Annotated in this window: 54 protein-coding genes and 3 pseudogenes (2 of these 57 running past the window's edge); 44 read left to right on the forward strand and 13 right to left on the reverse strand. The window is 60.9% G+C overall.

Features of this window, described 5'->3' with window-relative positions:
• The 6 genes in view from F3H87_RS16470 to F3H87_RS16495 are tightly spaced (at most 13 nt apart) and all read left to right on the forward strand, a layout consistent with a single transcriptional unit that may run on beyond the window.
• Positions 1-509, forward strand: partial view of an acyl-CoA dehydrogenase family protein gene (locus tag F3H87_RS16470; RefSeq protein WP_051372710.1) — the 3' end only. The gene continues 706 nt to the left of window position 1, outside the view; only the last 509 of its 1,215 coding nucleotides appear in the window; the start codon falls outside the window, past its left edge; its stop codon occupies positions 507-509.
• A 13-nt stretch (positions 510-522) separates the two neighbouring features.
• Positions 523-1,722, forward strand: a complete 1,200-nt coding sequence (locus F3H87_RS16475; RefSeq protein WP_027264420.1) for an acyl-CoA dehydrogenase family protein — start codon at positions 523-525, stop codon at positions 1,720-1,722.
• Positions 1,723-1,733: 11 nt separating this feature from the next.
• Positions 1,734-2,588 carry an SDR family NAD(P)-dependent oxidoreductase gene (locus F3H87_RS16480; protein ID WP_027264419.1) on the forward strand — a complete coding sequence of 285 codons (855 nt, stop codon included), beginning with the start codon at positions 1,734-1,736 and terminating at the stop codon, positions 2,586-2,588.
• Entirely contained in the window at positions 2,581-3,384 is an 804-nt protein-coding gene (locus F3H87_RS16485; protein ID WP_027264418.1) for an enoyl-CoA hydratase-related protein, read from the forward strand. The genes F3H87_RS16480 and F3H87_RS16485 overlap by 8 nt, the downstream gene beginning before the upstream one ends.
• 12 nt (positions 3,385-3,396) lie before the next feature.
• Positions 3,397-3,879 (forward strand): PaaI family thioesterase, encoded by a 483-nt coding sequence (locus F3H87_RS16490; RefSeq protein WP_027264417.1) that lies wholly within the window; start codon positions 3,397-3,399, stop codon positions 3,877-3,879.
• The gene (locus tag F3H87_RS16495) at positions 3,879-4,280 is read left to right on the forward strand and encodes a PaaI family thioesterase (RefSeq protein WP_027264416.1); all 402 of its coding nucleotides are present in this window, start codon (positions 3,879-3,881) and stop codon (positions 4,278-4,280) included. Before F3H87_RS16490 ends, F3H87_RS16495 begins: the two co-directional genes overlap by 1 nt.
• Here the strand turns inward: F3H87_RS16495 and F3H87_RS16500 are convergent.
• On the reverse strand, positions 4,262-5,584 hold the full coding sequence (locus F3H87_RS16500) for a TetR/AcrR family transcriptional regulator (protein WP_223228097.1): 1,323 nt from the start codon (positions 5,582-5,584) through the stop codon (positions 4,262-4,264). The genes F3H87_RS16495 and F3H87_RS16500 overlap by 19 nt on opposite strands.
• 169 nt (positions 5,585-5,753) lie before the next feature.
• On the opposite strand from F3H87_RS16500, the gene F3H87_RS16505 reads away from it, so the two are divergent.
• The 6 genes and pseudogenes from F3H87_RS16505 to F3H87_RS16530 all read left to right on the forward strand — a co-directional run.
• Positions 5,754-6,515, forward strand: a complete 762-nt coding sequence (locus F3H87_RS16505; protein WP_027264415.1) for a glucose 1-dehydrogenase — start codon at positions 5,754-5,756, stop codon at positions 6,513-6,515.
• A 113-nt stretch (positions 6,516-6,628) separates the two neighbouring features.
• On the forward strand, positions 6,629-8,566 hold the full coding sequence (locus F3H87_RS16510; protein ID WP_027264414.1) for an AMP-binding protein: 1,938 nt from the start codon (positions 6,629-6,631) through the stop codon (positions 8,564-8,566).
• Positions 8,563-9,417: an SDR family oxidoreductase gene (locus tag F3H87_RS16515; RefSeq protein WP_027264413.1), complete on the forward strand. Its 855-nt coding sequence runs from the start codon at positions 8,563-8,565 to the stop codon at positions 9,415-9,417. The genes F3H87_RS16510 and F3H87_RS16515 overlap by 4 nt, the downstream gene beginning before the upstream one ends.
• Before the next feature lie 4 nt (positions 9,418-9,421).
• Positions 9,422-10,126: a helix-turn-helix domain-containing protein gene (locus F3H87_RS16520; protein WP_223228098.1), complete on the forward strand. Its 705-nt coding sequence runs from the start codon at positions 9,422-9,424 to the stop codon at positions 10,124-10,126.
• 21 nt (positions 10,127-10,147) lie between these two features.
• On the forward strand, positions 10,148-10,603 hold the full coding sequence (locus F3H87_RS16525) for a PaaI family thioesterase (RefSeq protein WP_027264411.1): 456 nt from the start codon (positions 10,148-10,150) through the stop codon (positions 10,601-10,603).
• A gap of 305 nt (positions 10,604-10,908) precedes the next feature.
• Positions 10,909-11,178, forward strand: a pseudogene (locus F3H87_RS16530) (DNA-3-methyladenine glycosylase I); the annotation flags it as partial.
• A gap of 67 nt (positions 11,179-11,245) precedes the next feature.
• On the opposite strand, the pseudogene F3H87_RS16535 reads toward F3H87_RS16530, so the two are convergent.
• Positions 11,246-12,447: pseudogene (locus tag F3H87_RS16535) on the reverse strand (IS256 family transposase).
• Between the two features lie 197 nt (positions 12,448-12,644).
• Here F3H87_RS16535 and F3H87_RS16540 point away from each other — a divergent pair.
• Positions 12,645-12,842 carry a DNA-3-methyladenine glycosylase I gene (locus F3H87_RS16540; RefSeq protein ID WP_258095275.1) on the forward strand — a complete coding sequence of 66 codons (198 nt, stop codon included), beginning with the start codon at positions 12,645-12,647 and terminating at the stop codon, positions 12,840-12,842.
• A gap of 89 nt (positions 12,843-12,931) precedes the next feature.
• On the opposite strand, the gene F3H87_RS16545 is transcribed toward F3H87_RS16540, so the two are convergent.
• On the reverse strand, positions 12,932-13,360 hold the full coding sequence (locus F3H87_RS16545) for a MarR family winged helix-turn-helix transcriptional regulator (RefSeq protein WP_036051603.1): 429 nt from the start codon (positions 13,358-13,360) through the stop codon (positions 12,932-12,934).
• Positions 13,361-13,458: 98 nt separating this feature from the next.
• Here F3H87_RS16545 and F3H87_RS16550 point away from each other — a divergent pair, with 98 nt between their 5' ends.
• Together F3H87_RS16550 and F3H87_RS16555 are read left to right on the forward strand one after the other, a co-directional pair.
• Positions 13,459-13,893, forward strand: coding sequence for a DoxX family protein (locus F3H87_RS16550; RefSeq protein ID WP_036051600.1), 435 nt, complete (start codon positions 13,459-13,461; stop codon positions 13,891-13,893).
• On the forward strand, positions 13,890-14,594 hold the full coding sequence (locus F3H87_RS16555) for a glutathione S-transferase family protein (RefSeq protein ID WP_027264407.1): 705 nt from the start codon (positions 13,890-13,892) through the stop codon (positions 14,592-14,594). The genes F3H87_RS16550 and F3H87_RS16555 overlap by 4 nt, the downstream gene beginning before the upstream one ends.
• A 463-nt stretch (positions 14,595-15,057) precedes the next feature.
• Here the strand turns inward: F3H87_RS16555 and F3H87_RS16565 are convergent, their stop codons facing one another.
• The gene (locus tag F3H87_RS16565) at positions 15,058-16,578 is read right to left on the reverse strand and encodes a class I adenylate-forming enzyme family protein (RefSeq protein ID WP_027264406.1); all 1,521 of its coding nucleotides are present in this window, start codon (positions 16,576-16,578) and stop codon (positions 15,058-15,060) included.
• 26 nt (positions 16,579-16,604) lie between these two features.
• Positions 16,605-18,605, reverse strand: coding sequence for an NADPH-dependent 2,4-dienoyl-CoA reductase (locus F3H87_RS16570; protein ID WP_036051597.1), 2,001 nt, complete (start codon positions 18,603-18,605; stop codon positions 16,605-16,607).
• A gap of 59 nt (positions 18,606-18,664) precedes the next feature.
• Between F3H87_RS16570 and F3H87_RS16575 the strand changes: the two genes are divergently transcribed.
• From F3H87_RS16575 to F3H87_RS16660, 18 genes are all read left to right on the forward strand, one after another.
• On the forward strand, positions 18,665-19,915 hold the full coding sequence (locus F3H87_RS16575) for an acyl-CoA dehydrogenase family protein (protein WP_223228099.1): 1,251 nt from the start codon (positions 18,665-18,667) through the stop codon (positions 19,913-19,915).
• Positions 19,912-20,691 carry an enoyl-CoA hydratase/isomerase family protein gene (locus F3H87_RS16580; protein ID WP_027264403.1) on the forward strand — a complete coding sequence of 260 codons (780 nt, stop codon included), beginning with the start codon at positions 19,912-19,914 and terminating at the stop codon, positions 20,689-20,691. The genes F3H87_RS16575 and F3H87_RS16580 overlap by 4 nt, the downstream gene beginning before the upstream one ends.
• A 9-nt stretch (positions 20,692-20,700) precedes the next feature.
• Positions 20,701-21,861: an acyl-CoA dehydrogenase family protein gene (locus tag F3H87_RS16585; RefSeq protein ID WP_027264402.1), complete on the forward strand. Its 1,161-nt coding sequence runs from the start codon at positions 20,701-20,703 to the stop codon at positions 21,859-21,861.
• A gap of 27 nt (positions 21,862-21,888) precedes the next feature.
• Entirely contained in the window at positions 21,889-23,280 is a 1,392-nt protein-coding gene (locus F3H87_RS16590; protein WP_027264401.1) for a phenylacetate--CoA ligase family protein, read from the forward strand.
• Entirely contained in the window at positions 23,277-24,884 is a 1,608-nt protein-coding gene (locus F3H87_RS16595; protein WP_027264400.1) for an acyl-CoA carboxylase subunit beta, read from the forward strand. Before F3H87_RS16590 ends, F3H87_RS16595 begins: the two co-directional genes overlap by 4 nt.
• A gap of 10 nt (positions 24,885-24,894) precedes the next feature.
• Positions 24,895-26,901, forward strand: a complete 2,007-nt coding sequence (locus F3H87_RS16600) for an acetyl/propionyl/methylcrotonyl-CoA carboxylase subunit alpha (RefSeq protein WP_027264399.1) — start codon at positions 24,895-24,897, stop codon at positions 26,899-26,901.
• A gap of 4 nt (positions 26,902-26,905) precedes the next feature.
• The gene (locus F3H87_RS16605; RefSeq protein WP_027264398.1) at positions 26,906-27,865 is read left to right on the forward strand and encodes a hydroxymethylglutaryl-CoA lyase; all 960 of its coding nucleotides are present in this window, start codon (positions 26,906-26,908) and stop codon (positions 27,863-27,865) included.
• 12 nt (positions 27,866-27,877) lie between these two features.
• The gene (locus F3H87_RS16610) at positions 27,878-28,792 is read left to right on the forward strand and encodes an SDR family NAD(P)-dependent oxidoreductase (protein WP_027264397.1); all 915 of its coding nucleotides are present in this window, start codon (positions 27,878-27,880) and stop codon (positions 28,790-28,792) included.
• A complete protein-coding gene (locus tag F3H87_RS16615) occupies positions 28,792-29,586 on the forward strand; it encodes a citryl-CoA lyase (protein WP_027264396.1) in 795 nt (264 codons plus the stop codon). Before F3H87_RS16610 ends, F3H87_RS16615 begins: the two co-directional genes overlap by 1 nt.
• Before the next feature lie 3 nt (positions 29,587-29,589).
• Positions 29,590-30,753, forward strand: coding sequence for an acyl-CoA dehydrogenase family protein (locus tag F3H87_RS16620; protein WP_027264395.1), 1,164 nt, complete (start codon positions 29,590-29,592; stop codon positions 30,751-30,753).
• An 11-nt stretch (positions 30,754-30,764) separates the two neighbouring features.
• Complete coding sequence (locus F3H87_RS16625) at positions 30,765-31,604, forward strand: FAS1-like dehydratase domain-containing protein (RefSeq protein WP_027264394.1); 840 nt, start codon at positions 30,765-30,767, stop codon at positions 31,602-31,604.
• 212 nt (positions 31,605-31,816) lie between these two features.
• Positions 31,817-32,596 carry an ABC transporter ATP-binding protein gene (locus F3H87_RS16630; protein WP_028288584.1) on the forward strand — a complete coding sequence of 260 codons (780 nt, stop codon included), beginning with the start codon at positions 31,817-31,819 and terminating at the stop codon, positions 32,594-32,596.
• A 4-nt stretch (positions 32,597-32,600) separates the two neighbouring features.
• Positions 32,601-34,598 carry an AMP-binding protein gene (locus tag F3H87_RS16635; protein ID WP_223228100.1) on the forward strand — a complete coding sequence of 666 codons (1,998 nt, stop codon included), beginning with the start codon at positions 32,601-32,603 and terminating at the stop codon, positions 34,596-34,598.
• Between the two features lie 15 nt (positions 34,599-34,613).
• On the forward strand, positions 34,614-35,498 hold the full coding sequence (locus tag F3H87_RS16640) for a branched-chain amino acid ABC transporter permease (protein ID WP_027264391.1): 885 nt from the start codon (positions 34,614-34,616) through the stop codon (positions 35,496-35,498).
• Between the two features lie 3 nt (positions 35,499-35,501).
• The gene (locus tag F3H87_RS16645) at positions 35,502-36,554 is read left to right on the forward strand and encodes a branched-chain amino acid ABC transporter permease (RefSeq protein ID WP_027264390.1); all 1,053 of its coding nucleotides are present in this window, start codon (positions 35,502-35,504) and stop codon (positions 36,552-36,554) included.
• A 34-nt stretch (positions 36,555-36,588) separates the two neighbouring features.
• Positions 36,589-37,827 carry an ABC transporter substrate-binding protein gene (locus F3H87_RS16650; RefSeq protein WP_027264389.1) on the forward strand — a complete coding sequence of 413 codons (1,239 nt, stop codon included), beginning with the start codon at positions 36,589-36,591 and terminating at the stop codon, positions 37,825-37,827.
• Positions 37,828-37,888: 61 nt separating this feature from the next.
• A complete protein-coding gene (locus F3H87_RS16655) occupies positions 37,889-38,680 on the forward strand; it encodes an ABC transporter ATP-binding protein (protein WP_027264388.1) in 792 nt (263 codons plus the stop codon).
• A 12-nt stretch (positions 38,681-38,692) separates the two neighbouring features.
• Positions 38,693-39,481: an SDR family NAD(P)-dependent oxidoreductase gene (locus F3H87_RS16660; RefSeq protein ID WP_027264387.1), complete on the forward strand. Its 789-nt coding sequence runs from the start codon at positions 38,693-38,695 to the stop codon at positions 39,479-39,481.
• Between the two features lie 25 nt (positions 39,482-39,506).
• On the opposite strand, the gene F3H87_RS16665 is transcribed toward F3H87_RS16660, so the two are convergent.
• On the reverse strand, positions 39,507-40,610 hold the full coding sequence (locus F3H87_RS16665; RefSeq protein WP_036051655.1) for a CaiB/BaiF CoA transferase family protein: 1,104 nt from the start codon (positions 40,608-40,610) through the stop codon (positions 39,507-39,509).
• Positions 40,611-40,723: 113 nt separating this feature from the next.
• Between F3H87_RS16665 and F3H87_RS16670 the strand changes: the two genes are divergently transcribed.
• The 3 genes from F3H87_RS16670 to F3H87_RS16680 are packed head-to-tail and all read left to right on the forward strand — an operon-like array spanning position 40,724 to position 43,950.
• Positions 40,724-41,512, forward strand: a complete 789-nt coding sequence (locus F3H87_RS16670; protein ID WP_027264385.1) for an enoyl-CoA hydratase/isomerase family protein — start codon at positions 40,724-40,726, stop codon at positions 41,510-41,512.
• Between the two features lie 16 nt (positions 41,513-41,528).
• Positions 41,529-42,767: a thiolase family protein gene (locus tag F3H87_RS16675; RefSeq protein ID WP_027264384.1), complete on the forward strand. Its 1,239-nt coding sequence runs from the start codon at positions 41,529-41,531 to the stop codon at positions 42,765-42,767.
• Between the two features lie 16 nt (positions 42,768-42,783).
• Positions 42,784-43,950, forward strand: coding sequence for an acyl-CoA dehydrogenase family protein (locus F3H87_RS16680; RefSeq protein WP_036051588.1), 1,167 nt, complete (start codon positions 42,784-42,786; stop codon positions 43,948-43,950).
• Positions 43,951-44,034: 84 nt separating this feature from the next.
• On the opposite strand, the gene F3H87_RS16685 is transcribed toward F3H87_RS16680, so the two are convergent.
• From F3H87_RS16685 to F3H87_RS16695, 3 genes are read right to left on the reverse strand one after another with little or no spacing between them, the layout of a single operon-like run.
• Entirely contained in the window at positions 44,035-45,198 is a 1,164-nt protein-coding gene (locus tag F3H87_RS16685; protein ID WP_027264382.1) for an acyl-CoA dehydrogenase family protein, read from the reverse strand.
• Between the two features lie 4 nt (positions 45,199-45,202).
• On the reverse strand, positions 45,203-46,078 hold the full coding sequence (locus F3H87_RS16690; RefSeq protein WP_027264381.1) for a GntR family transcriptional regulator: 876 nt from the start codon (positions 46,076-46,078) through the stop codon (positions 45,203-45,205).
• Positions 46,075-47,334, reverse strand: a complete 1,260-nt coding sequence (locus F3H87_RS16695; RefSeq protein WP_071974357.1) for a CaiB/BaiF CoA transferase family protein — start codon at positions 47,332-47,334, stop codon at positions 46,075-46,077. The genes F3H87_RS16690 and F3H87_RS16695 overlap by 4 nt, the downstream gene beginning before the upstream one ends.
• Before the next feature lie 218 nt (positions 47,335-47,552).
• Between F3H87_RS16695 and F3H87_RS16700 the strand changes: the two genes are divergently transcribed.
• From F3H87_RS16700 to F3H87_RS16715, 4 genes are all read left to right on the forward strand, one after another.
• The gene (locus F3H87_RS16700; protein WP_083545805.1) at positions 47,553-48,146 is read left to right on the forward strand and encodes a TRAP transporter small permease; all 594 of its coding nucleotides are present in this window, start codon (positions 47,553-47,555) and stop codon (positions 48,144-48,146) included.
• 2 nt (positions 48,147-48,148) lie between these two features.
• A complete protein-coding gene (locus tag F3H87_RS16705; protein WP_223228101.1) occupies positions 48,149-49,429 on the forward strand; it encodes a TRAP transporter large permease in 1,281 nt (426 codons plus the stop codon).
• Positions 49,430-49,491: 62 nt separating this feature from the next.
• Positions 49,492-50,538 (forward strand): TRAP transporter substrate-binding protein, encoded by a 1,047-nt coding sequence (locus F3H87_RS16710; RefSeq protein WP_036051585.1) that lies wholly within the window; start codon positions 49,492-49,494, stop codon positions 50,536-50,538.
• Between the two features lie 395 nt (positions 50,539-50,933).
• Positions 50,934-51,113, forward strand: coding sequence for an SDR family oxidoreductase (locus F3H87_RS16715; protein ID WP_027264377.1), 180 nt, complete (start codon positions 50,934-50,936; stop codon positions 51,111-51,113).
• Positions 51,114-51,209: 96 nt separating this feature from the next.
• Here the strand turns inward: F3H87_RS16715 and F3H87_RS22100 are convergent.
• Both F3H87_RS22100 and F3H87_RS22105 read right to left on the reverse strand, forming a co-directional pair.
• Positions 51,210-51,896 (reverse strand): annotated as a pseudogene (locus F3H87_RS22100) (CoA transferase).
• Positions 51,871-52,395 carry a CoA transferase gene (locus tag F3H87_RS22105; protein ID WP_250637868.1) on the reverse strand — a complete coding sequence of 175 codons (525 nt, stop codon included), beginning with the start codon at positions 52,393-52,395 and terminating at the stop codon, positions 51,871-51,873. Before F3H87_RS22105 ends, F3H87_RS22100 begins: the two are co-directional and overlap by 26 nt.
• Positions 52,396-52,644: 249 nt before the next feature.
• On the opposite strand from F3H87_RS22105, the gene F3H87_RS16725 reads away from it, so the two are divergent.
• From F3H87_RS16725 to F3H87_RS22000, 4 genes are all read left to right on the forward strand, one after another.
• The gene (locus F3H87_RS16725; RefSeq protein ID WP_071974356.1) at positions 52,645-53,451 is read left to right on the forward strand and encodes an ABC transporter substrate-binding protein; all 807 of its coding nucleotides are present in this window, start codon (positions 52,645-52,647) and stop codon (positions 53,449-53,451) included.
• A 12-nt stretch (positions 53,452-53,463) separates the two neighbouring features.
• On the forward strand, positions 53,464-53,760 hold the full coding sequence (locus F3H87_RS16730; RefSeq protein ID WP_133119767.1) for a hypothetical protein: 297 nt from the start codon (positions 53,464-53,466) through the stop codon (positions 53,758-53,760).
• A gap of 117 nt (positions 53,761-53,877) precedes the next feature.
• Positions 53,878-54,234 carry an ATP-binding cassette domain-containing protein gene (locus F3H87_RS21995; RefSeq protein ID WP_198952313.1) on the forward strand — a complete coding sequence of 119 codons (357 nt, stop codon included), beginning with the start codon at positions 53,878-53,880 and terminating at the stop codon, positions 54,232-54,234.
• Positions 54,231-54,473: an ATP-binding cassette domain-containing protein gene (locus F3H87_RS22000; protein ID WP_205964847.1), complete on the forward strand. Its 243-nt coding sequence runs from the start codon at positions 54,231-54,233 to the stop codon at positions 54,471-54,473. Before F3H87_RS21995 ends, F3H87_RS22000 begins: the two co-directional genes overlap by 4 nt.
• A gap of 74 nt (positions 54,474-54,547) precedes the next feature.
• Here the strand turns inward: F3H87_RS22000 and F3H87_RS16740 are convergent, their stop codons facing one another.
• Together F3H87_RS16740 and F3H87_RS16745 are read right to left on the reverse strand one after the other, a co-directional pair.
• The gene (locus F3H87_RS16740) at positions 54,548-55,702 is read right to left on the reverse strand and encodes an acyl-CoA dehydrogenase family protein (RefSeq protein WP_027264374.1); all 1,155 of its coding nucleotides are present in this window, start codon (positions 55,700-55,702) and stop codon (positions 54,548-54,550) included.
• A gap of 6 nt (positions 55,703-55,708) precedes the next feature.
• Positions 55,709-56,589, reverse strand: the 3' portion of a protein-coding gene (locus F3H87_RS16745; RefSeq protein WP_027264373.1) for a CaiB/BaiF CoA transferase family protein. The gene runs 241 nt beyond the window's last position; only the last 881 of its 1,122 coding nucleotides appear in the window; the start codon falls outside the window, past its right edge — the gene reads right to left on this strand; the stop codon is at positions 55,709-55,711.

Consider the following 56,589-nt stretch of genomic DNA (forward strand, 5'->3'; position numbering starts at 1 on the left):
TACCCGCATCCGCCATGGTTGGACCGGAAAACACCGGCGTTTCGGTGGTAATGAGCGGGTTGGATCTGGAGCGTGCTATGGTTGCCTCAGTCTGCGTTGGCATGGCCGAACGCGCCCTGGAACTGGGGCTGGAATACGCCAAGATTCGCGAACAGTTCGGCAAGCCGATTGCAAGTTTCCAGATGATGCAGTCGAAACTGGCCGAGATCTACACCGAGGTCGAAACCGCGCGCGCCTTCGGTTATCGCGCGCTGGCCGCCTGTACCGGGTTGCCGAAAGGGGCCGGGGGCCGCGGCGAAATCCACAAACTGACGGCGGCGGCCTGTCTTTACGCCGGCGAGGCATTCAACAAGGCGGTGACCGAAGCCTGCCATATTCATGGTGGCTCTGGCTACATGCAGGACACCGAGATCAACCGGCTGTTCCGCGCCAACAAGCTGCTGGAAATCGGCGCGGGTACAAGCGAAGTCCGCAAGATCATCATTGCCGAAGAACTTTTGCGCGCCTGAGGGGGACGAGACAATGAACAAGCAACTGCGCAACGACACCGCTCTGCCAACACATTTCATGACGGACGAACAGCAGGCCCTGGCCGATCAGGCCGGCAAGTTCTTCATGTCCGAATTCCACCATCTGAACGCGGAAATGGACGATACTGATGACCTGCCGCCTTCGGTTTTCCCCAAGCTGGGCGAGATGGGATATCTCGGCCTGAACGTGCCGCCGGAATTCGGCGGGGCCGGGCTCGACTTTACCTCGGCCTGTATCATCACCGAGGAAATGTCTAGGGCCTCGGCGGCCATCGGACTGACCCATGTGGCCCATGACAATTTGTGCGTCAACAACATCTATCGCAACGCCAATGACGAGTTGCGCCGAAAATACCTGCCGGGCCTGTGCAACGGCACGCTGGTGGGTGCTCTGGGCCTGACCGAACCCGGCGCGGGGTCCGATGCGCTTGGCTCGATGCGGACCACGGCCAAAAAGGATGGCGACGACTACATCCTGAACGGCGCCAAGATCTACATCACCAATGGGCCGATTGCCGATCTGGTGCTGGTCTATGCCAAGACATCGCCCGAAAAAGGGGCCAAGGGCATTTCCGCCTTTATCGTGGAAACCGACACGCCCGGTTTCAAGGTGGCGCAGAAGCTCAACAAGATGGGATTCCGCGGCTCGCCGACGGGCGAACTGGTATTCGAAGATTGCCGTGTTCCGGCCAGAAACATGGTCGGCAAGCTGGATGGCGGGGTTGCCGTTACCATGTCCGGACTTGATCTGGAACGTGCCATCGTCTGTTTCAACGCTCTGGGCATTGCGCAGCGGGCGCTGGATATTTCCATCGATTACGCCAAGACACGCCAGCAATTCGGCAAACCGATCGCCAGTTTCCAGATGGTTCAGGCGATGCTGGCCGACATGTATACGCAGATCGAGGCCGCGCGCAGCCTGTCCTTGCGCACCGCTGCCATGTGTGAAGGCCTCGAAGAGGGCGAAGGCGGGCGCGGCGAAATCCACAAGCTCACCGCTGCGGCGATCTACAAGGCCGCTGAGGCGACATCCTTCGTGCTGGACAAAGCTGTCCAGATTCACGGCGGCTCAGGCTACATGCGTGATACCGAAGTGAACCGGCTGTACCGGACCGGTCGCGTGCTTGAGGTCGGCGCGGGCACCCAGGAGGTTCGCAAACTCATCATCTCCGGCGAATTGCTGAAGAACTAAGGGGGCGGAACATGAGCGAAGCGAAATCAAGGCGTTACGCGTCGGATCTCATGGCGGGCCAGGTTGCCCTGGTCACGGGGTCTGGATCTGGAATGGGCCGGGCGACGGCGATCGAAATGGCCGCTTGCGGAGCCAGGCTTGCGCTGTTCGCGCGCCGGGAAGAGCCGCTGGAAGAGACCGCCGAAATGATCCGCGCGGCGGGGGGCGAGGCCTTCGTCGTGCCCGGAGACACCCGCGACGAAGACAGTATTGAAACTGCGATGGGGCGGATCAAGGACCACTATGGGCAGTTGGATGTCTTGGTGAACAATGCCGGCGGCCAGTATATCGCGGCCGCCCGCGATATCACCAACAAGGGCTTCGAAGCCGTGATCCGCAACAACCTGATCGGATCTTGGCAGATGACCCGGGCAGCGGCGGATCACTTCATGTACGACAATGGTGGATCGGTTGTGTTTGTCACCGCCATCTCTGCGCGCACCGCGCTTACCGGCTTTACACACACCGTCGCCGCCCGCGCCGGTGTGACGGGCATGATGAAAACGCTGGCCGCCGAATGGGGCGAGTACGGCATCCGGCTGAACTGTGTCGCGCCGGGCACGATCAAGACCGATGCGCTTGGCCGCTATCCGATTCCGCCGGAACAGTGGAAAAAGCTGAACCGCTCGGTGCTAAACCGGATGGGGGCGGCCGAGGACATCGCAGGCACGATCATTTTCCTGGCCTCGAAACTTGGCGGTTTCATCACCGGAGAAGACATTTATGTAGACGGCGGTGAGACCTTGCATATGGGTCATGACGCGCGGGACATGATCAACCCCGCGATGTTCGAAAAACGCGAACGGGGAGATGGCAAGAATGAATAAACAGCCCGTCCTTCTGGAGATTTCCGACAGGATCGCCACGGTTACGCTGAACGATCCCGAGCGGCGCAACCCGGTCACCGGAAACGACATGATCGCTGCCCTTCTGAAGACCTTCGCCAAGGTGCAGGCCGATCCTCAGGTCAGCGTGATGATCCTGACCGGCGCCGACCCGGCCTTTTGTGCCGGCGGCGACATCAAGGAAATGAACGATCCCGACAGCGTGTTCCGCAAGGAGCCGCTGGCGGCGGCGCAGAGCTATGTTGATGGGGTGCAGCGGCTGCCGCTTGCGCTCTACAACATGGATATTCCGACCATCGCCGCAGTCAACGGCCCGGCGGTGGGCGCGGGGTGCGACCTGACCATGATGTGCGACATGCGCATCGCGTCGGAAAAAGCAAGGTTCGGCGAGGTGTTTCTGAATCTCGGAATCATTCCGGGCGATGCGGGCAGCTGGTTCCTGTTGCGTCGTCTGGGCCACCAGAAGGCCGCCGATCTGACCTTCTCAGGGCGCATGGTCGAGGCCAAGGAAGCGCTGGAGCTTGGTATGGTGCTTGAACTTGTGCCTCATGAAAAATTGATGGAACGTGCCCGCGAACGGGCCGCTGTCATCGCCGCGAAACCGCCGCGTGCGGTGCGGGTCGCCAAGCGTCTGATGCGCAATGCCGAACGGATGGACCTGCCGGATTTCCTGAATTCCGCGGCGGCCTATCAGGCGCTCATGCATCAGACCGAAGACCACCACGAGGCGGTTGCTGCGTTCGTCGAAAAACGAAAACCCAATTTCACGGGGCGTTAAAGGAAAGATCGCATGTCAGACATCACCCAAAAGAAGATGGAGCAAATCGCGCAGATGTGGAATGCGCGCGGCAAGGGTCTGATAACGCATATGGCGCTTGAGATCGAAGAGGTCTCGACGGAAGGTGTTCGGGTTCGGATGCCGTTCAATCCGGACTTTTGCGTCGATGCGGAACAATCGCTGCTCCACGGTGGTATCCTGACGGCACTTCTGGACAGTGTCTTTGGACTGGCGAACTTTGTTGCCATCGAAGGCGTCAGTACCATGGCCACTCTTGACCTCAGAGTTGATTACCTGCGCCCGGCCCGTTCACGCGCGGATGTCATCGTTCAAGCGCATTGTTTTCGCAAGACCCGCCACATCGCCTTCAATTCCGGCAGCGTCTGGTTCGCGGGCCATGAGGATGCTGAAATAGCCAGGGGAACCGCCTCGTTTGCATTGACGCGCGGCGAAACCAGCCTGTTTGACGCAATGACAAAAGGAAAAACTTCGTGATGGACGTGCAAACTGTCAATGCCAATGTATCCCGGGTGCCGTTCTTCCGATTTCTCAACTTTGAGGTCAGAAGTCTAGACAGTCTCCATGCTGAGGCGGAAATGACCTTTGATGACCGCCATGTCGGTAACCCGATCATGGAGTACTACCATGGCGGCATAATCGCGAGTTTTATGGAGGCCACTGCCGCCATCGCGGTACAGCCCGATTTCGCCGACGTTCCGGCCAAGCCGATCAACCTGACCGTCGATTACCTCAGACCCGGTGTGAAGGGACCGCTTTTTGCGCGCGCTAACGTCACGCGCAAAGGCAAACGGATGGCAAGCGTCAGCGTGCTCAGCTGGCAGACGGATCGGGAAAAGGCGGTTGCCGAAGGGCTGTATCACTTCCTTCTGGTCTGACCGGGGCAACCGCTTTCAGGGCTACCTTGTCCTGTGGACGGGGTCGCTTCCCGGTTACAAATGCCTTCCAATAACAGATTGATGAGCATGCTGGAGAATTCAGGCAGTGATAGATATCCTTCCACTCCTGCCTTGTTCGGGTCGAACCATTCCACCGTCCAGTTTAAGGCACCCAACATCACCTGGCGCAAGGGGACGATCTTGATATCCGACCGTATGGCACCGTCGTCCTGAGCTTCACGGAGTATCCGATCCCAGAGTTTTCCATACTCACGGCGAATACCCCTGTGCCTCTCCCTGAAATGATTGGGGAGCATTCCATAGCTTCTGATATTCGCCGAGGTGAATTCGCTTGCCTTGAAGAGGAAATCCAGGTGCGCCCAGATTGCAGTCGCTATCCTGGCGTAATGATCGTACGGGGCATCGAATTTCCGAACGGCGGCTTCGACACCTGCTAGCAAGTCCCTCAGTCCGGCGTTTAGAACTTCGTCAACGATCGCTTCCTTGGAGTTGAAATGGTAATAGACGCTTCCCGCTTTCATGTCCGCTTCTTCCGCGATCTTTCTCAGCGTGGTCGCCTTGTAGCCATTGTCCCTCAGAACGCGCGCTGCGGCCTTTAGAATTTCTGCACGGGTCTTAGCCGCCTTGCCGTCGGGATCCGGGATCTTGGCGGGAGTGGCGGGGCACAGCTTCAAGCCTTCGGTACCCGCCTTGCGATGTGGACACATTCCGTCAAGTATCAGCTTACTCATTCGTACCGCGAGGATGCGCACCGGATACTTGTCGACATCGTACCATTCTACGGTCCAGTTCATGGCACTCAGGATGAACTGGCGGATCACAGCAGTGGATATGTCGCTTCGAAGGTGGCCGGCGCGTTTGGCGTCATTCAGGAATTTGCCCCAGGCCCCTGCATATGATGCACGCAATTCGCGATGCGGGGCGCGTGTTTCGTCCGACAACATCGGATAGTTCCGAATATTGGCTGACGTGAAGTCGCTGTCGGTCAAGAGATAGTTCAGATGTGTTTCAATCAGCAATTCGAAGGTCTTGCGAAAACCCTCCGAACTTGTCGGTGCCGACCGAACGATTTCACTGACCGCCTGATATAGTTGACGGACGCCAAGATCGAGAACTTCGCTCAGAATCTGGTCTTTGGATTGAAAATGATAATAAATGCTGCCGGCCTCAATGCCAGCTTCCTGCGCGATGTCGCGCATAGTCGTTGCGTGATAGCCTTCATACCGAAAAAGTCGCGCAGCCGCCGAAAGGATACCCTCACGTGTCCTCTCAGACTTGCTCAAGTCTTCGCTCAGTGTCCTGGGTGGGTCAGTCTTGTGTACCATTCCATTTCGATACTTGCGGGACACGAGACTGTCCATTGCATTAAATCTAACAAATGTTAGAATAACGCAAGGAACGTTCCGAATCAAGTTCTTTGCCAAGATGATAGCGGAAGAGGAGGACCTCCATATGCGAGGGTTGAGTGGAAAACGCGTGATCGTGACCGGCGGCGGCAGCGGCATCGGGCGCGCGGTGTGCGAACGGTTCGGCGAAGAAGGTGCCGAGATTGCGATCTTTGACATGAGCGAAGACGGGGCGAAGGAAACGGTTCGCCTGATCACCGAGGCCGGCGGCAAGGCGCAGGCCTTCAAGGTGGACATCACCGACCGTGCCCAGGTCGACAAGGCTGTAGCCGAGTTCGAGGCCGGGGGTCCGGTCGATGTGCTGGTGAACAATGCCGGCTGGGACGTGATCAAACCGTTCCTCGACACCGATCCCGACCTTTGGAAAAAGGTCATCGACATAAATCTTTACGGTCCGCTGAATATGCATCACGCGGTGCTTCCGGGCATGGTCAAGAACGGCGGCGGCCGTGTGGTCAACATCGCGTCCGACGCCGGACGCGTCGGATCATCCGGCGAAGCCGTGTATTCGGCCTGCAAGGGTGGCATCATCTCGTTCACCAAAACCGTAGCGCGCGAACTGGCGCGTAAAGGTATTCAATTGAATGCGGTCGCCCCCGGCCCGACCGATACGCCGCTGTTCGCTCAGGTTGCCGAGGGCGAGGCCGGTCAAAAGATCGCCGAAGGTCTCAAGCGGGCGATTCCGATGAAGCGTCTTGCGCAGCCGACGGATTACCCTGGCATCATCTGCTTCCTGTCGTCGGACGACGCAGGGTTCATTACCGGCCAGGTGATTTCGGTTTCGGGCGGCCTGTCCATGCACGGTTAAAACGCTGGCAGCAGCGCCGGACTCAAGGCGCTGCTGCCATACCGTGCCAAGAGTTACCTCCCCGACTGGCCGCGCCTTATGTGCGGCCCTTTTTCATTCTAGAAAGGTTGCGAATGTTTCAGCCAGGCTCTGACATCCAGCGGACAAGCACGCTGACCTCATTTCTGAAGGGCTGCGGCATTGACAGTTACGAGGAACTCGTCCGCCGTTCGAATGAAGACCCAGACTGGTTCTGGGGCCAGATCATTGACCATGCCGGGATACGGTTCGCGCGGCCCTACAGCCGGTTGCGAGATATCTCCGAAGGGCCCGAATCGATCCGGTGGGCCGTCGGGAGTACTTTGAATCTGACGGAAACCTGTCTTGACGCCCGAATTGCCGATGGCTTGGGCGACAAGGTCGCAATCGACTGGGTCGGCGAAGACGGAAGCCGCCGCCGCTGGACCTATTCCGACCTTACCGCCGAAGCCTCCCGCGTCGCCTCGGCCCTTGCCACGCGCGGTGTAAGGCCCGGTCAGGCGGTGGGCATCTATATGCCGATGATCCCCGAAATCGAGGCCGCGCTTCTGGGTATTGCCCGGCTGGGCGCGGTTGCGGTGCCGCTGTTTTCCGGTTTTGCGCCCCATGCCATCGTATCGCGCCTGAACGACGCGGATGCCGTGGCGGTGTTGACGGCGGATGCCACACCCCGGCGAGGCAAGCCGGTCTGGATGGAAGCGACCCTTGCCCAGGCTTTGACCGACGTACCATCGGTTCATACCGTGATCAGCCTGCGACGGTTCGGCGATGCGGTGGCCGATCCGGCCCGCGATCTGGACTGGACCGAAACAGTGGGCCGCGCCAGTCCGGAGTTTGCCGCCGTTCCCGTCAGTGCCGATGACACCTTTCTCATCGCCTATACATCGGGCACCACCGGGCGGCCCAAGGGTGTCGTGCATACCCATTTGGGCGTGCAGGCCAAGGCCACGGCCGATTTCCTGCTTTGCCTCGACATGAAACGGGATGACCGGCACCTCTGGATGACCGACATGGGGTGGGTCATGGGACCGCTCACCCTTTTATCGGTGCTCTTGTCCGGTTCGACTCTGGTGCTGGCCGAGGGCGCACCATCAATGCCCGGCGATCCCTTCAGGCTGCTGCGTCTTGCGTCCGAGATGGAGGTCACGCATCTCGGCGTGGCCCCGACCCTGGTACGGCAGTTCATGACGCAGGATACTGAATCTTTGTCGGGCTACGACTTGTCGTCCCTGCGCATCGTCGCCTCGACCGGCGAGCCCTGGACCGAGGATGCCTGGCTCTGGCAGCTCGATCATATCTGTCGCCGCCGCGCCGTGCCGCTGAACATCTCGGGCGGGACCGAGCTTTTTGGCGCGATCCTGACCTCGACCGTGCTGCACGAGCTCAAGCCCGGCGGATTTTCGGCCCAGGCCCTGGGTGTCGGGGCCAAGGTTCTGCGCCAGGACGGCAGCGAAGCCGCACCGGGCGAGGTCGGCGAACTGGTCGTGACCCAGCCGCCTCTGGGTCTGACCCCGGCCATCAGGGGGGACCGCGATCGCTACCTTGACACCTACTGGTCCACCTTCCCCGGCCTCTGGCGGCACGGCGACTGGGTGCGCTGCGATCCGGACGGGACATGGTATATCCTGGGCCGGTCGGACGACACGCTGAACATCGCCGGCAAACGCATCGGCCCGCCCGAGATCGAGGCGGCCCTGACCGAAACCGGAGAGGTGGTGGACGCCGCGGCCATCGCGGCACCTGATGACATCAAGGGCGTGGCTGTCGTCTGCGTCTGCGTGGCGGCACCAAATGTGTCGCCGGACGCGGAGCTCGTGAACCGGCTCAAGGATCGTGTCGGGGAGATCGTCTCGAAACCCTTCCGCCCGCGCGAGATCCACTTTGTCGAAGCGCTGCCCAAGACCCGCAGCATGAAAACCATGCGCCGTGTCGTGCGCGCCGCCTTTCTCGGTGAAGATCCAGGCGATCTGTCGTCGATCAGCAACCCGGAAACCATTCAGCCCATCGCAGACCTGCAAAAGGAAAAGTCATGATCACTGTTTTCGGAGCCACGGGCACGACTGGTGCGCCCCTCGTCGACACGCTTCTGGCAAAAGGCGCGACCGTGCGCGCTGTCACCAGCGACCTCTCAAAGTTAGACGCGCTAAAGGCCAAAGGATGCGAGGCGGTCGTCGCGGATTTCACGGACCCTGCCGCGCTGGCGCGGGCCTGTGACGGGGCAGAAAAGATATACCTGGTCACGCCTGCCCATCTGAACATGCGCCAGTGGAAGGCGAACGTGATCGAGGCGGCCAAGGCCGCGGGCGTGCGCCATATCGTTGTGGCCACGGGGCTTGGCGCGTCGCCCAAGGCGGGGCTGACCTTTGGAAAGTGGCATTCCGAAACCCAGGAGCTGCTGAAGCAAAGCGGCCTTGACTGGACCTTTGTCCAGCCGACCTATTTCATGCAGAACCTGCTGTGGCAGGCCGGTAACATTGCAAAGGACGCCGTGTACTATGACGATCTGGGCGGCCCCGTGGCCTGGATCGACGCCCGCGACATCGCGGATGTCGCCGCCGAGGCGCTGACCGCTCCGGGTTACGAAGGCAAGGCTCTTGGTCTGACCGGGCCCGAAGCTCTTACCGGAGAAGATATCGCCGCCCTCCTGTCCAGGGTGACCGGGCGCACTGTCACCTGCGCACCCCTGTCGGCCGAAAATGCCAAGGCGGGCATGGTGGCTGGCGGAATGCAGGACGAGGTCGCCAGAGCCATGGTCGAATTGGCTTCCATCGCGCCCAAGGGCTACCTTGCCGGCATCGAGACCACGGTCAGCGATGTGATGGGACGCCCGGCGCGCCGATTTGCCGATTTCGTCGCCGAGAACCGGGATGCTTTCGTCAAGTAACCTGATGGCGGCGCCGCTTTATCTCGAACTGGCGCCGCCTGAGGAAGCGGCCAAACAGATCGACCATTTGTTCGTGTTCCGCGATACCGGTGTGCTGAGCGGTGGTGGACGCGGGCGGTTCGCAACCGACCTCTTTACCCTTTCGGTAACGCGCGACGACAGCGGCGGCGGGCGCGTATCGCTGGCAGAACCGCGCCCCTATTTTTCGCCCCGCCCAAGGCCATTCCAGGGTGTCGTGGCCGGGCTGCGACTGTCGTCACGACCGCAGCGATTTCCCGACTCCAAAGGGCTGGACATGCTGGCCTCAGAACTGGCCCGGATTCAGACCGGGGACGATGACCTGCCTGCGCTCATCGCGGTGCTTGACGGCCTTGCGAGAGACCTGAGCTTTGCCGCACCAACCGGAGCTTACAGCGACCGGACCAAACGTCGAAAGGTGCGGGCGGAAACCGGCGTGTCGCGGCGGCGGCTTGCGACCTTGCGACGCTTTCGCCGGGCTCTCGGGCAGCTTGCGTCAAAGACCCTGCCGCTGAGCGATCTGGCGCTGGACGCCGGATATTACGATCAATCTCACTTGTCCGCCGCTTGCCGGATCTTCGCCGGCAAACCGCCCGGCGCGTTGCGCGCTCTGTCTATTCCGCGTCGTTTTGACCTTTCGCTACAAGATACGCGCCTCAAAGACCGCCTAAGATTGGTCATTGACGAATGAAATCGAAGAGGAAGACCCGCCATGACACAATTCAAACCGAAAAACCCCGACTATGACGCACGCGTGCGCAACAGTTTCGATCGCCAGAAGGTGATGAACACGTTGGGGATCAGCATTGCCGAGTTGTTACCCGGCCGCATCGTTCTGGAAATGGCACATCAGGTTGCACTGACCCAGCAGCATGGGTTTTTGCATGCCGGAATCGTGTCGACAGCGCTGGACAGCGCCTGCGGATACGCGGCCTTTTCGCTGATGCCAGCGGACGCGGCAGTGTTGACGGCCGAATTCAAGATCAACCTACTCAACCCGGCGGACGGCGAACGGTTTCGCTTCGTCGCTGACGTGGTGAAACCAGGCAGGACGCTGACCATATGCGAGGCGCGTGCCTATGCCGTGAAGGGCCAGGATGAAAAGCTCGTCGCAACGATGACCGGAACGCTCATGGCGCTGATCGGGCGGGCGGGGGTCGCGGACTGAGCGCAACCCGGCCGCAGCACATCCGATCCGGGCGGTCGGGCCGATTATTCAGACAGCTGGATCAGCTGTTCCAGCGGCTCGCGACCTCGGCCAACCGTTTCCCGTAGGCGCGCGCGGTATCCAGATCGCCGCCAGCAGGTTCAGACCTGTCAAGCGGTAATGTTAGCTTTTAGCAGTGCGGTCGCCGATTGTCCGTCGTCAGGGTTTTTCGGAGAGCTGAGACTGTATCGTAACGGAGGATCTGGTTCGGTTTCTGTTCAAGTTTATGCGGCAGCGGCCTGATGCTGCAACCGTAATTGGAACGGATGGACGCCCACGGTGCCGATGGGCTGCCGTCACGCCGGAGTTTCCAGTCAGGGCTGAGCTGGCGCACCATTCTGGCCAAGCGCGAGAACTTTCGTGCTGCCTTCGCCGGGTTCGACTTTCGGGGAGTTGCGAACTTTGACGACAACGACATTGAGCGCCTACTTGCCGATGAAGGAATTGTTCGCTATCGAGGCAAGATCGAAGCCGTGATCAACAACGCTCGCCGTACTTTCGAGGTCGTCCAAGAGGAAGGCTCCTTCGCCGCATTCATCGATCACGTCCCAATTGGTGGTGTAGCTCAAGGCTGGCCAGCTGGTTTTCGGCGCGCCGAGCTGGTCAGTCCGTCTGCGCGGCAGGCAGGCTGACGATGGGATCATCGCAGACGGGCCCAAGGTTTCCAGTGTCATGTAGCGAGAGCGCTGGACGGCCCATTCCTCAGTCTGCTCCATCAGGATCGCGCCGACGAGACGCCGGATCGAGGCTTCATTGGGAAAGATCCCGACGACATCGGTGCGCCGCTTGATCTCGCCGTTCAGACGTTCGATCGGATTGGTCGAGTGTAACTTCGCCCGGTGTTGCTGGGGGAAGGTCATGTAGGCCAGCACGTCCTCCTCGGCGCCATCCATGAGGGTCGCGAGCTTGGGCAGCTTGCCCCGCATCTGGTCGGCGACGTTTCGCCATTGGGTCTTGGCCGCCGCATGGTCCGGCTGGGCGAAGGCGGTGGCGATGAAGGCTGATATGACGCGACGGCTGCTCTTGCCGGCATGGGCGAGCGCATTTCGCTGGAAATGCACGCGGCAGCGCTGCCAGGTGGTGGACAGGACACGCGCCGTGGCAGCCTTGATCCCCTCGTGTGCGTCGCTGATCACCAGCTTCACCCCGTTCAGTCCGCGGCGCACCAGGTCGCGCAGGAAATCGGTCCAGAACGTCTCGGCCTCGGACGGCCCGATGGACATGCCCAGCACCTCGCGGCGCCCGTCCGTGTTGACGCCGACGGCAATGGTCACGGCGACGGAGACGATACGACCGCCCTGTCGGACCTTGAGATAGGTGGCGTCGATCCAGAGGTAGGGCCATTCGCCCTCGATCGGGCGGGTGAGAAAAGTATCGACGCGTTCGTCGATTTCCTCGCACAGGCGGCTGACCTGGCTCTTCGAGATGCCGGTCCCGCCCATCGCCTGGACCAGATCGTCCATGGATCGGGTCGAGACGCCGTGGACATAGGCCTCCTGAATGACCGCCGTCAGGGCCTTCTCGGTGGCCCGGCGCGGCTCGAGAAAGGACGGGAAATAGCTGCCGCTGCGCAGCTTTGGGATGCGCAACTCCACGTTCCCGGCCCGCGTCTGCCAGTCCCGATCTCGGTAACCGTTCCGCTGCACAAGCCGTGCCGGATTCTTCTCGCCATAGTCGGCGCCTGTCTTCGCGCCAACCTCGAGTTCCATCAGCCGCTCGGCGGCAAAACCGATCATATCTCGAAGAAGATCGGCGTCTGCGCTCTTCTCCACAAGCTCTCGCAGGTCCATCATGGGTTTGGTCATCGGGGTCTTCCTTCGGTTCAGGTTGGTTCAGCAACCCGACCCTACCGAAAATTTTCCGATGACCACCGCGCCCTTGATGCCGTCCTACAGCGCCTCATGCGGAACGCGGACGCCATCAAGGGCGCGACCCAGAGTTACACCTCTCCAAGGGACGTGACCCATTCATCTGGCTATATGAACCTGCCAAGGACGACGCACTGCCACAAATGCGGTCCAAATCACCAGCGTCCGAGACCCTTTCCAAAGACCTACGAAAGCTTGGCTTCAAATTCGTGGGACCGACCACCGTATATGCATTCATGCAGGCCATGGGATTTATCAACGATCACGCAGAAGTCTGTTGGATGCGAAAGGACGTCGAAACAGCCCGAAACACCCTTCGCACACCGACATAGGCAACTGTCGGCCAATTAACGTGAAAAAAAATTCAGGGCCACTTAGCGTGGAAAGTCACAGACAGGTTTCGCGTCAGTCGACCGAGACTTCAGAGCCTTGAGAGTAGCGTGGCCAATTGAGCGGCGTCTTTGGGTTTCAGCTTTGCGCCGATCCTTTCCGACAGAACCCGTTCATAGATCGGCCACATCGCCCTCCTGACAGATTTACCCTTTTCAGAGATAGAAATGTTTTGACCTCGCCCATCTTCCAAGCAGTCCTGTCGGTCCACCAGCCCTGCTTTCACCATACGGTTCAGCAACCGCGATGTACCGTATTGGGGTAACAAAATCCGGTCTTTGAGTTCGAATGGCCGGAGTCCGTCTGGGCCTGCCTTCTCGAGTTCCAGAAGCGCGTCATACCATGCAAGTGGCGGGTATCCTGCCGATTTCAGAGACGTTTCGACAGCCTCAAGCAAAACGCGGCTTTTAGTCATGAGGGCTGTCCAGGCGGCCTCAGTAGCATGGTCAATCTCGTTCATACCCAGCACCTATCATGTACATGTAAGTGCATCAACCTTGACGCGGCATATGACGCGGCATATATAGATGCCAATGCATCGACATATGGGATCATATCATGTCACAATCGCACCTCACAGAATTTGGGATATTCCTGCTCCGTATAGCACTCGGGATCATGTTCCTGGCGCACAGCCTGTTTCTCAAGCTCTTCATTTTCACACTTCCCGGAACGGCGCAGTTCTTCATTTCGATCGGGCTGCCCGGCTGGTTTGCTTATATGGTCTTTGCAGTCGAGGCGATTGCCGGTGCCCTTTTGGTCCTCGGCGTACAGGCTCGGTGGGTCGCATCGGCGACCGTGCCCATCCTGGCCGGTGCGACCTGGGCTCACTCCGGAAACGGCTGGATGTTCGGATACGAGAACGGCGGGTGGGAATACCCGGCCTATCTGACGCTGCTTGCCATCGTGCAAGGGCTTCTGGGCGACGGCCGTTTCGCCCTCAGCCCTTCCTTCGCGCCCGGTAACGTGCAGATGGCGGGAGAGACAACATGAGCCTCCACCTCATTAGCCATGCGCTCTGCCCATATGTGCAGCGCGCGGCGATCTCGCTCACTGAGAAAGGTGTCACGTTCGAGAGAACTGACATCGATCTTTCGAACAAGCCCGACTGGTTTCTTGCCATATCTCCGCTGGGCAAGACGCCTGTCCTGGTTGTGGACGGGACGCCGATTTTCGAATCTGCGGTTATCCTCGAATATCTTGAGGATACACAACCCCACGCGCTCCATCCGCACGACGCTCTCGATCGCGCCCGCCACCGTGCCTGGATTGAATTTGGATCTGCTGTCTTGAACGACATTGCGGGGTTCTACTCGGCGCCGAACGAGAAAGCGTTGGAAGAAAAAGTGGCGGCGCTCCGCTCAAAGTTCCTTCGGCTGGACGCGGAGCTTGGGGAGGGACCATGGTTCGATGGCCACCGGTTCAGCCTCGTCGATGTCGTATTCGGCCCGGTCTTCCGCTATTTCGACGTTTTTGACACCATCGGAGAGTTTGGCGTCTTCACAGGGCTTGCCCGTGTAAGGGCCTGGCGACATGAACTGGAGCGTCGGGTTTCTGTGAAGAATGCCGTCAGTGAAGATTACCCGACCCTTCTGCGTGACTTCATCAGACGGCGCAATTCTTACCTGTCCCAGATCATGCAGACAGGAGGGCCGAAGAAGACAGTTACACAGGTGCGATCGGCTGACCGCTGATCACTTGATATCGTTTTGTCGGGCCGCAGTACAGAACCGGACGTTTGAGGTCGCTTGGCGAATGTCCGCTTTGTCCCGCACATCGGATAGTCGCCGACTTTCCCTTGAAGGCCCGCAGCAGCGTCAACCGGCACTTGCCGGCATTCCATGCCCGTCCGTGCGAAGCGCCGGGTTACCTGCTGCTCCCACAGCGCAACCTGGAACAAACCACCGATCGCGCTGATTAATGGCTTAGGGATCGAAGAATCCTCCTGAGCTCAATCCCCCGGAATACCCGCAGCCCTGTGGTCCGACAGAGGGCAGCACATCAATCGCGGGTCAATCTATCCCAGTTGGTGGACCTCTTTCAGGGGGCTACTCCAAAGGGCGGGGATGAGAAGCTCATCGCAACGATGAAAGGAACGCTTATATCGCTAGTGGGGCGAACGGGCGTGGCGGGGTGACGATCGGGTCAGAGCGAAAATTAATCTGCGAGCCGGGCTTCGAGGATATGCCGCTGGACCTTTCCGCTGGTCGATCTGGGAAAGTCCTCGAACGCGATGAAGCGAATTTCGCGCGGTCGCTTATAGCCAGCCAGGCTTTCGCGGCACAAGTTCAGCAGCGCCTCGGCATCCGGCCCGTCATCGTCACAGGCGACAAAGGCCACCGGGCTTTCCCCCCATTTCGCGTCGAAGGCCCTGACCACGGCAGCATCGATCACATCGGGATGGGAAAGAAGCACACGTTCGATTTCCGCCGGATAGACGTTTTCACCTCCGGTCTTGATCAGGTATTTCGCCCGATCCACAAAGTCGACGGTGCCGTCCGCATTGCGCCGGAACAGATCGCCCATGTGGAAAAAGCCGTTGCGAAAGTCACGGGCATTGGTGTCGTCGGCGTTCCAGTACCCGGAAAACAGCGTCGAACCCCGAAGCGCCATTTCGCCCGGCGTTCCATCGGGGACTTCGCGGTCGTCGGGATCGACCAGCCGCACCTCGCAAAAGGCGCTGATGCGCTTGGACAGCCGGTCCGGGGTCACACCCGGCGCGATCAGATCGGCGGTTCCCGGCGGCAGGCCGGTTTCGGTCGCCCCGAAGGAATTCAGATAGGGCGTGTCCAGAAGACCGGTCAGTTCCGCGATCTGATGCGGCGGCACCAGATCAGCCATTGCGCCGCAAACCTTGATCCCCTTCAGCGGCAAAGGGTTGGCGTGCCGTTCGTTAATAAAAGCCTCCAGTGCCCCGGGCATCATCACGAACCAGCCGATCCTGTGGCGTGACAGCGCCTCGTTGATGACGGCGGGCTGCAGCCCGTCCACCATCACCACGGTCCCGCCCCGCAGGATCGTTGCCAGCGCATGATCGGTGGAGGCCATGTGGAACATCGGCGCCCAGGCGATGAACCCGTCGCCGGGATCCAGCGCCAGCTGGGCCGCAAAAACCATGGATCGGGCGATATGCGCGCGGTGGCTGATATGCGCCCCCTTGGGCAGGCCCGTGGTCCCCGAGGTATAGAGGATCGTCAGACCGGCCTCGGGGTCGTCAACCATGGTTCCGGTGCGCGGGTCCGGCTCGACCCCGGCAATGGCCGTTTCCAGGTCTGGCCCGACGGTTAGACAGGGTGTCGACGCGACGGCGCGGTAAGCTTCTGAAAGTTCCGGTTCGACAACCGCGAGAACCGGCTCGACCAGATCGATGCAGTGCCGCAGTTCATCGGGGGCAAGCCGCCAGTTCAGACAGGCGACGATCGCGCCGATTCCCGCTGCTGCAAGTTCGACCTCCAGGTATTCTGAGCGGTTATGCGACAGGATCGCGATCCTGTCTCCGGGCGCCACGCCTCGTGCCAGAAAGACAGCCGCCAGACGATCGACCCGCTCCAGCAGTTCTGCATAGGTCAGTTTCCTGCTGCCGTCCTCGATGGCGAGGGCGCGGGCGCAGTCATGTGCGCGGGTTCGAAAGATCGAATACAGATCAGCGCGCCCCGCGCGGATGACGTCGGTCAGCATAGTTTCCCCCTTGCCCGAGCCTCGGTTCAGAGATCCTGCGCCAGGCGCACGCCCTCATCAATGGCGCGCAGCGCATCCAGTTCGGCGGCCTCCTTTGCCCCGCCGATCATCGTAACCGGGACGCCGCGCGCTACAACCTCTTTGGCCAGGGCTCGTTCCGGTTCCTGACCGGTGCACAGCACAATTGTATCGGCTGCGATGACCGTCGGGTTTCCGTCCGCGACGATGTGCAGCCCCGCATCGTCGATATGTTCATAGGTCACCCCGCCCATTGCCTCGACCCCATGTTTGCGCAGCGCGTTGCGCAGGATCCACCCTGTCGAAACACCAAGCCCCGCGCCCGGTTTAGCGGTCTTGCGCTGCAGCATGACGACCTTGCGGCGCGACGGCTTCGGTGCCAGAGGGTCGCCCGCCAGGGCACCCGAGGAGACAAATTCGGGGTCCACACCCCAGGTTTCGCAAAAGACGTCGGAATTCGCGGTCTCGGCGGGTTTGGTCACTAGGAACTCGGCCACATCATGACCGATGCCCCCCGCCCCCATCACCACGACACGGTCGCCCGCCTCGCGGTCACCGGACAGAATTTCGGCGTAGGTCGCGACGCTGGGATGGTCGATACCCGGCAGGTCGGGAATGCGCGGCGTGACCCCGGTGGCGATGACCACATGGTCAAATCCCTCAAGATCGCTCGCCTCTGCCCGCTGTCCCAGACGCTGCGTGACCCCGTGTTTCTGCATCTGACCGGCATAATACCGCAGGGTTTCGTCGAATTCGTCCTTGCCTGGTGCGGCGCGGGCCAGATTCAGCTGACCGCCCAATTTGTCCTGCGCTTCGAACAGGGTGACATCGTGGCCCAGCCGCGCCGCCTCGGCGGCTGTGGCCATGCCCGCGGCACCACCGCCAACGACGGCCACTTTCTTTGGCGTGTCGGTTGGCGTATCCCGGAATTCCGTTTCACGCCCGGCCCTTGGATTGACCAGACATCCGACCGGCCGGTCCGAAAAAATGAAATCCAGGCAGGCCTGGTTGCAGGCAATGCAGGTGTTGATCTCGTCTGCGCGGCCCTCGCGCGTCTTTTTCACGAAATGCGGATCGGCCAGAAACGGGCGCGCCATCGAGATCATGTCCGCATCGCCAGAGGCAAGTATGTCTTCTGCAAGCTGGGGTGTGTTGATCCGGTTCGAGGCGACTACCGGGATCGACACCGCCGCTTTGACGTTGGCTGCCGCCTTGCGCCAGGCACCGCGCGGCACCGGGTAGGCGATCGTCGGCACGCGGGCCTCATGCCAGCCGATGCCGGTGTTCAGGATATCCGCACCCGCAGCCTCGATCTTGCGGGCCAGTGCGGCAATTTCATCGGCGGGCGCGCCGCCCTCGACCAGATCGGCCGCCGAAATCCGGTAGATGACCAGAAAGTCGGGGCCGCAACGTTCGCGCACCGCGCGCACGATCTCGACCGGGAATCGGTGGCGGTTCGCGGCGCTGCCGCCCCAGTCGTCTTGGCGCTTGTTGGTGTGGGTGACGGTGAATTCGTTGATCAGGTATCCTTCGGACCCCATGATCTCGACGCCATCAAAGCCTGCGGCCTGCGCATTGGCGGCCGCCACGGCAAAATCCTCGATGGTACGGAGAATGTCGGCTTCGGTCATTTCACGCGGGATGAAACGGTTGATCGGAGCGCGGATCGGCGACGGGGCCACACACCCTTCGATCTTGGCATAGCGCCCGGCGTGGAGGAGTTGTGCGCAGATCAGGCTGCCTTCGGCCTGCACCGCCTCGCAGATCGGGCGCAGGTCAAGCGCTTCTTCCGGGTCATCGATTCTCGGACCTTCTGGATCGAATATGCCCTCGGCATTGGGCGAAAACCCGCCGGTGACCAGAATCGCCGCCTCCCCCCGCGCACGCTCGGCGTAAAATGCGATCTGTTTGGCTATGCCGTCGGGCTCGGTTTCCAACCGCGTGTGCATCGACCCCATGATGACACGATTTCGCAACGTATGCTGGCCTGCGCGGATGGGCGAGAGCATGGTTTCAAAGCTTCCATCTGGTCTATTTTTCACTTTGGTTCTCCTCCTCAAAACTGCACTTGATCTACATTCTAACATTTGTTAGATTTTTTTGGAAAGAAGATTTTCGCTCATGGGGAGGAGCACCGATGCAATTCCAGCCTACAGACGATCAGAAGGCGTTTCGCGAGACCGCAAAGCGCTTCGCAACTGAAAGGCTTGCGCCCACATATCAAGAACGCGCCAGCGGCCATACATTCGACCGTGCGCTGATCAAGGAGATGGGCGCACTGGGGCTGATCGGGGCCGATCTGCCCGAGGAATTCGGGGGACTCGGCGAAAGCTCTGTCACGTCAGGGCTGATCGTCGAAGAGATCGCCTATGCCGATTTCAACGCAAGTTACGTGCAGCTTCTGGGCTCTCTCATGGGCGGAATGGTTGCCAAACATGCCTCCAAGAACATCGCGTCGGAATGGGTGCCCAAGGTTGTTTCGGGTGATGCCGTCATTGGTCTGGGCCTGACAGAGCCGCGTGGCGGTTCGGATGCGGCGAACCTGATTCTGAGGGCCGAGAAATCCGGCAACGGCTGGCGGCTGAACGGTGAAAAGACATCCATGAGTTTTGCCAGTCAGGCGGATGCGGCGGTCGTCTTTGCCCGTACCGGCGATCCTGACGGCGGCTCACGCGGGGTCAGCGCCTTTTTCGTCGATCTGAACCAGGAAGGCATCAAGCGCACCCATTTTGACGACATCGGCACCAAGCCTGTCGGGCGCGGCTCGGTTTTCTTTGACGATGTTTTCGTGCCGGCTGAAAACATGATGGCGGAACAGGACCGTGCTTTTGGCACGATCATGGCGGGCTTCGACTATTCCCGCGCACTGATCGGGCTGGAGTGCCTGGGGGCCGCGCAAGCGTCGGTGGATGAAACCTGGGCCTACGTTCAGGAGCGCGAGGCATTCGGAGCCCCGATCGTGCAGTATCAGGGTGTCAGCTTTCCCTTGGCCGAGGCCGAGACCCAACTGACCATGATGCGCCAGCTTTGCTATTACACGCTGGACCTGCGCGACTGTGGCCTGCCCCACACCTCTCAGGCTGCCATGTGCAAATGGTACCTGCCCAAAACCGCCTGCGAGATCCTGCACCAGTGCCTGATCCTGCACGGACATTACGGCTACACCACCGACCTGCCCCACCACCAGCGTTACAACGACGTTCTCGGCCTTCAGATCGGCGACGGCACCGCGCAGATTCAGAAGCTGGTGATCGCCCGCGAGAAGGTCGGTCGCATGGCGCTGCAGTATGACAAGAAGGCGAAGGGAGCCTCGAAATGAGCGACCCCATCCTCGTCACTTCCGAGGGCAACACCGGCATCATCGAACTGGCCCGCCCCGAGAAATTCAATTGCCTATCACTTGAGGTGCATGAGCGTATTTCTGTCGCGCGTGCGGAATTCGAGGCGAACCCCGCTATTCGGGCGATCCTCATCCGGGCGCAGGGCAAGCACTTTTGCACCGGTGCCGATCTGGTGGAAGTGAAAGGTAAATTGAACGATCCCGCCGCGCTGGACCATTTCATCGCCTTTGGCATGAACAACCTGCGTGCGCTTGAAACCTCCTCCCTCCCTGTCGTGGTGGCAGTGCAGGGGTTGTGTCTGGCCGGCGGGATCGAACTGATGCTGGCATGCGATGTGTGTTTCGCGGCCGAAAGCGCCCAGTTTGGCGATCAGCACGCGCAATTCGGGCTGATTCCCGGTTGGGGTGGCTCGCAGCGGTTGACACGGTTGATGGGGCAGCGCAGGGCGCTCGACCTGATGTTCTCGGCCCGCTGGCTCAAGTCGGACGAGGCCAAAGAGGCCGGATTGGTCAACTACATCGTGCCGGATGCGGACCTGCACAAGTCTGCGCTGGAATACTGCGAGAAAATCGCCACCCGTTCACGTCCCGGCATCGCCGAGATGAAGCGGTTGGCGCGCGAAGGCGCGGACCTTGGTATCGACCAGCAGATGCGGCTTGAGCGCGATGCCGCCGTGCGCGCACTGCCCAGCGATGACGTGGCGGAGGGCCTCGATGCATTCGAGAACCGGCGCGCCCCCGAATTCAAGGCTTGAGGACGAAACATGGATTTCATTTTGAACGACGAACAACGCCAGATTTACGACTATGGCGGCCAGCTGGCGCAGAAGTTCGACAACGATTACTGGCTGAGACACGCACGCAAGCACGAGTTTCCGCACGAAATGTTCCGCCAGATCGCCGATGACGGCTTCCTCGGCATCATGGTGCCCGAGGAATATGGCGGCGCGGGCCTTGGTATGACCGAAATGGCCCTGTTCATGGAGGGCACCGCCAATCACGGCATTCCGCTTTTGATGATGGTGGTCGGGCCGACCATGTCGCTGGCCCATATCGCCAGCCACGGAAGCGAGTTCCACAAGAAAGAACTGCTGCCGGCTGCCTGCCGCGGTGATATCCAGTTCTGTTTCGCGATCACTGAACCGGGGGCCGGGTCGAACACGATGAAGGCCACTACGCTGGCCAAGCGTCGAGGCAACCGGTTCAGCCTGTCGGGCGAAAAGACCTTCATCACCGGGGCCGAAGTGGCCGACTACTGCCTCGTGGTGGCGCGGACCAAACCGCATACCGAGGTCAGCCGCAAGACCGACGGCTTTACCCTGTTCGCCGTGGATCTGAAGAAAAAAGGCGTCGACAAGCAGCGGGTGAAGATCTCGATCCCCCTGCCCGAGGAGCAGTGGACACTGTTCTTCGACGATGTGGATCTCGGCCCCGAGGATGTGGTCGGCGAGGTGGACGAAGGGTTCTCGATCCTGTTCGACAGCCTCAACCCCGAGCGTATCATCCTGGCCGCCTTGTGCTGCGGCATCGGCCGGTTCGCCCTGAACAAGGGCGTGGCCTATGCCTCCGAGCGCAATGTGTTCGGCCAACCCATCGGTGCGCACCAGGGCGTGCAGCACCCGATGGCCAAGGCGCACACAGCGGTCGAGATGGCCAGCCTGATGACCCGGCGCGCGGCATGGGAGTTCGACAACAAGCTGCCTGCCGGTGCGTCGTCGAACATGGCGAAATATGCCGCCGCCGAAGCCGGGATCGAAGCGGTCGACGCGGCGCTTCAGGCGCATGGTGGATCGGGCTTTACCGAAGATACGGGGCTTTATGAGATGTACCCGCTGGTCCGCCTGCTGCGCACAGCGCCGGTGAACCGCGAACTGTGCCTGAGCTTTATCGGCGAAAAGGTCATGGGGCTGCCACGATCCTATTGATCGCCACGGCTTGGAACGGAGAACGACATGCAATTTGGAATGCGCTTCCGGCGGGAAGATGCCGCCGACAAGGTAAATGATCGCTTCTGGCACGCGATCGAGGGCACGCCGCTCGACGAGGTGCGCCGTATTCAGGAAGAGCGGCTGCGCGATCAGATGGCCTATCTCAAGGCAAACTCGACTTTCTATCAGGAGAAGTTCGCGAAAGCCGGTGTGGAATTCGACGATATCCGCACCATCGAAGACCTCCAGAAACTGCCCTATACCTACAAGACCGAGATCCGCGAAAGCCTGGCCGCCGAACCGCCGTTCGGCAAACACCGGGCCGCGCCGATGGCCGATATCATCCAGATGCAGGCCTCGTCCGGCACCACCGGAAGCCCGTCTTACGTGGCGCTGACCGAAGCCGATACCGAGATGTGGCACGAGATGACGGCGCGCTGTTTCTTTGCCAATGGCGTGCGGTCCGGCGATATGGTGCTGCATGCGTTTTCGCTGGCCAAGGGTTTTGTCGGCGGCATTCCGGTGATGCAGGGGTTGCAGTACATGGGCGCAATCGACGTGCCTGTGGGGGCGGATGGTGGCGTGGAACGGCTGCTGCGCGCCTGCGCCGACACGCGCCCGCGTTGCATCGTCGGCGCGCCGAATTTCGTGCTGCACCTGGCTGACAAAGCGCCCGAAGTGCTCGGCTGCAAAGCCAGTGAACTGGGCGTCGAACAGATCATCGTCGGTGGCGAACCCGGCGGCGGCATTCCCGCCATCCGGGCCAAGATCGAAGCGGCCTGGGGCGCGAAATGCTGTGAGATGCTGGGCGGCACCGATCTGGGTGTGACCTATTGGGCTGAATGCGATGCCCAGTCGGGGATGCATATGGTCAACATGGACTACATCATTACCGAATTGCTCGACCCCGAAAGCGGAGAAATCATCCCTTGGGAAAAGGGTGCCGAGGGCGAGATGATCTATACCGCGCTCGGCCGTCGGGCGAGCCCGCTCGTGCGATTCCGGTCGGGCGATTACATCGAGGTTCTCGACACCGACTGCACCTGCGGGCGCACCGGGCCCAAGATCCGCTGCACCGGCCGGACCGACGACATGCTGATCGTGCGCGGGGCCAATGTCTTTCCCTCGGCCATCAACAGCGTGATCACCGAGATGGTGCCGGAGACCAACGGCGTCATGCGCATCGTGGCCGATTTCGAGGGTCACACCACGCAGGGCGCGCTGACGGTGATCGTCGAACGCGGTCCCGACCGCGACGCCGCGGATGACCAGGCGCTCAAGAAGAAAATCGAGCAGCGCCTGCGCGATGCCCTTGTCTTCAAGGCCGACGTTCACCTTGTCGCGCCCGACACCTTTGAGAAACCCGGTGCCGCCAAGGTCGCCTTCGTTCTGAGAGAATATCCGGACCTGCCATGACAAGAATGAAATCCCTTCTCGACACCGGGTCCGACGACTTCCGCGCCAACGACGTGTCTTACCGCGAAAAGGTCGATGAACTACATGCCCTCCGGCTCAAACAGCGCGTCGGCGGCCCCGAAAAGGCGCGCAAACGTCATGTGGACAAAGGCAAAATCCTGCCGCGCGAAAGAATTGAAAGGCTGATCGACCCGGGTACACCATTCCTGGAACTCGGCGAGCTGGCCGGGTTGAACAAATATGAAGGCGTGCCACCGGGCGCGGGCATCATCACGGGCATCGGTGTGATCGAAGGCCGTCAGTGCATGATCATCGCCAATGATGCCACCGTAAAGGGCGGCACCTATTTCGGCATGACTTCCCGCAAGCATGTGCGCGCCCAGAAGATCGCATGGAAGAACCGTCTGCCCGTCATCACCCTCGTGGATTCCGGCGGTGCCTTCCTGCCGGATCAGGAAAACATCTTTCCTGACGAAGGCCAGTTCGGGTCCATCTTTCACCAACAGATCGGCATGTCGGGCGATGGTGTGCCGCAAATCGCCGTGGTCATGGGGCCCTGCACCGCGGGTGGCGCATATATTCCCGCGCTCTGTGACGAAGTGGTGATCGTGCGCGGTCAGGGCTTTATGTATCTGGGCGGACCGGAATTGACCTTTGCCGCAACCGGCGAAAAGGTCGAAGCCGAAGAACTGGGTGGCGGCAAGATGCATTCGTCGGTGTCGGGCGTGACCGACCATCTGGCCGAGGATGACGCCCACGCCCTGGCCATCACCCGCGAGATCGTCAGCCATCTGGGCGAAAAGCCCCGGCCCCGCAAGACGCCCGCCGCGCCGCGCCCGCCGGCCTATCCGGTCGAGGAAATCTACGGCATTGTCAGCCGCGATCCCAGGGTGCCGACAGACAACCGCGAGATCGTCGCGCGGCTGGTGGACGGCAGCGATTTTCACGAATTCAAGCCGCTTTATGGCGACACGATCATGACCGGCTGGGGGCGCATCCACGGCCACGAGGTCGGGATCATCGCCAATACAGGCGTGCTTTTCGTCGAAGCCGCGCTGAAGGCGACGCATTTCATCAATCTCTGCGTCCAGCGTGATATTCCGCTGCTGTTCCTGGCCGATGTGAACGGCTTCATGGTGGGCCGCGAGGTCGAGCAGATGGGCATTGCCAAGGCCGGTGCTAAAATGATCACGGCCATGTCTTCGGCCCGGGTGCCGAAATTCACAATCATCACCGGTGGCTCTTACGGCGCGGGATACCTGGCGATGCTGGGCCGCCCGTTCCAGCCGGACGCAATGTTCGCCTGGCCGACGGGACGGTCGGCAATCATGGGGCCGGAACAGGCCGCCAGCGTGCTGGCTCAGGTCCGCGCGCAGATCAACGAACGCGAAGGCAAAAGCTGGACCCCCGAGGAGGAGGAAGCCTTCAAGGCACCGATCCGCAAGGAATACGAAGATTTTCAGGGGGCCTATAATTTTGCTTCCAACCTTTGGATCGACAGCGTGATCGAGCCCTGTGAGACCCGTGACGTCATGGCGCTGATGCTGGATGTAACATCGCGCAGACCCAAGGTCGAAACCAACTTCGGCGTGTTCAGGATGTGAGGAGCGAACCGTGAAAATCAAGACGCTTCTGATCGCCAACCGCGGCGAAATTGCCTGCCGGATCGCGCGCACTGCGCGGGCAAGCGGTATCATTCCCGTCGGCGTGCATTCGCAGGCCGACGTCAATGCCCTGCATGTCCGCGAGATTGGCAAATCTGTCTGTATCGGCGCCGGACCTGCATCCCAGAGCTATCTGAAAATCGACGCGGTGATTGCCGCTGCGCAATCAGTGGGCGCGGATGCGATCCATCCCGGTTATGGCTTTCTGGCCGAAAACCCCGATTTTGCTCGTTCGGTCGAAGCCGCCGGCATGATCTTCATGGGGCCGACGCCGGAAACGCTTGAACGTTTCGGCGACAAGGCCAGCGCCAAAGAGGCCGCCGTGGCGGCCAGCGTCCCGGTGATTTCGGGCGCCGAAGGTGCGCGGTCCGATCCCGAGCAGATTGCCGAGGAGGTGCGCCAAATGGGCCTGCCGGTGCTGCTCAAGGCGGTCGGCGGCGGTGGTGGGCGCGGACAACGGCTCGTCACTGACGAGACCACGCTGGTCGAGGACATCGAAGGCGCGCTGCGCGAAGCAAAATCCACCTTCGGCTCCGAAGGGCTGCTGTTGGAGCGTTTCCTGCCCGAGGCGCGCCATGTTGAAGTGCAGATCGCAGGTGACGGCAAGGGCCATGTGGTGCATCTGTTCGAACGCGATTGCACGCTTCAGCGCCGCCACCAGAAGGTCATCGAGGAAGCCCCGGCCTGGGGTCTGCCCCGAACGCTTCTGGACGACATCGCACGCGACGCGGTGCGCTTGGGCGAAACGCTGGACTATCGCGGGCTGGGCACGGTCGAATTTCTGGTCGCGGGTGGCGAGTATTTCTTCCTTGAGGTGAACCCGCGCATTCAGGTGGAACATCCCGTCACCGAAGCGATCACCGGGCTGGACCTTGTCGCGCTTCACCTGCGGATTGCCGAAGGCGCGGGCCTTGGACTGGTGCAGGACGATCTGACGATCAACGGCCACGCGGTCGAGGCGCGGCTTTACGCCGAAGATCCGGCGATGCAATTCGCCCCGTCGACGGGCACGCTCTCCACGCTCAGCCTGCCATCGGGCCTGCGCATCGACAGCGGCGTCGAAGAAGGCGATGCCGTCACGCCCTACTACGACCCGATGATCGCCAAGCTGATCGTGCACGCGCCCGACCGGGAAACCGCATTGGCACGTCTAGCCACGGCGCTTGATCATGTCGCGGTCGAAGGTGTCGAAACCAATCGCGCCTTTCTGACGGCGCTGGCGCGAAACCATGAATTCGAACGGATGCAGGTGCATACCCGCTGGATCGACGGCAGGCTGGATGAGCTGACACAGGCACCCGGCCTGACCCGCCCAGATCTGTGGAAGGCGACCGCTGCCATTCTCTTCGTGACCCAGTCGCGCAGCGACACAGACGCCAATCCCTGGACCAACCGTGATGCCTTTACCGGCTGGCGGCTTGGACTGGGCGGCGATGCGATTGAAGCGGGGCAGCGCGTGACGCTTACCGATTCTGACGAGGTATCCGAAGAACTGCGCGTCAGTCCTGTCAAACCGGGTGCCAAGTACACCATCCGTTCGGAGAAAGGCGAGGCGCTGATACTGTCGGCACGTGAACTGACCCCGGGCCGTTGGCGTGTCGGCGAAGGCGACACCGTCCATCTGATCGACGCGCGCCTGCACGCGGGCGTGATCGAACTGGATACGCCCGAAGGCCGCCTGGTCTTTCGGCCCGCCGCGCCCCTTGCCTTTGCCGGCGGCGATGCCGCGGCGGATCGCGCCGTGACCTCTCCGCTGACCGGCATGATTGTCGAAATCAAGGTCTCCGACGGTCAGAGCGTGGCCGAAGGCGACGTGGTCGCGGTCATGGAATCCATGAAACTCGAAATCTCGATCCGGGCGGCCGCGGCCGGGATCGCCAGCAATATATCCGTCTCGAATGGGGACATGGTCGATCGCGGCCAGGTCATCGCCGAGATCCTGCCATCCGAGGAGTGATGAAATGAGCGACTTTCCCAAATTCGTAGAATTTCGTGAAGAAGGCCCGCGTGAGGGTTTTCAGATCGAAAAGAAGATTTACCCGATCGAAGAGCGGATCGAACTGATCGACATGCTCAGCGAAACCGGCTTGAAACGCATTCAGGTCGGCAGCTTTGTCAGCCCGAAATACGTTCCTCAGATGGCGGACACCGGCGAGTTGTTCCAGCGTATCAAGCGCAAACCGGGCGTGAACTACACATCGCTGTGGCTGAACGACAAAGGGTTTCGCAAGGCCCTGACCGCGCATGAGGTCGATATCGACCCGCGTCTGCTGTTCTATCCTTCCGAAGCATTCGCCCAATCGAACAACAATTGTTCCTCGGCCGAGATGCGGGAAAAACAACGTGACTGGGTCCGTCTTTACAAGGAAGAGGGATATACCGTCGACGCGGCCTATGTGATGACCGCTTTCGGCTGCAACCTCGAGGGCCCCATCCCCCAAGAACGCATCTTGGACGATTTCCGCTTTATCCTTCAGCTATGCGAAGAAGAGAACATCCCCGTGCCGATCCTCGTGGTCGCCGACACCATGGGTTGGGGAAACCCCGAGGCGGTCAAACGGATGATCGGCGCCCTGCGCGAATTGGCGCCCGAGGCGCGCATCGGTATGCACATCCATGACACACGTGGGCTGGGGATCGCCAACGTTTATGCGGCCCTGTCGATGGGCGTGGACATGTTCGAAAGCTCCGTCGCCGGTCTTGGCGGCTGTCCTTTCGCGGGCCACGGCCACGCGCGCGCCGCAGGAAATGTCTGCACCGAGGATGCAGTGTTCCTGTGTCACGAGCTCGGCATCGAAACCGGCATTGATCTGGACAAGCTGATCGCAGCGGCGGTCAAAGCAGAAGAGATCATCGGTGTGCCGCTCATGGGCCGGGTCATGCACACCGGCGGGTTGGACAAATACCGCAAGTCACGCTGAGGGAGCAAGAAGATGACAAAAGCACTTGACGGAAAGGTCGTTCTGGTCACCGGGGCCGGCGGTGGGATCGGGCGTGATATCGCCTTGATGGCAGCTACCGAAGGCGCCGCCGTGGTGGTCAATGATCTGGGCGCATCCCTGAAAGGCACCGGTCAGACAGAAACTGCGGCGCAGAAAGTCGTCGAAGAGATCAGGGCCGCTGGGGGCGATGCCATTGCCGATGGCGGCTCTGTCACCGATCCCGATGCCGCGCGCGCGATGATCGAAGCCGGGGTCAAGGAATTCGGTCGCATCGACGCGGTGGTAAACAACGCCGGCATTCTGCGCGACGGTTACTTCCACAAGATGACCTATGAGGATTTCGACGCGGTGGTGAAGGTCCATCTTTATGGTGCCTTCAATACCAGCCGCGCGGCCGCCGACTATTTCCGCGAACAGGAAAGCGGCGCGCTCGTGCACATGACCTCGACCTCGGGGCTGATCGGCAATCTGGCGCAGGCGAATTATTCGGCGGCAAAGCTGGGCATCGCGGCCTTCTCGAAATCGGTAGCGCTCGACCTGAAACGCTGGAACGTGCGGTCAAACTGCATCGCGCCCTTCGCCTGGAGCCGGATGATATCGTCGATCAAGACCGACACGGAGGAACAGAAGGCGCGGGTCGAGAAGGTCAAGAAGATGACCCCCGCCAAGGTCGCGCCGATGGCCTGTTACCTGATGAGCGACCGCGCGGCGGATGTGTCGGGGCAAATCTTTGCAGTGCGGATGAACGAGATATTCCTGTTCAACCAGCCCCGCCCGCTCCGGTCCGTCCACTCCGGTGACGGCTGGACCGCCGATGAAATCGCCGAGCGCGCCATTCCCGCGCTCAAATCGCAATTCACACCGCTCGAAGTTTCGGCGGATGTCTTTTCGTGGGATCCGGTCTAATGGGAAAACGCAAAGAAAAAATCAGCTCCGACATTGCCTGGAGCACCCCCGACAAGATCTGCGTGCGCGGGCTCGACTTGCCGAACGAAATCCTCGGCCACATGAACCTGGGCGATCTGGCCTTTCTGCAATTGACGGGCCGCAAGGCCACGCTCGAGGAAAGCCGCGTCTTCAACGCCATCATCATCACCCTTGTCGAACATGGCATCACGCCATCGGCCCTGGCGGCGCGGATGACCTATATGGGGGCGCCGGAATCGCTTCAGGCGGCTGTGGCGGCTGGCTTGTGTGGGCTGGGCACCGTCTTTGTCGGTTCTATGGAAGGTGCCTCGAAAATGCTTTACGAGGCACTGCCACAGGACAAGTTGGGCACCGGTGTCGATCTGGATGCGCTGGCCGTCGAGACGGTGGAAAAATTCCGCGCCCGCAAGATGATCGTGCCGGGGCTCGGACATCCGGTGCACAAGCCGGTCGATCCGCGCACACCTCGCCTGTTCCAGATCGCTGCCGAGAACGGCAAGTCCGGTGAATACATCGAGTTGATCCAGAAAATTCAGGCCGTTGCCGAAGAAAAATCGGGTAAGATGCTGCCGATTAACGCCACCGGGGCGATCGGAGCAATCTGCTGTGAATTTGGCTTCCCCTGGAAGATCGTGCGGGGCTTTGGCGTCATGGCACGCGCCATCGGTCTGGTCGGTCATATCCTCGAAGAGAGCGAAAACCCGATTTCCTATGAGCTTTGGCAGCGTGCCGAGCAGGAAATTCTTGAAACGTCGGGTTCAGGAGCGAAGTAACCGATGCAGACGTCAGCCCCAGACACTCACACCGATCTGCGCGACGCCTTGCGCGCACTTTGCGCGCAGTTTCCGCCAGAATATCATCGCAAGTTCGGCGAGGATGAAACCTACCCCGAGGAATTCGTCGATGCGCTGACCCGCGAGGGCTGGCTCGCCGCGATGATCCCAGAAGAATACGGCGGCTCGGGTCTGGGCCTGACGGAAGCCTCGATCATCATGGAGGAGGTGAACCGCTGCGGCGGCAACGCGGGCCATTGCCACGGGCAGATGTACAATATGGGCACGCTGCTGCGGCATGGTTCGGAGGAGCAGAAACAGAAATATCTGCCCGGCATCGCCAGCGGCGAATTGCGCCTGCAATCCATGGCCGTGACCGAACCGACCACCGGCACCGACACCACCAAACTGAAGACCACGGCGGTGAAAAAGGGCGACCGGTATGAGATCAATGGCCAGAAGGTCTGGATCAGCCGTATCCAGCATTCCGACCTGATGATCCTGCTGGCACGCACCACGCCGCTGGCCGAGGTCAAGAAGAAATCGCAGGGCCTGTCGATCTTCATGGTCGATCTGAAAGAGGCGATCGGCAACGGCATGGAGGTCCGCCCCATCGCCAATATGCCCGGCCACGAAACCAATGAAGTGTTTTTCGACAACCTGGAAATCCCCGCCGAGAACCTGATCGGGACCGAGGGGCGCGGATTTTACCATATTCTTGACGGGCTGAACGCCGAACGTACCCTGATTGCGGCGGAATGTATCGGTGATGGATACTGGTTCGTCGACAAGGCCCGCACCTATGCCGGCGACCGCATGGTCTTTGACCGCCCCATCGGCCAGAACCAGGGCGTGCAATTCCCTATCGCCAGGTCCTATGTGAACATCGAGGCCGCCAATCTGATGCGCTTTGAAGCCTGCAGGCGGTTCGATGCTGGGCTGGATTGCGGAGCACAGGCGAATATGGCCAAGCTGCTGGCTTCGGAGGCCAGCTGGGAAGCGGCCAATGCCTGCATCCAGACCCATGGCGGCTTCGGTTTCGCACGGGAATACGATGTCGAGCGCAAGTTCCGCGAGGCGCGCCTCTATCAGGTCGCCCCGATCTCGACCAACCTGATCCTGTCATATGTCGGAGAACATATCCTCGGCATGCCAAGATCGTTCTGAAGGCCAGGATTATGGGTGAGATCGACCTTGACGCGCTGGCGCCCTGGCTGGGACGCACCGAGACTAAAGAAGACGTTCTGACGGAGGGGCTGATCGACAAATTCCGCGCCACGCTCGGTCCGCATCTTTGGGACGGATCAGGCGATGTCCCGCTGGGAATTCATTGGTGCATTTCCCTTGATACCGTGCCAGCGACCGCCCTGTCAGAAGACGGCCATGCCGCAAGGGGTGGATTCCTACCCCCTGTCCCGCTGCCCGCCCGGATGTGGGCCGGCGGCGATGTTAAACATATCGCGCCGCTGAAAATCGGCGAAACCATCACCCGGCGCTCTTCGATCAGGGATATTGTGGCCAAGCAGGGCCGTAGTGGACCATTGGTGTTTGTGACCGTCGAACATGAGTATCTGAGTGGCAACCGGCTTTGTATCCGGGAGCAGCAAACGATCGTTTATCGTGAGATTTCCACCCCCCGCACGGGCGAGAGCGCAGCTGACGCGGGTGACCCCACCACGCTTAGATCGACGCTGACACCGGATCCTGTTCTTCTGTTTCGCTATTCGGCGCTGACGTTCAATGCCCATCGCATTCACTATGATTACGTCTACGCCACCGAAACCGAAGCCTATTCCGGGCTTGTTGTGCATGGCCCATTGCAGGCCACGCTGCTTCTGAATCTGGCGGCGGATGCGTTGAAAACATCGCCCCACCGGTTTTCGTTCCGCGGCCTCGCGCCACTCACCCTGCCCTGCGAATTGCAACTGCACAATGAAGAGACCGGCACCTCCGGGACAGTCTGGTGTCAGGATCAAAACGGTCTTCGAAGCTTTTCCGCAGAGTACGCGGCTGTCTGATCGGTTTCCTTTGGTAGCGGATTCAGTTGTTGACCAATTTTTCTAACATCTGTTAGGCTGCGCGGAGAGACTTGGTAAAATAGACCAGGCAAACCTCTGAATTAAGAGGTGGGAGGAGGAACGATGCGAGGAAAACTCGTAACCAACGGAAAACCGTGCGGTCAGGCTATGCGTGCCTCCATGAGGTGTTGGGGAAAAGCACGGGTTGTAACATGACCACGAATAACGGGCACGTATCGTCACCGCTTGCGGTGCGTGGCGCAACTTTGAAATTTGGCGGTGTGACCGCGCTCGACGATGTGAGCATCTCCGTGGCCGACGATGAATTGCTTGCAATTATCGGTCCGAATGGTGCCGGAAAAACATCACTTCTGAACGTGACTGCGGGCTTCTACCGTCCGCAGAAGGGCCGTGTCGAATTGTCCGGGCAGGACGTGACCGGCCTGCGTGTTGACCAGATCGCCCGGCGCGGTCTGGCGCGGACGTTTCAGGGCACCCATCTTTTTGCCGGGCAGACGGTGGTGGAAAACATTATGATCGGCCGCCACATGCTGATGAAATCGAATGTAGTCCAGGCCTTTTTCCAGTTCGGTCCCGTGATGCGCGAGGAATCGGAACATCGTGAAGCCGCAGAGGAGATCATCGATTTTCTCGAGATCGAGGCAATCCGCAACCGGCCCGTGGGCACGTTGGGGTATGGGTTGCGCAAGCGTGTCGATCTGGGCCGTGCATTGGCGCAGGAACCGTCGATCCTGCTGATGGATGAACCGATGGCCGGCATGAACTCGGAGGAAAAAGAAGACCTGGCGCGCTTCATTCTCGATGTGCGCGAGGCGCGCAAGATTCCGGTAGTTCTGGTGGAGCACGACATGGGCGTCGTGATGGACCTTGCCGACCGGATCGTGGTGCTGGATTTCGGGCGGGTCATCGCCGAAGGCACCCCGGAAGAAATCCAGAAGGACCCGGCTGTCATAAAGGCATATCTGGGGTAGCGGCATGGTCAAACAACGGACAGCAATGGTCTTTTCGGACCCAGCAGTGACACATAGCGAAACCCTGCCGCAGGTTTTGCTCGCGCGAGCGACATCCACACCGACCAACCTCGCCGAACGGCACAAGCGCCTGGGCATCTGGCGTGAATTCACCTGGGCCGATGTTCTTGACAGGGTTCGCGCCCTGGCTCTCGGGTTGGAGAACCTGGGCTTGTCGGCTGGCGAATCCGTCATGATGATTGGCGAAAACGAACCCGAACATTTCTGGGCTGAATACGCCGTCCAGTCGTTAGGCGGCAAAGTCCTGTCTGTCTATCCGGATCAAAACGCTGAAGAGATTCTGTATCTGGCCGAAGACTCGCAAACGCGGGTTTTTCTGGCGCAGGATCAGGAGCAGGTCGATAAATGCATCGAGATTGCGGGCAAGTACTCGGGCGCCCTGGCGGTCGTTTACTGGGACGATTCCGGTCTGTGGGGCTATGATCATCCCCTGTTGCATTCGTTTGAAAGTGTGAGCGCGGCAGGGCGTCAGATCCACGCCAAGGAACCCGCCAGATTTGAAGAACACGTAAAACGTGGACGGGCGGACGATACCGCCTTGCTGTCCTATACTTCGGGGACCACGGGAAAACCCAAGGGCGTTGTCATCAGCCATCGCTACCTGTTCGACAATTGCTCGCGGGTGATGGGGGCAATCGAAATCGCGCCGGGCACCGAATACCTGACCTACATTTCGCCTGCCTGGGTCACGGAACAGATTTTCGGCCTGTCGATCGGTTTGATCGCGCCCATGGTCGTCAATTTTCCCGAAGGCCCTGAAGACGTACTGACCAACATTCGCGAACTGGCGGTTGATGCACTGGTGTTCAGTCCGCGCCAGTGGGAAAACCTCGCCTCCATCGTTCAGGCCCGGATGCTGGGCGCGGGCAAGTTCCGCAATGCGATGTACAATTGGGGCATGAAGGTTGGCCGCAACGTTTACGTCGAGCGGCTGGAAGGGCGTAGCCCCAGCCTTGCCGCACGCCTGCAGCTTCCCTTTGCCGAAGCTCTGGTGCTGCATCACCTGCGCGACAATCTTGGCCTTGGTAAGGCCAAAAACGCAATGAGCGGCGGCGCCCTGATGGCACCTGACGTCTTTCGTATGTTCCACGCGATGGGGGTTAAGCTGCGCAACGTGTATGGCGCGACCGAAATCGGCCTTCTGACCGCGCATGTCGGCGAAAGCTATCAGCTGGAAACCAGCGGCAGCTGGATGCAAAGCAACACGAACTACGGCGAACCGCTGGAATACAGGGTCTCGGACGAAGGGGAGCTTCAGGTGCGTGGCGGATCGGGCTTCGGCGGCTATCACGGCAAGCCCGAAAAGACCGCAGAGGTGCTGACCGAAGACGGTTGGTACAAGACCGGTGATGCGGTCTCGATGACCGACGACGGCGAGCTATTGTTCTTTGACCGTGTCAAGGACATGCGCCGCCTGGCAAACGGTCACAGCTATCCGCCGCAGTTCATCGAAACGCGGTTGCGGTATAGCCCCTTCATCAAGGACCTCATGACATTGGGCGACGAACGCCGGAATTTCGTCAGCGCGCTTATCAATATCGATATGGAAGTTCTCGGGCGTTGGGCGGAAGAGAACAAGATCAGCTTTTCGACCTACACCGATCTGTCGCAGAAACCCGAAGTTCTGGACCTTATCAAAGGCGAAGTGGCGCGCATCAATGCGCTCCTGCCCGAAGGCTCGCGCGTGGCACGTTTTGCGAATTTTCCCAAGGAACTCGACCCGGATGAAGGCGAGTTGACCCGCAGCCGAAAGCTTCGCCGGGCCTTTCTGGAGGAACGGTATGCCAAGCTCGTCGAGGCGATCTATGCTGGCGATGACGAGACAGATCTCGAAATCGCTGTGACCTATCAGGACGGTCGTCAAGGCGTTCTCAAGACCACGGTTCGCGTGTCGGATGTTGAAAACGCATCGAAGGCTGCCAAGCGGCAGTCCAAATCTTAAAGGAGGTCGGCGACAATGGTCTATTTCATCAATGACATCATTACCGGGGCTTTGATCGGCCTTCTGTATTCGCTGGTGGCCATGGGCTTTGTTGTGATTTATCGCGCCAGCAAGGTGTTCAACTTCGCGCAGGGCGAGCTTGTGATCATCGGCGGGTTCATCGTCTGGTTCACAACGATGCAAGCGGGGCTTAGCCTTTGGTTGTCGATACCCCTTTCGCTGGTTCTGGCCGGGCTGGTCGGGTACGCAATCGAACGGATTTTCCTGACAAAGCTGATCGGTGAATCGGTTTTCTCGATGGTCATGGTCACCGTCGGTCTTCTGATCCTGCTGCGCGGTCTGGTGCTGCTTGTGTTCGGTCCCGCCGTGCGGCCCTTCCCGATCATTTTCCCGCTGAAACCCTTGTTCCTCGGCGACATGTTGATCCCGATGAACCTCCTGATAGGCGGGATCATCACCATTGTCGCCGCCGTCGGCCTGTCGTGGTTCTTCAACCGGACCCGGTCCGGCCTGCGGATGACCGCCGTGGCGGAAGACCACGTCGTGGCCTCCTCGATGGGCATTTCGGTGAAAGGCTCGATTGCCTTTGCCTGGGTTCTCGGGGCAATCCTGTCCACAATTGGTGCGATGATCTTTCTCAGCGGCAAATCGCTGACCTTCCTGGCCTCGGATATCGGGTTCGCGGCCCTGCCGGTGGCGCTGTTTGCCGGGCTGGAATCCATCGGCGGGCTGATCCTTGCGGGCGTGATTATCGGCATCGTCCAGAGCCTGACAACCAACTATCTTGACCCGCTGATCGGAGGGTCACTGGGCAGCGTTGTCCCCTATATCATCATGCTTGCCATTCTGCTGATCCGACCGACCGGCCTGTTCGGCTGGCGCACAATTGAACGGGTGTAATCCATGGACCCTTCCGGCGTATTCCCGACAAGCTATCGCAGTGACAGACGTTTGATCCGAACGCGCTGGCAGTTTCTGGCCCTCGTCGTATTCATGGCTCTACTGCTGTTGGCGCCTTACCTGGTGAGCAGCCGTATCATCGCTATCCTGAATATGATGATGATCAGCGCCGTCATCGCCGTCGGGCTTCAGATCTGCACCGGCTATGCGGGCCAGATCAACCTGGGTCAGGCGGCTTTCATGGGGGTCGGGGCCTATACGGCCTCGATACTGGCCTCGAAGACCGGCCTTACGTTTCTGCTGACCATTCCTCTGGCCGGGCTCTCGGCTGCGCTGTTCGGCTTTCTCTTTGGCTTGACCGCGGCGCGGATCAAGGGGTTCTATCTGGCACTGACCACGATTGCAGCTCAGTTCCTGTTCCACTTTGCCGTATTGAACCTGCCGTCTACCTGGCTGGGTGGATCGAACGGTATCACCGTGCCCCCGGCCGAGCTTTTCGGGCTGCGATTTGTCAGCGAATCTTCGCAGTTCTATCTGAATTTCGCGGTCACCGCGATCATGGTGGCGGGCGCGTTCGGGATCGTTCGGTCACGCTTCGGCCGTGCCTTCGTGGCGGTCAGGGATGATGACGTGGCCGCGGGTATAATGGGGATCAATGTCGCGGCCACAAAGGCAAATGCCTTCCTGATCGGCGCTTTCTATGCGGGCGTCGGCGGGGCGCTTTGGGCCTATCTGATCCGCTTCGTGGGGGTAGACCAGTTCACCCTGTTTCACTCGATCTTCTTCGTCGCGATGATCATCGTCGGCGGGATGGGTTCAATCGTGGGGGCCCTGATCGGCGTCTTCATTATCCGCATCATCCAGGAAATTATCGCGACGGTCGGCCCCAATATCGCCGACTCGGTATCATTCCTTGGCGGTGACATCGTGTTCGCTGGCATGAATGTCGTTCTTGGCGGCGTGATCGCATTGTTTATGATCCTCGAACCCAAGGGGCTGATGCACCGCTGGAACATCCTGAAGTCGTCATACCGTATCTGGCCGTTTCCTTACTGAGAAATAGAGCGGCTCTAAACCTGGGAGGAAGAATATGACTTACCAATCGAATCGAGGTCTTCGCGGCTTTCTGGCTGCGGCTGCCTTGGCGGCCGCGGCGACCATGCCTTTGAAGGCGCAGGCCGAAGAGACCTATAATCTGGCCCTGCTGTCGGACTTTTCCGGCCCTTATGCTGACATCATGCCCATTCTGGCCGGCGGACGTGAGGCTGTGTTCACCTGGTGGAATGAAACCCGCGGCAAGGAACTTGGCGTCACGCTGAACTACAAAAACTACGAAACCCGCTATGACGCGGCACAGGTGGCAAGTCTCTGGCCCGGGATCAAATCGGAACTGGACCCGATTGCGGTTGTCGGCCTCGGCGGGCCCGACGTCGCGGCCCTTTCCGAACGCCTGCCGGAAGACAAAATCCCGATGTTCATGGCCACAGCGGCCTACGGTTTTGCCTGGCAACCGGATGCCTGGATTTTCAACCCACGCCCGACCTATTCGCACGAAAGTGTCGGCTTTCTGAACTGGATGCGTGAACAGCGCGGCGGAGACGAACCGCTCAAGGTTGCGATCCTCGCCTCAGAAGCATCGCCTGCCTATGTCGACATGGCAAAGGGCATTGAACTCTATGCCGAAGAGCACCCCGAGGAGATCGACCTCGTCGAGGTCATCTATACCGAAGTTCAACCCACCGATCTGACGGGGCAAATGCGCCGCGTTGTACGAGCCGGGGCCGAGGTGCTGGTAATCCAAACGAACACCTCTATCGTGGTTGCCGCGAAACGTGGGCTGCAGGCCAACGGGGCGAACATCCCGATCATGATGAGTTCGCATAACGGGCTTCCAGCCTCGGGTAGCGCGCTTGGCGGGCTTGAGCAAATGGAGGGGGACTTTGAAGCCTACGGCATGGTGATTGCGGCCGATGAGGACACTCCCGCGCGACAATTCTACGAGACATTGGTTGCCGATTACGGACTCGAAGCACCTTGGAACGTCGTGACCGCAATGGGCGTATCTCAGGGTCTCTATACCGTGACCGTGATCGATCACGCGATCGAGGCGAACGGCGCCGAGGGCCTGACCGGAGAGATGGTACGTGAGGCGCTTTTTGCCAAACCGATCACCACCGAAGAAACCCATGGGTTCCTGCCGACCTTGTCCTTTACGCCAGAAGCACCGTTCCCATTGGAAGGCCTCAAAGTGAATGTGGGCACCGTCAAAGATGGGAAAATCACCATCGCGGCAACGGGTGTCGACGTTCCGCAAGTTGAGAAATGGTGAATTAATCCGGGCGCCGCAGTCGCGGCGCCCGTTCTGATCCTTAGCCCCGGGCAATATGACCATGCTGGAACTCAACAACGTAGAGGTGACATATTCCGACGTCATCCTGGCGCTCAAAGGCGTGTCCATGACAGTCCGTGCGGGACAATGTGTTGCTCTGCTCGGTGGCAATGGCGCAGGAAAAAGCACGACGCTTAAAGCCATCTCGGGAACGCTCAAATCCGAGGATGGAACCGTTTCGGCGGGGTCCATCGTTCTGGACGGAACTCCCATTCAGAACATGGAAGCCTCGGAAGTCGTGAAGAACGGTCTCATCCATGTGATGGAAGGGCGGCGCGTTTTGCGGCATCTGACGTCAGAGCAAAACCTGATCGTCGGCGGGCACATGGTGCCCAACTCCGCCGAGCTGAAAAAGCGCCTGGACCATGTTTACACCTTGATGCCCCGGCTTGCGGACCTGCGCAACCGCACCTCTGGCTTCATGTCTGGTGGCGAACAACAACTGCTGCTGATCGGCCGGGCCATGATGGCCAGCCCCAAGATCATCGCGATCGACGAACCGTCGTTGGGATTGGCCCCGATGATGGTCCGGGATGTTTATGAAGTGCTCAAGCAGCTCAAGTCAGAAGGCACGACCTTCTTCCTGGTCGAACAAAACAGCGCCGCGGCGCTATCGATCGCCGACTATGCCTATGTGATGGAGAACGGCCGGATCGTGATGGACGGCCCTGCCGACAAGCTCGCTGACAACGAGGACATCAAGGAATTCTATCTCGGCGTAACCGCATCGGGCGAGCGCAAAAGCTATCGAGATATCAAACACTATCGCCGCCGGAAGAGATGGCTGGGATAGAAAGGAGCGAAGATGAGTAACCTGCTTTCCATCAAAGGTCGTACCGCATTTGTAACCGGAGCGGGGCAAGGCGTTGGTCGGCAAGTCGCGCTTTATCTGGCGGAACACGGAGCCGGTGCCATCGTTGTCAACGATTTTCACGCCGAACGGGCCGAAAGCGTTGCCGCGGAAGTGGAGGCAGCGGGTGCAAAGGCTCTGCCGCTCGCCTTCGACGTCTCGGATTTCGACGCGGTTGGCGCGGCGTTTGCCGAAACGCAGACCACATTTGGCGGCGTGGATATTCTGGTCAACAATGCGGGCAACGCCGGGCCGACATCGCGGCTCGACGATCTGGTCCCTTTTTGGGAATCCGATCCCGATGAATGGCGCCGCTGGATGGCCACCAATTTCGATGGGGTGCTGAACTGCACCCGTCACGCCATGCCGTTGATGGTTAACAGTGGCTATGGGCGCATTGTGACCGTCATTTCCGACGCCGGCCGTGTCGGTGAACCGCATCTGGCGGTTTATTCCGGGGCCAAGGCCGGTGCGGCCGGCTTCATGCGGGCAATTGCAAAGGCCGGCGGCCGGTTCGGGATCACCGCGAATTGCGTCGCCTTGGGGGGCACAAGAACTCCGGCTGTCGCCGACCTGATCCCGGATGCAGAGACCGAGAAGCGGGCATTGTCGCAATACGTGATCCGCCGTCTGGGCGAGCCGGAAGACCCCGCCGGAATGATCCTGTTCCTCTGCTCGGATGCTGCCAGCTGGATCACCGGACAGACCTATCCAGTGAATGGTGGGTATTCGTTTGCCTGCTAGAGTAGACATCGACCAACCGCCGCCTCTAGGTGGCGTCGTCCGAAAAAACGCTGTCATTATCTGCCCCGAGTTCAGGGGGCAGATTCGGTGTTGCGGTTTCGAAGCCATCAAATTTCAACGGCTGGACAATAAAAGTCTCGGCCTTGCCGCCGTCATGCGTAATCTTGCGCAGCAGCTGGCGCGCACGCACATGGGGGTCGTCCAACGTTTCGACCAGGGAATTGACCGGACCCCATGGCACCCCCGCCTTATCCAGAAGGTCGCCCCATTCGGCGCGCGTCTTGCCAACCAGAATCGCCGCGATTTCTTCGCGCAGCGCGGCCTTGCGGGCGACACGGTCGCGGCCTGTCAACGGCGCAAGATCCGCCCTGTCGATCACATCGCAGAACGGTTTCCAGAACCAGTCCTCATGCGCGATGGACAAGGTCAAGAGCTTGCCGTCTTTGCAGGTGAACACGCCATAGCCCGGCTCGGCGATAAATTCGCCCAGCGGTGTTCCATTGGCGGCGGGAACGAGGAATGCGGTCAACATCGAAACCACCGCATCCGACATGGACACGTCCACGTAACGCCCCTGCCCTGTGCGCTGGCTCGACACCACCGCCGACAGGATTGCGATCGCCGCGAACAACGCCGCGCCAACATCCGCAAGGGGGATCGGCGGCACAGGGCCGGGCTGCTTTGCATCGGCCTGATCGGCCAGCAAACCGCCAACCCCTTCATAGCTCAGGTCATGGCCAGCCCTGTCACGATAGGGGCCGTCCTGCCCGTAACCCGAAATCGATACATAAACCAGCCGCGAGTTGACACTACGCATGTCCTCGAAACCGGCACCCAAGGCCGCAAGCTTGCCAGGGCGGAACCCTTCGACGATGACATCCGATTCCTTGGCCAGTTCGCGAAACCGTGCCAGCCCCTCGGCCGATTTCAGATCCAACGCAACGCTGCGCTTGCCTCGGTTCAGTGCCCGGAACAAGGGCGGAAATTGCCGGGCCGGATCACCGATGCCCGGGCGTTCAATCATGATCACCTCGGCTCCCATGTCGGACAACAGCATTGTGGCATAGGGACCGGGAAACTGTTCGGCAAGGCTGAGGATTTTCAGGCCGGCCAGGGGTGCAGTGCTCATATCAATCTCCAGTTCTTTTGTTTTCCACGTGCGGGTCCGCCCGAGTGCAGCGTAAATCGCCGCAAAAGACAAGGCGAAAAACCAATAATATGTATAATTATCAGGAGCTTAGCATGAGTGAGGCAAAGCAGACGCTATTCGTTGAGCGGGTCGCAAAAACTGAATGGATTACCTTCCAGCGCACCGAACAGCTCAACGCAATGTCAACGCAGATGCTGCGCGAGATGGCGGCAGCACTGGAATCGGCGCTGGCCGACGATGGGGTGCGTACAATTGTCCTGACCGGCTCTGGCCGGGCATTCTGCGCCGGTGCCGATCTGAAAGAAGTTGCTGGCGCCAAACATGCACCAGGCGAGCCGGATCTTCTGGATCTTGTCGATCACACGTTTGGGCTTATGCGACATGGCCCGAAACCGGTGATCGCCGCAGTGAACGGGCTGGCGATGGCGGGCGGTTTGGAAATGGTGATGGCCTGCGATCTGGTCTTTGCCGCCGAAAGCGCGCAACTGGGCGACGCACATTCCAACTTTGGCGTCTTTCCCGGGGCCGGCGGTGCGGCGATCCTGCCGCGTAGGATTGGCCTGAACCGCGCGAAATACCTGCTGTTCTCGGGCGAGAACGTTTCGGCACGGGACATGATGGACTGGGGACTGGTGAACAAGGTCGTCGCGGACGAAGACCTGCGACAAGCGGTGCAGGCCTTTACCGACAGGCTGGCAGAAAAAAGCCCGGCGGTCTTACGCCGCATGAAGACGGTTTCCAATCGGTCGCTGGACGTGGACGAAACCGCCGCGCTTTCCGAAGAGATGCTGAACCTGCGCGCGCACATGCGATCCTGGGACATGCACGAGGGTCTGTCGGCGTTCAATGAAAAACGAAAACCGCAGTTTCGCGGATACTAGGTCAGGAGGACAAACGATGCAGGACATTTACATCGTTGGCATCGGGATGACGCCGTTCGGAAAGTTCCGGGACAAAACCATCAAGGACATGACCGGCGAGGCCGTCGCCGCCGCGCTTTCCGATGCCCGAGTGACGGCAGATCGTATCGACGGCGCATTCTTCTCGAACGCGGTGCAGGGCCACATGGAGGGCCAGCACATGATCCGCGGCGAAATCGCGCTGCGTGAAATGGGCATTCAGGGCATTCCGGTGGTGAATGTCGAAAACGCCTGCGCCAGCGCCTCGACCGGGTTCAAACTGGCAGTCGATTTCCTCAAGGCCGGCAATGGCGACTGCTGTCTCGCCGTGGGCGCCGAAAAGATGTATTCTGACGACCGTGCGTTGATGTTTTCGGCCTTCGACAGCGGCTGGGACGTCAGCAACAGCGAAGAGGTCGCGCAACGGCTGGCCGATCTGGGTGCAGGGGTCGAGGAACCCGAAGGATCGAAATCGCCCAAGCCCTACAGCGTGTTCATGGATGTCTACGCAGGCTTCGCCCGGCTGCACATGAAGACCTTTGGCACAACTCAGGAACAGTTCGCCGCCGTCGCCGCCAAGAACCATGCGCATTCCGTGCATAATCCACTGGCGCAATACCGAGAAGCCATGAGCGTCGATCGGGTATTGGCCGCGCCGCCGATCACCTATCCGCTGACCCTGCCGATGTGCGCCCCGATCTCGGACGGGGCCGCTGCGGCCGTTTTATGCACCGGCGAGGGGATAAAACGTCTGGGCCTAGATCCCGCGCGCGCGATCAAGGTCAAGGCCGCGATCCTGCGCTCGGGCACCGATCGTCCGCCGGAAGATTACAAGAACCACCTGACCCGGCTTGCCGCGCTTGAGGCCTATGAACAGGCCGGGATCGGCCCCGAGGATATATCGGTGGCCGAAGTGCATGACGCCACGGCCGTGGGCGAAGTGATCCAGATCGAGAACCTCGGATTTGTCGAATTCGGCGAGGGCGGTCCCGCCAGTCTGCGCGGCGAGACAAAGATCGGTGGACGCATTCCGGTGAACCCCTCGGGCGGGTTGGAATCCAAGGGCCACCCGGTCGGTGCCACAGGGATAGGGCAGGTTTTCGAACTGGTCACGCAACTACGCGGCGAAGCTGGCGCGCGTCAGGTCGAAGGGGCAAAGAACGCCATCGCCGAAAACGGCGGGGGGTTGCACGGGGTAGAAGAAGCGGCCGCCTGCGTCACCATTCTGGGCCGTTGAAACAAGGAGACGAACCATGGAAAACGTGATCGCCGCCGCTCAGGCAATCTATACAGATGAGCAACGCATGTTGCTGGAAAACTTCCGCAAGATGGCCGAGGCAGAGTTCGCGCCGCTGGCCGAGAAATACGAGAACCTCGGCCACCCCCCCGATGCGAAAACCCTGAAGTCCCTGTTCGCCAAGGTCGAGGAATTCGGGCTGATCAGCGGCCTGATCCCCGAAGAGGACGGCGGTGCCGGAATCGACCGCATGACCTATGGCATCCTATACGAGGAACTGGCCCGGATATGGGCCGATCTGGCAATCGCGGTGCTGATTCAGGGTCATGCCGTGTTCGCGGTCAACCTCTTGGGAAATGTGGCGCAGAAAGAGGCCTATCTGAAGCCGCTCCTGCGCAGCGAACGGATCTGTGCCACCTGTATTTCCGAACCAGAGGTCGGTTCGAACGTACGCGAGGTCAAGACACGTGCGGACCGCGAGGGCGATAAGATTTTCGTCACTGGCCAGAAGCTCTGGATTTCCAATGGGGCCCAGTCGGATTTCGCCATCGTTGTCTGCAATCTGGACGACGGTATTTCCATGGTCATCGTCGACCGCGATACCGGCAACTACGAGAGCCGCGAATTGCGCAAGCTGGGGCTTGTCGGTGCATCGACCTGCGAATTGTTTTTCGACCGTGCCGAAACCAGCGCTGACCATGTTCTGGGTAATGCAGGCGGCGGCCTGTTCCAGACATTGAAACTGTTTGAGAGCGCTCGCGTGTTTGTCGGCCTGACGAGCATTGGCATAGCGCAGGCGGCGTTGGAATGTGCCGTCAAATATGCGCAGGATCGCCAACAACATGGTAAGCCGATCGGCGGGCACCAGTTGATTCAAGGCTACCTGGCCGACATGGCCACGCACCTGGATGCCGCGCGCCTGTTGTGCCAGCGCGGGCTGCAACTTCTGGACCTGGGCGTGCGCTGTGACACCCAGACCTCGATGGCGAAATGGTATGCAACCGAAATGGCCGTCGAAATCGCCGGCAAAGCGGTGCAGATCCACGGCGGCAACGGCATCACCAAAGAGTTCCCCGTTGAACGGCACTTCCGCAATGCAAAGGTCATGCCGATTCCCGATGGCACCACCGAAATCCAAAAACTGGTCATCGGGCGCAACCTGACCGGGCTTAACGCGTTCTGAAAAGGGCCTTGGCCGCCCCACCGTCGGCGCTCGTCAGCGTCGAGGGTGGGCACGACCCGGAGTGATCGCGATACGGGCGAAGAGTCAGTAGGACTTGGGCATCCCCAATGCCTTCTCGGCCACGTAGGAGAGGATCAACTCCTCGCTGACCGGCGCGATGAAGTTCAGTACGCTTTCGCGAAAGTAACGCTCGACGTGGTATTCCTGCGCGAAGCCAAAGCCGCCGTGGGTGCGCACCGCGCGGAATGCCGCTTCGTAGGCCGCCGAGCCGGCGAGGTTGCGCGCGGTATTGGCCTCCAGCCCGCAGGGCTTGCCCTGATCGTAAAGCGTGGCGGCTTTGTAGGTCATCAGTTCCGCCGCCTGAAGGCGCATCCACACCGAGGCCAGCGGATGCTGGATCGCCTGGTTCTGGCCGATTGGACGGTCGAAGACGACGCGTTCGCGCGCATAGGCGGCCGCCTTTTCCAGTACGTACATCCCAAACCCGACCGCAGCCGCGGCGACAATGATCCGCTCGGCATTCAGCCCGTGGAGCAGGACCTTGAAACCCTCACCTTCCGCGCCGATGCGGTCCTCTTCGGGCACCTCCAGCCCATCAATGAAGATAGCGTTGGAGTCGACCGCCTTGCGGCCCATCTTGGCAATTTCATGCACGTCGATCTTGCTGCGGTCGAAATCGGTGTAGAACACTGACATGCCGTCGGTCGGTCGCTCGCAGTCCTCGATGGGCGTGGTCCGGGTCACCAGCAGGATGTGATCTGCGCGCTGTGCGGTCGAGGTCCAGACCTTGCGCCCGTTGACCACATACCCACCGTCTTCGCGTCGGCGCGCAAAGGTCGAGATATGCGTGGTATCAAGGCCGGCGTCCGGTTCGGTTACGCCGAAGCAGGAGCGGTGCTCTCCGCGGATCAGAGGCGGCAGCATTCGAGCCTTCTGTTCGTCGGTGCCGAAGCCGACCACCGGTTGCAGCCCAAAGATATTGATATGCACCGCGGAACTGGCCGCCGCGCCGTAACGCCCGATCTCCTGCATGACCAGCGATGCCTCTGTGATACCCAGGCCCGATCCGCCATACTGCTCTTCCATCGTGACGCCATAGAAACCGCCCTTTGCGATCTCGGCCGCAAAATCTTCGGGGAAGGTCCCGGTTCGTTCGCGTTCCAGCCAGTAGGCATCGTCGAAACGCGAGCAGATCCTGGCCACCGCGTCGCGGATGGCCCGTTGCTCTTCGGTGAGATCGAAATCCATGCGATCACTCCTTCTTCTGACGTGGGTGTGGTTCGCCCGAATGCTCGGGCGGGGCGGGTTCCGCCATATGCGGGCGCCAGGAGCCGGGATCTCCTGTGGCGAGATTGCCGAACTGGCGCTCGGCGGAAAAGACGTCGCTGCGGATCTGCACGAGGTGAGCCATGACCGGGCGGCCTTCGGGATCGAACAAGCGCGAGACCACATGGGCCACCGGCTCGCTGAGGGTGATGCCCAACAGGTGCGCGGTGGCGATGTCGGCCCGAACGATGGTGATGATCTGGTCGCCCGACAGATCCGTCATGCCGGTGTGGTCGCGCAGCAGTTGCGAATATAGCTGCGTTTCGTCAGCGCCCTCGGGCAGCATCTCGAAATAGCGTTGCGGCAGCCACAGATCGACCAGCGAATACGGCTGCTGCCCGGCGTGATGGCGCTTGCGCACATGAACCAGCGGCGTTTCCATCCCCGTCAGGTCGCGGCCAAGATCGGGAAGCTCCTTACAGGGCGCACGCGACAATATATCTATACGCACCTGTGCCCCGAGCGTCAGCGGATCGTAGGCGGGCGCACGTGGCTCGCTCTCCTCGGCCGCCGCAGTCACGAAGGTGCCCAGTCCGCGCGTGCTGTCGATCATGCCCTCATTGCGCAGAACCCCAAGAGCCTGGCGGACGGTTTCGCGCGCCAGGCCGTATTCGTCGCGCAGGGCCGGAAGGGTTGGCAACTGGCTGTGTATGGGCCAATCGCCGCAGCGAATCTTTTCGCGAAATAGGCTTGCGAGCTTGAGATACAAGGGGATGCCGTCACGCTGCCGAAGCAGTTCCCTGGCCGAGCCTTCCTCCGGGCGGGGACAGTGGCCGACGCCGGTGGTCCGGGTGCCGCTCAAGGCTGGTCGCCGGACCGAGGCACCGCTCCTGTCAGACCGTCGTTTACCGACGAGTCCTGCTCGGGTTGCACAACGACACCGGCCTTTATCAGTTGAGCAACCCTTTCCGGTGAGAAGCCGAACTCTTCCAGGATCGCCGTGCCCTGTGCGCCAAGGGCAGGTGCCGGAAGATCGGGGCCCATCTCGACGCCGCGCATCGTATAAGGGCTTCGGACCCGGCGCATCGGCCCCTGCTGGGGATGGTCATAATCTTCTATCAGGCCAACGGCGCGGACATGCGGATCGTCGGGCAGGTCCTCCATCGCCATCACTGGGGCATTGGGAATATCGAGGGCATCGAACAGCGCCTGCCACTCTGCGGTGGTCCGCTGCGGCAGGATATGCGTTACAACAAGTTCATAGAGTTCGGGAAAATGCCGCTGTGCGGTCGCCGCGTCGGTCATCATGGGGCCGTCGGCCACGTCGTCGCGACCCACAGCACGCAGAAACCGCTGCCATTGATCGAATTTGTAGATCCCGTGCGCGATGAAACCGTCGCTGGTTTGCGCTGGTTTGCGGAATGGACTCATGACCCGCGCATAGCCGAACCCGCCTTCCGGAGGCCGGAAGGCCGCCCCGTTGAAATGCTGGCTCAACATCACCGATATCATCGTTTCGAACATCGGCGTTTCGATGTAGCACCCTTCGCCGGTGGTGCGCTGCCGGAACAGGCCGGCCAGCATCGCCTGACCCAGCGCCAGCCCGGTGATCTTGTCGGCGGCCACCATCGGCACAAAGGCGGGGGCACCTGCGTTGCGCCCGTTGGCCTCGGCCAGACCCGACCGGGCCTGAATCAGGTCATCGAAGGCGGGCAAGTCGGCATAGGGCCCGTCCTGCCCGAACCCGATCGCGGCGCAGTAGACGATGCGCGGATTGACCTCCCGCACGGCGTCATATCCAAGACCCAGCCGCTCGATCGCAGGCACTCGCATATTGTGAACCACGATGTCCGCCTGACTCAGCATCTCCAGCAGCGCCGCACGCCCTTCGGGGGATTTGAGATCAAGCGCAATGCTGCGTTTGTTCCGGTTCACCGCCATCCACTGAGCGGTCATACCCGGCACGCGCGAGGCGCCGAGGCGCCGATAATAGTCGCCTTCCGGCGCTTCGACCTTGATCACATCAGCGCCGAAATCGCCCAGGAACTGGGTGGCGTAGGGGGCCAGGAGAATATGGCCCAGCTCTACCACGCGCACCCCGTCGAGCATTTGAAACATGATTCCCCCCCCCGGCACCGGATCGGCTGCACCGACCGCACGCTACAAAAGACTAAAAGACTGTATTGCTAGTTTTTTTGCACGGGGAGCGTTGACATGCAAGGGGGCCTTGCTAAGTTTGGCGCCACAATGAGGCTAAGGCGGCTCGTTTCCGGCGTGGAAATCGCCGATGGAAATGGCCCGAAATAGCGCCAAAAAAAAGGGGGGGGGTGGCCGCAATGGAACCGCCGAAGAAAAGGGGGGGCGCGCGCGGCCTGTTGGCCGTTTCGCGGGGGCTGGCCGTGCTAGAGACCGGGTTTGCGGCGCTGGCCTGTGTCGCACTGGCGGTGATCATGCTGATCGTGGTCGTGGATGTTGCGATGCGCTACGCGCTTTCGATGCCACTGGGCTGGTCCTACGACCTGATCGGTCTCTACCTTGTGGTCACGGTATTCTTCCTGATGCTGCCCGACACACTCCATCATCACGGGCACGTGGCAATCGATCTGTTCCAAAACATACTTCCGCGACGGGTTCGCCATCTGGGGCAGGCGGTGGGCTATGCTGCAGGGGCAGTTGTCATGGCGCTGATCGCGTTCGAGGCCTGGGGCCGCTTCCAGAGCGCCTATGCCGGGCAGGACCGGATCGCCGCGCTGGTCCCATGGCTGACCTGGCCGGCCTATCTGGTCGTCCTGATTGGCACCGCGCTGCTGACGCTGCGCCTGATCTACCGGGTGGTCGGGCACGCGTTTTCCATCTTCTCGCGCCACGATCTGGTTGAAATGCCGCCCCCGCCCGAGACCACCGCGCTCCAAGGGGAGGACGTCCTGTGACGGTGGCTCTGGTAATTGCGCTTCTGGCCGGGCTGCTTGTGATCGGGCTGCCGGTGGCCTTGGCAATGGCGATTTCGGGGTCTGTAGGGCTCTATCTGTTCGGCGGCATGGCGGTACTGGGCGGCATCCTGAAGACTGCACCCCTAAGTACCGCGAATTCCTACGAAATCATCACCATCCCGATGTTCATCCTGATGGCCGAATTCGTGATCATCTCGGGCGTGGCGCAAGATCTCTTTCGCGCTGCAACCATTTGGGTCGGCCGTCTCCGCGGCGGCCTGGCCATGGCTACCGCGGTAGCCGGGGCGGGCTTTGGCGCGATCTCGGGGTCGAGCACGGCAGCGGCGGCAACGCTGGCATCCACTTCGATCCCGGCGATGATCGACGAAGGCTACGACCCCAAGCTGGCCAGCGGCGTCGTGGCGATTTCGGGCACACTGGCGATGTTGATTCCGCCATCTGTGGCGCTGATTCTCTATGGGATCATTGCCGATGTCTCGGTCGGACAGCTGCTGGTGGCGGGGGTGATACCGGGGATTCTGGTCGCTCTGACCATCATGGCCACGGTCGCGGTTCTGGTGCGGATTGATCCCTCGGTCGCGCCTGCCGGCCAGCCTTACAGCTTTCGCGATAAATTTGCGTCGCTGTCGCGTGTCGGGCCAATGCTGCTGCTGTTCCTGGCCGTCACCGGCACGATCTACTCGGGCATTGCCACGCCGACCGAGGCATCGGGGATCGGCGCCTTCGGCGCGATGCTGCTGGCGCTGCACGAGCGCAAACTGGGATTCAGCCAAGCCTGGGGTTGCCTGAGACGGGCGGCGCAGACCACCTGCATGATCCTTTTCGTGATCCTCGGCGCGCATATCTTTGGCTATTTCTTCACCCTCACGCGGGTGACCAACGATTTGACCCAATGGATCGGCGGCCTTGGTATTTCGCCGATGGGGGTGATGGTGGTGATCCTGATCATCTACGTCTTTCTGGGTGCCTTCATGGACCAGATCGCCATCCTCATCCTGACGGTGCCGGTGCTTTTGCCGCTGGTCCTGTCGCTGGGCTTCGACCCGATCTGGTTCGGGGTGATCGTCGTGGTGACGGCCGAGGTCGGCATGGTCACTCCGCCGCTGGGCATGAATGTCTTTGTGGTGGCCCGATATACCCGGCGACCCTTGGGCGAAATCTTTCGCGGGACGTTTCCGCATGTTCTGGCGCATTTGCTGGTGATCGCGTTGCTCACTGCATTTCCCGTGCTGGTGCTGTGGCTGCCCTCGACAATGAACTGACGACGTCGGCCTGCGCAATAGCGCCAGTCCATAACCCTAAAAGACAGGAGGAGAATGAAATCATGACCAGAATATCCAAATTCCCATCGCCCTTACGGACAGCGGGCTGGGCCCTGAGCGTTGCCTTGCTACCGCTCGCCGTGCAGCCGGTTGCAGCGCAGGAGATCGAACTGCGCGCGGCCGACAGCCTGCCCACCGGCCATTACATTGCCCAGAGCCTGATCGAACCTTTCATGGAACGGGTGAGCGAGCGGACCGGGAAAACCGAGTTCGCGTACTTCCCGGCTCAGCAACTCGGCAAGGCCAAGGACCTGCTCTCGCTGACCCAGACCGGCGTGACCGATATCGGCTATGTCGGCCCCTCCTATGTCAGCGACAAGATGCCCCTTTCGGCGGTCGGGCAGTTGCCCGAGGCGTTTTCGACGTCGTGTGAGGGCACGATGGCCTATTGGGAGATCGCCAAGCCCGGCGGCGCGCTAGACCAGGCCGAATTCGCGCCGAACGGCGTGCGCCTGCTGATGGCGATGGTGCTGCCGCCCTACAACCTGCTGACGTCGAGCCGTGAGATCACCGGTTTGGACAGCATGGACGGCCTGAAGATCCGCAGCACTGGCGGCGCGCTTGACCTGACCGTCCAGAAAATCGGCGGCGTGCCGGTGCAGATGCCGGCGCCCGAAGTGCGCGAGGCGCTGTCGCGCGGGACGATCGACGCCGGGCTCTTCCCCTATCCCAGTGTCACCCCTTACGGAATGGAAACATTCCTTGACTGGGGTACGCAGGGGATGAACTTTGGTTCCTTTGTCGCGACCTACGTGATCAGGCAGGAAAAGTGGGACAGTCTGCCCGAAGACGTCCAGCAGGCGATCACCGAGATCGGCGAAGATTTGACTAGGGAAGGATGCGAAACTGCCGACCGCCAGAACCTTGAAGTCAAGCAGCAGATCGCCGAGGCGGGCGTGACCTTCGTTGACCTGCCCGCCGGAGATGTCGAAAAGCTGAACCAGATCCTGTCGACGGTTGGGTCCGAATGGGCCGAGCAACTCGATGCCCAAGGCAAGCCCGGAACCGAGATCCTGGAAGCCTTCCGGTCCGCGCTGAAAAGGAACTGATACCAGATCGTGGTCGGCCCGGCTCCTGTGTCGGGCCAGGCCACCAAAAACGCGCAGAAGTCAGCCGGTGGGTGCATCTGAATCCTGCCCTTCGACACTCAGCCTGGTCGTCCGTTATGCAGCTGAAGTCCGGGCGAGCCGTGCATACGTTCGGCCACATTGATCTGGCGTAGATGCGCCTCGCCGGTCCCGATCTCGGCGACGAGTTGATGCGCGAACGGCGCGGGCGAATTGGGTTTCGGCGATATGGCGCAGATGGGCGGCAGCGAGAGTGTCCGACCTTTTGTGTATGACTGATCCGGTCCATGCTTCATCGAAAGGACGCATGAATGACCATCTCGAAAGAAATCCTGGATGGATAACGTACAGGATCTTCCGCACATTTGATTCCGGCGATGGTTCCTTTCAGACTGGCTGACCCGGACGGTCAGAAGGATATACTTGGGACAACGATCATGCAGCGCCCGGCCCAACCGGAAGAAGTAGCCGGGGCGGTGCCGTTTCTGGCGTCCGACGAGGCATCCTATATGACCGGATCCGAAATGGTGGTCGATGGCGGCTATACCGCGCAGTAAAATGGGCGGAGCCGGAAGCTTGGGACAGGCGGGTCCGGTTGGCCGCGAACCGATCCTGGCCAGCCGGGCACCGGCTGCCCGCCTGGCCTGGTTCCGTCAGGCGTCGGCGCGCGGAAGGCGGATTTCGGACAGAACCTCCTCCGTGTGCTCGCCCAGCCGCGGTGGCAGCCGGCGCACCCGGCCGGGGCTGTCCGAGAACTGGACCGGTATCCGGAGCGTCACGACGGCGCCCTCTGTCGGGTGCTCGTGGCGCTCGAAATACCCGGTTTGAACCAGATAGGGATCAACCAGCAGATCCTCCAGGCTGTTGGCCGGTCCATTCGGCACGTCGGCCGCGTCGAACCGGCGGCGCCACTCGGCGGTTGTATTCCCCGCGATTGCCTCGGCGAGGAACCAATATAACTAGTCAATGTGATCGGTGCGCAACTCTGCTGTGGCAAATCGTGGATCGTCGCGCAGCTCGGGCCGGCCTATGGCGTCGAAGAGACGCAGCCACTGGTTGTCCATCGCCGCCATCACACAGATGTGCCCGTCCTGCGTTGGATAAGGCCGATGATGGGGCGAGAATACCCGGCTGTAACCCATGCCCAGATCGGGCCGGTCGAGCGTTGCGCCCCAGAGATGCTCGATCAGATTGAAGTTGACCATCGCATCCATCATCGGCACGTTTACCTGCTGCCCGTGGCCGGTGCGCTCGCGCCAGACGAAGGCCATCGCGATGGACGATGCCTGGATGTAACCGCATAGTTGTCGGCGATTACCGTGGGTAATAGCGCGGCTCATCGGTGGCCCGGGCCATCATCCCGGCTACGCCGCTGGCGCCCTGGATCACATCGTCGAAAGCAAGCCAGTCGCGGCGCTCACCATCCAGCCGGAAGCCAGAAGACGAGGCATGAATGATGCGGGAATTGACCGCGCGGATCGCCTCGTAGTCGACGCCCAGCCGTTCGGCGGCGCCGGGGCGTATCGAATGCACCAGCACGTCCGCGGAACGCACCAGATCAAGGAGCGCGGCCCGCGCGTCGGGTTTCTTCAGGTCGAGCACGACCGAGCGTTTGTTGCGGTTTGTATTGAGGAACAGTGCCCCCATCTTCGGGTTGCGCGACGGTCCCACCTGGCGTGTGTAGTTGCCGTCGGGTGACTCGATCTTGATGACGTCGGCCCCCATGTCGCCGAGGATCTGGATCGCCACCGGTCCAAGCACGTTGACCGAAAGATCAAGCACCCTGTAACCCGCAAGCGGTCCGTCCCCCTCGGCTGGCTGCTGCGGCTGACTGTCCATTTTCTTTTCCCTTTGCGGTATCGCACCCTTCGAGTCAGCAATGCGCGCCGTAGTCTGGCGGTCAGTCGACCCGCGACCCAAGGGCGCAGCGCCGCGAGCGAAGCTTGCGATCGCTGTATTGCTGTTCTGACGGCGTGCGTGGTCGTGGCGCTTCCGTGACGAACTTGTCCCATAGGGCCTCCTTCCATTCCTGCGAAAGGATCACACCATTAAACCGTGGGATCAAACACCTAAGCCGAAGAAATCGTGATGCCGGCGATCGTCGCCATGTCGGGAGCGATCGCCGTGACCGGACAGGATGCGCAAAAGGGGATCGCAGTTGCCCTTGAGCACATCAACGCCGATGGCGGCGTCGCCGGTCGGCCGCTGAAGATCCAACTTTACGACACACAGGGCAATCCCGGGGTGGTGCGCCAGGTGATGGAGCGGTTGACCCGCCTCGAGCGGGCTCCGGTCATCCTTGGCTGCGAGATCAGCGCAGGCACATCGGCTGCGGCGCAGTTCGCCGAGCAGGCGCGGGTTCCTCACCTGAACTCGCCGGCGGTGTCGGCCGAGCTCCTCGAGCGCGGTTACAAATGGTATTTCTCCGATCAGATCACAGCCGATACCGAGGCGGCCACGGTCGTGGAATTCTTCGAACACCTGATGACGCAAGGCGACGTCGTCCCGGCGTTGCTTTATGAAGACAGCCCGCGCGGCGCCGGAACCATCGAGCGGATCGAAGTTCTGCTGGAGGAGCGGGGCATCGAGATCGCCGCCAGCGCGCCGTATTCGCGCAGCGATCGCAACCTTCTGCCGCCGGTCAAGCGGGTGCAGACATCGAGTGCCAACATGGTGATCTGGGCCGGCTACACCGAAGATGTGGTGACCAAGCTCCAGGCAATGCAGCAGCATGACTTCAAGCCCTACATTGTCGGAATCAGTGGCGGTCCGGTTGATGTGCGCACCCCGCAACTGGTGGACAGGGGCTTCGTCGAGGACGTCAATCTCAGCACGGTGGACTACTTAAATCCCGACATGGACCGCGCCCAGCGTTTTGTGAAGGCTTACGAGTAACGGCACGGCATCGTGCCGTCAAGCTATGCGTCGATGTGCAACCGCGGTGTCTACACGCTGAAGGCCGTGCTGGAGAAGACGCTTGAGTCCGGCCAGAAACTGACGACCGAGAACCTTCGCGCCGCCATCCTTAAGATCGACATCCCCGGCGATCAGCTGATCTCGCCGTTCTCGCGGATCAAATTCGACGAACACGGCAGGAACGTCGGATCGCAGAACCTGATCGCGCAATGGAAGAACGGCGGCACGAAAAAGGTCACGATCTGGCCGCCAGAGGTGGCTGTGGAAGAGCCCAATCCTCTGAACTGATGCGAAAACTATAACCGGGGCCCAAGATGAAGCTGTCGATCGAGTCTCTCGTCTCCGGTTACGGTCTGCTCGACGCGCTCCACGGCGTCAGCATCGAGATCGGCCGAGGGCGAGGTCGTGGCTGTGATCGGACCGAACGGCGCGGGCAAATCCACCCTTCTGCGCACGATTTCGGGCCTTGTGGCCGCCCGTTCCAGAGCGATCCGCCACGATGGCAAGGAAATCGGCGGTTTTGCCGCCAGCGAGATTCCGCGCCTCGGCCTCGTCCATGTTCCTGAGGCGCGGCACGTCTTCGGGTCACTCACGGTCGAGCAAAATCTGATCGTGGGTGCGAGCGCCGCACTCGACGCGAAAGACCGAAAGGACGCCCTTTCCGATGCTGAGCCAGAAGGCCCGCGAACTTGCCGGAGGGCTCTCAGGCGGTCAGCAGCAGATGCTGGCGATCGGGCGCGCTTATGGCCCGGCCCAGCATGATCATGCTCGACGAGCCGTCGCTCGGCCCCGCGCCTCTGATGGTCGAGCAGATGTACGAGGCCCTCGACGGTCGGCGCCGCACCGGCCTGAGCATTCTTCTGGTGGAACAGGATGTCTACATGGCGCTGGATTTCGCCAGCCGCGCCTATGTTCTGGAAAACGGGACAATCGCCCTCGCCGCAGCCTCTGACGTCTTGCGCCACGACGATCACGTGCGCCGTTCGTATTTGGGAATCTGACCCGCCCTGTGCCCGCATTCCGCCTGCCATTCAGACCGGCAGCGGCGACAGACCGTGCGCAAACTGCGGACCGATCAGCCCCGTAGCGCCGAGATGCCCAGGGCCCCCTGTGCCAGAAGCAGCGCCTGAAGCTGGTTGGTGCCTTCAGCGATCGTGAGATGTCGCACATCGCGATAATAGCGCTCGACGGGGAAATCACGGGTGTATCCGGCCCCGCCGTGCACTTGCAGGGCAGTCTCGCAAACCCGCAGAGCCGTATCGGAGTTGTGACGCTTGGCCATGGAACAGGCCCGGCCGCGATCCGGTGCCCCGCGATCCAGCGCGTCAGCGGCCCGGCACGCCAGCAACCGCGAGGTTTCCACGCCAGTCAACATATCTGCGATCATCTGCTGGACCAGTTGAAACCCGCCGATCTTGCGTCCGAACTGTTCTCGCGCGCCCGCATATCGCAGCGCCGCCTCATAGGCGGCAATTGACAGGCCCAGGCAGGTGAAAGAAACGAAACAGCGCCCCACGTTCAGATAATGCTTGGCGATGGCGAACGCCTCGCCCTCGGCGCCGATCAGGTGGTCTGCGGGCAGCAATACGTCCTCAAACAGCAGCTCGCCTAGCGGGCATGAATTCATGCCCATGCTGCGGACCTCTCGGGTTGAAAACCCTGCTGTTCCCGCCTCGACCACGAAGGCCGATACCTCCGCGCGTTCGCCGTCGCCCGACCGCGCGAAAACCACCCCGAGATCGGCCCCGGTCCCGTTGGAGATATACAGTTTGCGTCCGTTCAGCCGCCAGCCATCACCGTCGCGCCGGGCCCGTGTTTCCACGTTGCTGGCGTCCGAGCCGACGTTCGGCTCGGTCAGCGCAAAAAAGGCTGTCTTGCGACCCGAAACCAGATCGCCCAGCCACCTTGCCTGTTGCTCCGGCGTTCCATGCTGCGCGACGATCATCAGGACAAGGTTCGACGTGCTGACGATGCTGCGCAGCGACGGCCATACCTGAGACAGCTCGCACAGCAGCGCGCAATATGTCAGATAATCAAGCCCGGCACCGCCTTGCGCCTCTGGCAAAAGACCGCCCAGCAGGCCGAACTCGCCCATCTTCTGCAACACTTCGGGCGGCGGCGGACGGTGGGCATCCTCGTGCGCCTCGACCAGGGGCGCCACCTCGGCGTCAAGGTATTTGCGGAAGCTGCGCCGCGCCGTTTCCTGCCAGTCGTCCAGCTCAAACTGCATCGGTCCTCACTCCAGCTTTTCGGCTTGGTCCAGAATTTCGGCCTGATGCTCGCCCACTGCCGGGACGTGGCCCGCCGGATCACTCATCCCAGCCATCGGCACCGGGAAGGCCATCACCTGGGCCGCGCCGGCTGAGCGCACCATCCCGCGCGCCTTGAGCTGCGGGTCCCGGGCCAGATCCTCCAGCCCGTTGACCGGGGCGAAGGGAACATCCTCGGCCTCGAAGATCTCCGCCCAATGCGCATAGGGACGCGCGGCGATCAGCGGGGTCAGGGCGGCGCGGATATCATCCGTGCGGTCGGTGCGTGCGGCGAAGTCGTCAAGCGCAGGATCGTCGAAGCCCGTCATCCCGGTGGCACGGATCAGGCGGCGGAAGAAATGCGTCTCGATCGCGCCGATGGTGATGTATTTACCGTCGGCGGTCGCGAAGATACCATAGGCGGCGCGGCGCAGGATATCGGCCTTTGTGATCTCGCGCCCGGCCTGGCGTCCGGCGTCCCACACACCGTAGCGCGGGGCGACCCAGCTGGCCAGCGCGTCGGTGATCGCCACGTCCAGATACTGGCCCCGCCCCGTGGCGTCGCGTCCGTGCAACGCAGCAAGAATGGTGATGATGGCATACATGGCTGCCGAGAGATCCCCGATCGGCACGCCCGTCGTGTATTCAGGCGGTCCGTCGGGCGCGCCCGAGATCGCCACCGCGCCCGCCATCGCCGCGTAGTTCAGATCATGCCCCGGCCAGTCGCGCGCCGGCCCGGTCTGACCATAGCCGCTGACCGAACAGTAGACGAGGCCGGGATTGAGCGCCGAAAGCGTCTCATAGTCGATGCCCAGCCGCGCGGTCACGCCCGGGCGATAACCCTCGATCACGACGTCCGCCCGTTTGG

The sequence above is a fragment of the Lutimaribacter pacificus genome (assembly GCF_900142185.1).
Classification (GTDB): domain Bacteria; phylum Pseudomonadota; class Alphaproteobacteria; order Rhodobacterales; family Rhodobacteraceae; genus Lutimaribacter; species Lutimaribacter pacificus.

Excerpts from the sequence above, each read along its gene's own strand:
- F3H87_RS16475 (WP_027264420.1), top strand. The coding sequence starts at position 523 with ATGAACAAGCAACTGCGCAACGACACCGCTCTGCCAACACATTTCATG.
- F3H87_RS16480 (WP_027264419.1), top strand. The coding sequence starts at position 1,734 with ATGAGCGAAGCGAAATCAAGGCGTTACGCGTCGGATCTCATGGCGGGC.
- F3H87_RS16485 (WP_027264418.1), top strand. The coding sequence starts at position 2,581 with ATGAATAAACAGCCCGTCCTTCTGGAGATTTCCGACAGGATCGCCACG.
- F3H87_RS16490 (WP_027264417.1), top strand. The coding sequence starts at position 3,397 with ATGTCAGACATCACCCAAAAGAAGATGGAGCAAATCGCGCAGATGTGG.
- F3H87_RS16495 (WP_027264416.1), top strand. The coding sequence starts at position 3,879 with ATGGACGTGCAAACTGTCAATGCCAATGTATCCCGGGTGCCGTTCTTC.
- F3H87_RS16505 (WP_027264415.1), top strand. The coding sequence starts at position 5,754 with ATGCGAGGGTTGAGTGGAAAACGCGTGATCGTGACCGGCGGCGGCAGC.
- F3H87_RS16510 (WP_027264414.1), top strand. The coding sequence starts at position 6,629 with ATGTTTCAGCCAGGCTCTGACATCCAGCGGACAAGCACGCTGACCTCA.
- F3H87_RS16515 (WP_027264413.1), top strand. The coding sequence starts at position 8,563 with ATGATCACTGTTTTCGGAGCCACGGGCACGACTGGTGCGCCCCTCGTC.
- F3H87_RS16520 (WP_223228098.1), top strand. The coding sequence starts at position 9,422 with ATGGCGGCGCCGCTTTATCTCGAACTGGCGCCGCCTGAGGAAGCGGCC.
- F3H87_RS16525 (WP_027264411.1), top strand. The coding sequence starts at position 10,148 with ATGACACAATTCAAACCGAAAAACCCCGACTATGACGCACGCGTGCGC.
- F3H87_RS16545 (WP_036051603.1), bottom strand. The coding sequence starts at position 13,360 with ATGAACGAGATTGACCATGCTACTGAGGCCGCCTGGACAGCCCTCATG.
- F3H87_RS16550 (WP_036051600.1), top strand. The coding sequence starts at position 13,459 with ATGTCACAATCGCACCTCACAGAATTTGGGATATTCCTGCTCCGTATA.
- F3H87_RS16555 (WP_027264407.1), top strand. The coding sequence starts at position 13,890 with ATGAGCCTCCACCTCATTAGCCATGCGCTCTGCCCATATGTGCAGCGC.
- F3H87_RS16565 (WP_027264406.1), bottom strand. The coding sequence starts at position 16,578 with ATGCTGACCGACGTCATCCGCGCGGGGCGCGCTGATCTGTATTCGATC.
- F3H87_RS16570 (WP_036051597.1), bottom strand. The coding sequence starts at position 18,605 with ATGCTCTCGCCCATCCGCGCAGGCCAGCATACGTTGCGAAATCGTGTC.
- F3H87_RS16580 (WP_027264403.1), top strand. The coding sequence starts at position 19,912 with ATGAGCGACCCCATCCTCGTCACTTCCGAGGGCAACACCGGCATCATC.
- F3H87_RS16585 (WP_027264402.1), top strand. The coding sequence starts at position 20,701 with ATGGATTTCATTTTGAACGACGAACAACGCCAGATTTACGACTATGGC.
- F3H87_RS16590 (WP_027264401.1), top strand. The coding sequence starts at position 21,889 with ATGCAATTTGGAATGCGCTTCCGGCGGGAAGATGCCGCCGACAAGGTA.
- F3H87_RS16595 (WP_027264400.1), top strand. The coding sequence starts at position 23,277 with ATGACAAGAATGAAATCCCTTCTCGACACCGGGTCCGACGACTTCCGC.
- F3H87_RS16605 (WP_027264398.1), top strand. The coding sequence starts at position 26,906 with ATGAGCGACTTTCCCAAATTCGTAGAATTTCGTGAAGAAGGCCCGCGT.
- F3H87_RS16610 (WP_027264397.1), top strand. The coding sequence starts at position 27,878 with ATGACAAAAGCACTTGACGGAAAGGTCGTTCTGGTCACCGGGGCCGGC.
- F3H87_RS16615 (WP_027264396.1), top strand. The coding sequence starts at position 28,792 with ATGGGAAAACGCAAAGAAAAAATCAGCTCCGACATTGCCTGGAGCACC.
- F3H87_RS16620 (WP_027264395.1), top strand. The coding sequence starts at position 29,590 with ATGCAGACGTCAGCCCCAGACACTCACACCGATCTGCGCGACGCCTTG.
- F3H87_RS16625 (WP_027264394.1), top strand. The coding sequence starts at position 30,765 with ATGGGTGAGATCGACCTTGACGCGCTGGCGCCCTGGCTGGGACGCACC.
- F3H87_RS16630 (WP_028288584.1), top strand. The coding sequence starts at position 31,817 with ATGACCACGAATAACGGGCACGTATCGTCACCGCTTGCGGTGCGTGGC.
- F3H87_RS16635 (WP_223228100.1), top strand. The coding sequence starts at position 32,601 with ATGGTCAAACAACGGACAGCAATGGTCTTTTCGGACCCAGCAGTGACA.
- F3H87_RS16640 (WP_027264391.1), top strand. The coding sequence starts at position 34,614 with ATGGTCTATTTCATCAATGACATCATTACCGGGGCTTTGATCGGCCTT.
- F3H87_RS16645 (WP_027264390.1), top strand. The coding sequence starts at position 35,502 with ATGGACCCTTCCGGCGTATTCCCGACAAGCTATCGCAGTGACAGACGT.
- F3H87_RS16650 (WP_027264389.1), top strand. The coding sequence starts at position 36,589 with ATGACTTACCAATCGAATCGAGGTCTTCGCGGCTTTCTGGCTGCGGCT.
- F3H87_RS16655 (WP_027264388.1), top strand. The coding sequence starts at position 37,889 with ATGCTGGAACTCAACAACGTAGAGGTGACATATTCCGACGTCATCCTG.
- F3H87_RS16660 (WP_027264387.1), top strand. The coding sequence starts at position 38,693 with ATGAGTAACCTGCTTTCCATCAAAGGTCGTACCGCATTTGTAACCGGA.
- F3H87_RS16665 (WP_036051655.1), bottom strand. The coding sequence starts at position 40,610 with ATGAGCACTGCACCCCTGGCCGGCCTGAAAATCCTCAGCCTTGCCGAA.
- F3H87_RS16670 (WP_027264385.1), top strand. The coding sequence starts at position 40,724 with ATGAGTGAGGCAAAGCAGACGCTATTCGTTGAGCGGGTCGCAAAAACT.
- F3H87_RS16675 (WP_027264384.1), top strand. The coding sequence starts at position 41,529 with ATGCAGGACATTTACATCGTTGGCATCGGGATGACGCCGTTCGGAAAG.
- F3H87_RS16680 (WP_036051588.1), top strand. The coding sequence starts at position 42,784 with ATGGAAAACGTGATCGCCGCCGCTCAGGCAATCTATACAGATGAGCAA.
- F3H87_RS16685 (WP_027264382.1), bottom strand. The coding sequence starts at position 45,198 with ATGGATTTCGATCTCACCGAAGAGCAACGGGCCATCCGCGACGCGGTG.
- F3H87_RS16695 (WP_071974357.1), bottom strand. The coding sequence starts at position 47,334 with ATGTTTCAAATGCTCGACGGGGTGCGCGTGGTAGAGCTGGGCCATATT.
- F3H87_RS16700 (WP_083545805.1), top strand. The coding sequence starts at position 47,553 with ATGGAACCGCCGAAGAAAAGGGGGGGCGCGCGCGGCCTGTTGGCCGTT.
- F3H87_RS16710 (WP_036051585.1), top strand. The coding sequence starts at position 49,492 with ATGACCAGAATATCCAAATTCCCATCGCCCTTACGGACAGCGGGCTGG.
- F3H87_RS16715 (WP_027264377.1), top strand. The coding sequence starts at position 50,934 with ATGGTTCCTTTCAGACTGGCTGACCCGGACGGTCAGAAGGATATACTT.
- F3H87_RS22105 (WP_250637868.1), bottom strand. The coding sequence starts at position 52,395 with ATGGACAGTCAGCCGCAGCAGCCAGCCGAGGGGGACGGACCGCTTGCG.
- F3H87_RS16725 (WP_071974356.1), top strand. The coding sequence starts at position 52,645 with ATGCCGGCGATCGTCGCCATGTCGGGAGCGATCGCCGTGACCGGACAG.
- F3H87_RS22000 (WP_205964847.1), top strand. The coding sequence starts at position 54,231 with ATGATCATGCTCGACGAGCCGTCGCTCGGCCCCGCGCCTCTGATGGTC.
- F3H87_RS16740 (WP_027264374.1), bottom strand. The coding sequence starts at position 55,702 with ATGCAGTTTGAGCTGGACGACTGGCAGGAAACGGCGCGGCGCAGCTTC.